Origin of the sequence: Novosphingobium sp. fls2-241-R2A-195 (genome assembly GCF_030209485.1) — a bacterium.
Lineage (GTDB): Bacteria > Pseudomonadota > Alphaproteobacteria > Sphingomonadales > Sphingomonadaceae > Novosphingobium > Novosphingobium resinovorum.
In genome coordinates, this window is the sequence record NZ_JARVRY010000028.1 from 1 (window position 1) to 56692 (window position 56692).

The window sequence follows — 56692 nt, forward strand, 5'->3', positions numbered from 1 at the left end:
TGCCGGCCTGTCACGCCGGAGGTCGCGGGTTCGAGCCCCGTCACTCGCGCCACTTCTTATGAAGTGGTTCCAGCAGCGATCGAATTAAGAGGCCGGGCTCACGCTCGGCCTTTTTCGTTTCTGGATATACGCCGGCCGTTCCCACCCTTCGTCATTGCGAGCGTAGCGAAGCAATCCAGGGCGGTTTGCGCGGCTCTGGATTGCTTCGCTACGCTCGCAATGACGGCGGCGGGATCAGTTGGCTTTGGTCGTAACCGGAGCGCTCCAGCGTCCTGTTTCCATCCAGATCAGGAAACGCTTGAGCGGCAGCAGCCACACCACGCCCAGCACGATGTACACCGGCGTCTGGGCAAGGGCATTCCACCCGCCGATCAGCGCGGGCACGTAGCTGGCGATGAGCATGGCATAGAGCCCCAGCGCGACGACCAGCAGGAGCACCCCGAAGGGGATTCGCCAAGTCGGTGTCTCGCGCATGTCAGGTCCTCTTTATATGCTGTATATCCGCGTCGGCGTGACCACGGCGGCGAGCGGCCGGTCGTGGGCTTCGACGGGCAGTTCCTCGGCCAACTGGCAGTCCCATGCAAGCCCGATCGCGGTGGCCTGCGGATGGGCCGCCAGCCAGCGGTCGTAATGTCCGCCGCCCTGGCCGAGGCGATGCCCTTCGGCAGTGAACGCCACCAGCGGCACGATCACGACATTCGGCACCGCGCTTTCGCTCTCGGCCGGCGGCTGGAGGGACCGCCACGGTCCCGTTTCGAGGCTTTGGTCGTCCCACGGGTTGTCCCAGACGCGAAACTCCATGGCGGCTTCACGCGCCGGGAAAAAGGGCAGGGCGATCCGGCGGCCGTTCTCCGACAGCCAGCGCGCCCAGCCCAGCGACGGCGCTTCGGAACCTGCCGGATGATAGAGCCCGGCGGTCGCATCTTCAGGGATGAGCGCGAGGATCGGCGCAGGCGGCCGGTTGAGAATCAGCGCGCGCAGCCCCTGCGGCAGGGCCTCGACATGCTCGGCCCGCGCCTGCCGGAAGCGCTTGCGCAAGGCAGCCTTCTCATCCGCGAGAAGAAGGGCCTGAGAATGTATGGGGGGTGACGGGTCCACCATGGGTCGTTTCCTAGAAATCCTCTGACGCCTCGACGTCAGGTGGGGACCATGTGTTCCGGACCAGGATCCGGGCAGGGACAGCCCCCAATGGATTGCTTATAGCCTCAGGGATGTTCGAACGGCACGTGCCGGGCAGATCCCGTCAGGCCCTATCTAGGCGTTTGCTGCTTCAGTCTCAAGAAGGTCGGCAAGATTTTCGACACGCGAGGCGATGCGCGCCAGTCTTTCCGCGAATTGTGCCGGAATCGCTGGAACCTCGATCGGCAGGACCGCCTGCGGTTCGGGACGAGAGCGCAGTTCGTGCAATTCGTCCGCCATCATCAGTGCGGCGAAGAGGAGCATCCGCGTCTCGGTCTGCCCGACCGCGCCCGATGCCGTGGCCTTCGAATCGATCAGCCGGGCGAGGCGCAGGATATGCGCTTCCTCTCCGTCCGCGCAGGCGAGCATGAATTCGCGCCCGCCGATCCCGAGAGTGACGTTGCCCATCAGGCGTCCTCCGCCTGCACGCGCTGGGCGAGAAGTGCGTCGAGCCCCGACAGCGACTGGCTGATGCTCGCCTTGAGGTCCTCGTGGCGACGGCGCAAGTCCGCGCCCTTGGCAATGCAGGTGGGGGCCGCGTTCTCTATCCGCGTTAATGCGGCCTCGATGCGGTCGAGCGCAAGCAGGGAGATGGAGCGCGTGGATGCGCTTTCCTCGGTGGCCGCGCCGATCGCCCGGCCCTTGAGCGGGTTTTCCATGGCCAAGCGCTGCGCCGGTTGTGGCGGCCGGGCAAGCAGTTGGCGCGGGTTGTTCACAATCTTGTCACTTGTCTGCGCTTGAATAGTGCGGAAGATACGATGGGCTGCAGGACAATATCCGATCTGCGCGTGAAGAGGGTGAAATCGGGCGGTGAACTTGACGGGAGGCGACCTCTGCCTAAAGGGGGTCGCGAAATTCGAATCGTCCCGCATTTTTGCGCGTACCCGGAGTAATCCCATGACCCTCGCTTCCGACCGTCTTGCGCCGATGGCCAACGCCATCCGGGCGCTTTCGATGGACGCGGTTCAGGCGGCGAACAGCGGCCACCCCGGCATGCCGATGGGCATGGCCGACGTCGCCACGGTGCTCTTCGCCAAGTTCCTCAAGTTCGACCCCTCGGCTCCCAAGTGGGCCGACCGCGACCGCTTCGTGCTGTCGGCGGGCCATGGCTCGATGCTGATCTATTCGCTGCTGCACCTGACCGGCTACGCCAGCCCGACGCTGGAGGATATCAAGAACTTCCGCCAGCTCGGTTCGGTCTGCGCCGGTCACCCCGAGAACTTCCTGATCGAAGGCATCGAATGCACCACCGGGCCGCTGGGTCAGGGCGTGGCGATGGCGGTCGGCATGGCGATGGCCGAGCGTCACCTCGCCGCGACCTTCGGCGACGACCTCGTCGATCACAACACCTGGGTCATCGCCGGTGACGGCTGCCTCATGGAAGGCGTCAACCACGAGGCGATCGGTCTGGCCGGCACGCTCAAGCTGGGCCGCCTCAAGGTGCTGTGGGACGACAACAAGATCACCATCGACGGCGACGCCTCGCTCTCGACCTCGGAAGACATCCCCGCGCGCTACCGCGCTTCGGGCTGGGACGTGTTCGAGTGCGACGGCCATGACTTCGCCGACATCGAGCGCGCGCTGGGCCAGGCTGCCGCTTCGGACAAGCCCACGCTCGTCGCCTGCCGCACGCTGATCGGCAAGGGTTCGCCGAATAAAGAAGGCGGCCACGACGTTCACGGTTCGCCGCTGGGCGACGCCGAGATCGCCGCGACCCGCGAGAACATCGGCTGGGCGCATGCTCCCTTCGAGATCCCGGCCGAGATCCTCGCCGACTGGCGCTCGCTGGGCGAAAAGGGCGCGAAGCTGCGCGCCGAGTGGGACGCCCGCCTTGCCGCTTCGGACAAGGGCGCGGAACTGACCCGCCGCATGAACGGCGAACTGCCCTCGGGCGACGAAGCCGCGAAGACTTTCGCCGGCTGGCTGGAGAGCGAAACCACCGTCGCGACCCGCAAGGCGTCGGAGAACGTGCTCAACGTCCTCGCGCCGCTGGTGCCCGAGATGGTCGGGGGCTCCGCCGACCTCACCGGTTCGAACAACACCAAGGCGAAGTGCCAGTCGGCGTTCTCGGCCAAGGACTACGCCGGTCGCTACGTCTACTACGGCATCCGCGAATTTGGCATGTCGGCGGCGATGAACGGCATGGCGCTGCATGGCGGCGTGATCCCCTACGGCGGCACCTTCCTGATCTTCTCGGACTATGCGCGCAACGCGATCCGCATGTCGGCGCTGCAGCAGACCCGCGTGATCTACGTGCTGACCCACGATTCGATCGGCCTTGGCGAAGATGGCCCGACTCACCAGCCGGTAGAGACGGTCATGAGCTTGCGCCTGATCCCGAACCTCTACGTGTTCCGCCCGGCCGACGTGATCGAGACCGCCGAGTGCTGGCAGATCGCACTGGAAAGCGCCGAGACGCCTTCGGTCCTCGCGCTGACCCGCCAGAACCTGCCGCAGCTTCGCACTTCGGGCGAAATGCTCTCTGCCCGCGGCGCCTACACGCTGCGCCGCGCCGAGGGTGACCGCAAGGTGATCCTGATCGCCACCGGCTCGGAAGTCGAACTCGCCGTAAAGGTGCAGGGCGCACTGCAGGCCCAGGGCATCGGCGCGGACGTCGTCTCGATGCCGTGCATGGAACTGTTTGAGGCGCAGGACGCGGCGTACAAGCACGAAGTCCTGCCGAATGACCCGTCGATCCTGCGTGTCTCGATCGAGGCGGGCGTGACGCACGGCTGGGAGCGTTTCACCGCATTCAGCCGCAATGGCGGCCTCAACATCGGCCTCGACCGCTTCGGCGCCTCGGCTCCGGCCAAGGTCCTGTTCGAGCGCTTCGGCTTCACCGTCGATGCGATCGTGCCGCAGGTTCTGGAAAAGCTCAGCAGCTAAGAATACCACCTAAGAGGAGATTAGGATTATGGCGACCAAGGTTGCGATCAACGGTTTCGGACGTATCGGGCGCAATGTCGCCCGCGCCATTCTCGAGCGTACCGACCATGACCTCGAGCTGGTGTCGATCAACGACCTCGCCAGCGCCAAGGCCAATGCCCTCCTCTTCAAGCGCGACAGCGTCCACGGCGCGTTTGCGGGCACCGTGGAAGTCGACGGCGACGACCTCATCATCAACGGCAAGCGCATCAAGGTGACCGCCGAGCGCGATCCCGCGAACCTGCCGCACGCCGCCAACGGCGTCGACATCGCGCTGGAATGCACCGGCTTCTTCACCGACAAGGCCTCGGCCTCGAAGCACATCGAAGCGGGCGCCAAGCGCGTGCTGATCTCGGCGCCTGCCAAGAACGTCGACCTCACCGTCGTCTACGGCGTGAACCATGACGCGCTCACCGCCGAGCACACCGTCGTGTCGAACGCATCGTGCACCACCAACTGCCTGGCGCCCTTCGCCAAGGTTCTGCACGAGAAGATCGGTATCGAGCGCGGTCTGATGACCACGATCCACTCGTACACCAACGACCAGAAGATCCTCGACCAGATCCACTCCGACCCGCGCCGCGCCCGCGCCGCCGCGATGAACATGATCCCGACCAGCACCGGCGCCGCCGTTGCCGTCGGCCTCGTTCTGCCGGACCTCAAGGGCAAGCTCGACGGTTCGTCGATCCGCGTGCCGACCCCGAACGTCTCGGTCGTCGACCTGACCTTCGTGCCGAGCCGCGACACCACCACCGAGGAAGTCAACGCACTGCTCAAGGCCGCTGCGGAAGGCGAACTCAAGGGCGTGCTCGGCTACACCGAGGAGCCGCTGGTCTTGATCGACTTCAACCACGATTCGCACTCGTCCACCATCGACAGCCTCGAAACCTCGGTTCTCGAAGGCAAGCTGGTGCGCGTTCTTTCGTGGTACGACAACGAGTGGGGCTTCTCCAACCGCATGGTCGACACGGCCGGCGTGATGGGCGGCCTGCTCTGAGACCTTGATGGGGACGGGCCGCCTTATCGGTATCGCGCGAAGGCAACGCCCTCGCGCGCCGATGGAGGAACTGCGGTCCGTCACCGTAACTGCCGCCGCGGGAGTCCATGGGGACTTTCGCGGCGCGGTGCGTCCGGGCAAGCGGCCGCGCCGGCAGGTCTCCCTGATGGAGATCGAAAGCTGGCGGGCGGCACTGGGCGAACTTGAAATCTGCGGCGGCCTGTTCGGTTTCGAAGAGCCGCCATGGCATGCGCGGCGGGCGAACCTGCTGGTCGAAGGACTGCGTTTCCCGAGGGAGACCGGCTATGTCCTGGCGATCGGCAATACCCTGCGCATAGCAGTCACGATGGAATGCGATCCGTGCAGCCGCATGGAGGAAGTGGCACAGGGCCTCAAGGGCGCGCTCCTGCCGGACTGGCGGGGCGGTGTGCTGGGCACGGTGCTTGACGACGGCGATATCGCCCTGGGCGACGAGATAAGGATCGAGAGATGACGGCATTCAAGACCCTTGATGACCTTGGTGATGTGACCGGCAAGGTCGCGCTGGTGCGCGTGGACCTCAACCTGCCGATGCAGGACGGCGCCGTCACCGACGACACCCGCATCCGCGCCGCCGCCCCCACGGTTCTGGAACTCGCCGAGAAGGGCGCCAAGGTCCTCCTCCTCGCCCACTTCGGCCGCCCCAAGGGCGAGCGCGTGCCGAGCCAGTCGCTTTCGATGGTGGTCGGCGCGGTCGAGAAGACGCTGGGCAAGGAAGTGATGTTCGTGCCCGAGATCGCGGGCGACATCGTGAAGCAGGCCGTCGGCATCCTGCGCGCCGGTGACATCGCCATTCTCGAGAACACCCGCTTCTGGAAGGGCGAGGAAAAGAACGACCCCGAACTCGCCGCCGCGATCGCCGCGAACGCCGACTTCTACGTGAACGACGCCTTCTCCGCCGCGCACCGCGCCCATGCCACCACCGAGGGGCTGGCCAAGGTGCTGCCCGCTTACGCCGGTCGCTCGATGCAGGCTGAACTGGAGGCGCTCGAAAAGGCCCTCGGCACGCCCGAGAAGCCGGTCGCGGCGGTCGTCGGCGGCGCCAAGGTTTCGTCCAAGCTCGACGTGCTCAAGCACCTCGTCCGCCAAGTCGATCACCTCATCATCGGCGGCGGCATGGCCAACACCTTCCTCGCCGCCAAGGGCGTGGACGTGGGCAAGTCGCTTTGCGAGCATGACCTGACCGATACCGCGAACGAAATCCTTGCCACGGCGGATGCCTCGGGCTGCACCGTCCACCTGCCGTACGACGTCGTCGTGTCGAAGGAATTCGCGGCCAACCCGCCGTCGCTGCGCATCTGCAACGTCCACGAAGTCGCGGCCGACGAGATGATCCTCGATGCCGGTCCGAACGCGGCGGAAACGCTGGGCGACGTGCTCAAGAACTGCCGCACGCTGGTGTGGAACGGCCCGCTCGGCGCGTTCGAGATGGAGCCGTTCGACGCCGCCACCGTGGCGCTGGCGAAGACCGCCGCCGCGCTGACGGCGGACGGCTCGCTGGTCTCGGTGGCGGGCGGCGGCGATACCGTGGCGGCGCTCAACCATGCGGGCGTGGCGCAGGACTTCTCGTACATCTCGACGGCGGGCGGTGCCTTCCTCGAGTGGATGGAAGGCAAGGTGCTGCCCGGCGTCGCGGCGCTGGAAGCCTGACGCAAAACAACTCCGTCATCCCCGCGAAGGCGGGAACCCATCTCCTGACCTGATCTATTGCACGGGCATCAGATGGGTCCCCGCCTTCGCGGGGATGACGGACATATTGATCGTAAGGGATGACTTTGGGGCTCGCAGGGGAATGACGGATCGAAACCTTGCTCCCGCACCGCCCTGGCAGGGCCGGTACGTCACGCTCGACGGCATGCGCGGCATCGCGGCGCTTGCCGTGGCGCTCTTCCATTACAACATCTCGCAGGCCCCGCACGGCTATGTCGCGGTGGATTTCTTCTTCGCGCTGTCGGGCTTCGTGCTGTGCCGCACCTACCTGCCGCGCTGGCGCAGCGGGCTGACGACCTGGCAGTTCATGAAGCAGCGCGTGGTGCGGCTCTATCCGCTGTTCCTGGCGGGGATCGTCATTACCACGCTCTCCGCGATCTCGAACCACTGGACGGGCAAGGGCGACGTTTACAGCTACGCCAAGATCGCCAAGTCGCTGCCGCCCAACCTGCTGATGCTGCCGTCGCCCTTCACCAACACGCTGTTCCCGATGAACGTGCCCGCGTGGTCGCTGTTCTTCGAACTCGTCGCCAGCCTCGGCCTCGCGCTGGTGCTGTTCCGCCTGCCGCGCATCGGCCAGCTTGCCGTGGCGATCGCCGCCGCGTGCTTCTTCGTGCCCGCAGTGCTGGCACGCGAGGGCGGCAATCTCGGTCCGTTGTGGAGCCAGATGGGCACGACGATGCTGCGCACGACTATGTCGTTCACGGCGGGCGTGCTGATCGCCGGGCTTCCGGTGAAAGAGGTTCGTCATCCCAGCTGGCTCGGCGTTTTCTGCCTCATCGCCATTCTCGCGATGCTGGTCGCCGATCCGGCGTTCATTCCCAAAGGCTGGTACGACGTGACCTGCGCCTTGCTTGTCTCGCCACTGCTAGTGTGGCTGGGCTCGCGCGGCGAACCTTCGCGCGTGCTGATGCCCGTGGCGTGGTTCCTCGGCGAGGTATCCTACGCGGTCTACGCCGTGCACTGGGCGCTGATGGAGCCGCTGCGCTACTTCAAAGACGATCTCGGCTGGAACGAAGTGCTGATGGGCGCGGTCTACCTTGCCGCCTGCGTCGGGCTCGGCTGGCTTTGCGTGCGCTTCGTGGACATTCCGCTGCGCCGGCGCCTGAACGTCATGCTGCACGCGAGGGCGCGTCACATTCCGCCCCGCGTGGCGGCGAATTGACCCCCTAATGACAGATGCCGCAGTTGCGAAGAGAGGGAGCGCAGCGTAGGCTTTAATTCAAGTTGCCGAACAACTCAGGAGGAGAAACCATGCAGTATTCGGAAATGACGGCCAAGATGGCCGACGGTGACGGCTTTATCGCCGCACTCGACCAGAGCGGCGGTTCGACGCCCAAGGCTCTCAAGGGCTACGGTATCGAGGAGGATGCCTGGTCGACCGAGGAGGAGATGTTCGGTCTCATCCACGAGATGCGCGCGCGCATCATTTCGTCGTCGGTGTTCTCGGGGGAGAAGGTCATCGGCGCGATCCTGTTCGAACGCACCATGGACGGCACCGTCGATGGCGTGCCCACCCCGCAGGCGCTGATCGCCAAGGGCGTGGTCCCCTTCATCAAGATCGACAAGGGCCTTGAGGACGAGGCGAACGGCGTCCAGCTGATGAAGCCGATGCCGACGCTGGACGAGCTGCTTGCGCGCTCGAAGGCGCTGGGCGTCTACGGCACCAAGGAGCGCTCGGTCATCAACTCGGCCAATGCCGAAGGCATCGCCGCCGTGGTCAAGCAGCAGTTCGAGATCGGTGCGCAGGTGCTCTCGCATGGCATGATGCCGATCATCGAGCCCGAGGTGAACATCAAGAGCGAGACCCGCGCCGAGTGCGATGCGATCCTGCTCGCCGAGATCCTCAAGAACCTTGACGAACTGCCCGAGGGCCAGCAGGTCATGCTCAAGCTCTCGCTGCCGATCGTGCCGGGCACGTTCGATCCGCTGATCGATCACCCCAAGGTGCTGCGCGTCGTGGCGCTGTCGGGCGGCTATGCGCGTCCCGAAGCCTGCGTCGAACTGGCGAAGAACAAGGGCATCATCGCCAGCTTCAGCCGCGCGCTGCTCTCGGACCTGCGCTCGCAGATGAGCGACGCGGAATTCGATGCGGCACTGGGCGAGGCGATCGACGCGATCTACCTCGGTTCGACCCAGAAGGCCGAGGCTGCCGCGGCAGCCTGATCCTTCGGGACCGGACAGGAAGAGGCGGCGCTCGAAGGGCGCCGCCTTTTTCGTGGGCTCAGTAGCCGCCCATGAAGCGGAAGCCGAAGCGATAGGCCGACTGCGCGACGGTGCCGTGGTTGTCACCGCCCGCGACCTTGTCCGGCTGGACCTCGACCAGTTCGAGCGTGCCGTCGGCGACCGTCACCGGCTTGCCCGAGGTCACCTCGACTTCGCCGCCGCGCCCGCTGTCGATGCGTACGCGCAGGCGGACCTGCCCGCCCCAGACGCAGCGGGCGTTCATCGGGCAGCGGCTGTCCTCCAGCACCGCAAGCGGGGTGATGCGCGGGCCGCCTACGGTTACCGTCTGGCCGAGCGCGGCGTAAGTCAGCGAGGGCTCGGGAGTCGCGACCGGCAGTTCCGACGGCGGGGGATAGCTCTGGGCGGGAGTATAGGGCGGCGTAACTGCCGGGCCGGGATAGCTCGCGGCCGGAGGGGCTGACGGCGACGGCGCTGCGGGAGGCGGAGGAGCGCTCGCCTGCGGATAGGCCGTTGGATATGGTTGCATCCGGGCCGGATCGGCCGGGGGTATGACGGTGCAGCCGGCAAGGGCGGCTCCGGTCAGGGCGAGCGCTATCGGTATCCTCATGGCGCGCGATGCAACACCCGGGCGCCTGAACGGTTCCCGAACGCCGCGTGTTCGGAACGCTTGGCGTTGAGCCGCGGCGCGGCTAGAGCACCCGCATGAAAGACGAAGCCGACATTCCGCGCGCACCCACGCAGCTCTATCTGATCTCGCCGCTCGACGTCGGCGGGGCTTTCCCCGACCGTCTGGCCCGCGCTCTGGACGCAGGCGAAGTCGCGGCCTTCCAGTTCCGCGTCAAGGACGTGGACCAGCACGAGGCTGCGCGTCTGGCCGAGCCGCTGCAGAAGATTTGCGGGGATCGCGACGTGGCGTTCATCGTCAACGATTCGATCGGCCTTGCCAAGCGCCTCGGCGCGGACGGCGTGCATCTCGGGCAGGAGGACGGCAGCGTCGAGGAGGCACGTCAGGCGCTCGGCCGCGATGCGCAGATCGGCGTGACCTGCAACGCCAGCCGTCACCTCGCCATGGAAGCGGGCGAGAACGGCGCCGACTACGTGGCGTTCGGTGCGTTCTTCCCCACCACGACGAAGGTGACCAAGCATATCGCTGGTCTCGACGTGTTGGAATGGTGGCAGTCGATCTTCGAGATTCCGTGCGTCGCCATCGGTGGGATTACCTCGGAGAACTGCGGTGACCTCGTGCGGGCGGGCGCGGACTTTCTTGCGGTTTCGGGCGCAGTCTGGAACGGCGACGAGGAAGCGGCGGTCCGCGCGTTTCACGAAGCACTGGCGGCGGTGCAGGGCTGAGGGGCCTAGCCCACCCCCAACCCCTCCCGCAAGCGGGAGGGGAGCGAGACTTGCTGAGCCTTAGGCGAAGCTAGTCGCAGCGGGGTGGGCCTTGGTGCGGCCAGAGCGTCAGAAATCGATCTTCGCGATCACCTCTTCCCCGAACTTCTGCGCCTGTTCGAGATATTCCGCGCGGGTCTCGGTGTAGATCGTCGCGCCGGAACCATCGACGCCGAGCGACTTGAGGTTGGCGAAATGGTCCAGCGCCTCCTGCGCGCTCCAGCCCGCTTTCACCGAATAAGTCGAGGATGCGATGACCTTGGGCGGAGTCTCGCGCCCGACTTTCTCGCAATGCGCCGCCATGTAGGCGATGGCTTCCAGGATGTCCTCGTCGCCTTCGAGATTGGCGGTGCGGGCGGTATCGGTGATCGCCTTGGGGACGAAGAACGGGTGCCAAGCATCGCCCAGCTCCACTGCGCGGCGAAGGGCGCGCTTCGAGTTGCCGCCGACCAGCAGCGGCGGGTGCGGGGTTTGCGCCGGGGTCGGCAGCACGCGGTTGCCGAGCGCGGTGAAGCCGTTGCCCTCGAATGTGAAGTCCTCGCCAGTCCAGGCCAGCTTCATCGCCTTCATGTATTCGTCCATGATGTCGTTGCGACTGTCGAAATCGACGCCGAGTGCCTTGTACTCCGCCTTCATATACCCCGCGCCCAGGCCGAGGATCACGCGCCCGCCGGTGAAATGGTCTAGGCTCGATACGGCGCGCGCGGTGATGAACGGGTTGCGATAGGGCAGGACCAGGATGTTGGTCTGCAGCCGCAGCGTGGTCGTGGCGGCGCCCAGCATCGAAAGCATGACGAAGGGGTCCTGCGCATAATGCCCGCCATTGTCGAGCCAGCGCGAAGAGGGCACCGGATGATCCGTCACCGTCCCGGCGTAGAAACCCGCAGCCTCCACCGCCTTCGCGATCTGGTGCAGCGCTTCCATGGTGCTCCATTCCTGCGGCTTGTCGATGTGGTCGAAGGGCATGCTGGTGCTGAGGGTGAAAGTCATCGCTCTCTCGTTTCATGAACCGGGTTCGTCATTGCGAGCGCAGCGAAGCAATCCAGGGCGATTTGCGTATCGCTGAATTGCTTCGCTGGGCTCGCAATGACGAGGGAGGTGGGCATGGCTTATCCAGTGACTTCAGGCGGCAGAATCCAGACCTCGTTGCGGTCGCGCACCCATCCGCCCGAGGCCCACGAGCCCCCGTCCACCGGGATCACGGTGCCGGTGACGTAGCTGGCCATCGGCGAGGCGAGGAACACTGCGACCCGCCCGCATTCCTCGTCGATCCCGGGGCGGCCCGCAGGAATGCGCTTGCGGGCGCTTTCGACTTGCGCGGGGCTGGGCTGGAACCACGCCGCCTCGTCCACCGGGCCGGTGAACTGGCCGCGCGTGCCGGGCGTCACCGTGTAGTCGGGCGCGATGGTGTTCACGCGGATGCCGTGCTCGGCGAATTCGAGCGCGAGAGTGCGGGTGAGGTTGTTGATCCCTGCCTTGCACGCGGCATAGATGGCATAGCCCGGCGCAGCCCGGCTCGCCTCGATACTGGTGACGTTGACGATCGCGCCGCCGCGCCCGCCGGCGATCATCACCGGCACTGCCGCCTGTGTCGCGGCGAGATTGCTGACCAGGTTGAGGTCGATGTGCCGCCGCCAGTTCTTCTCGGTGAGGTCGAGGAATCCGCGCCGGGTCACGCCGCCCGCGTTGTTCACCAGCACGTCGAGCCGTCCGAAAGTGTCCGCCGTGCGCGCGATCGCGCCTTGCAGGGCCTCGACGTCCATGACGTTGCCGGGGATGCACAGCGCCTTGCGGCCACGCGCCTCGATCATCGCGGTGACTTGTGCGCAGCGTTCCGGGATCGCCTCTATGATTGCCACGTCGGCGCCGATGTCCGCCATGCACAGCGCGATGGAGCGGCCGATGCCGCCGCCGCCGCCAGTCACGAAGGCCACTTGCCCGGTCAGGTCGATGTCGCTTGCCTGCACTCGCCTCTCCGCTTTACGGGGCCGTGTGCGGCCTCTGGTCAGTTCGCCAAAGTGAACAGGTGTTCAGCATCGGCCAGGTCGGCGGGCTCGTCTATATCTTTTGCGAGACCCGGCGTGGTGATCGTCACGGCGTTCAGACCGAGCGTTTCCGCAGCCGCGCGGTGAAGTTCGGCACTGCCGGTGCCGTACTGGAAGCGAAAGTCTGCCGCTTTGGGCAAGGGTAGCGAGAGCGCATTGGTGCCGGTGCCGTGGCGATCGGTGGCGATGCCGAGGGTGCAGGCGGGCAGGGCGGCAAGCTGGCGCAGGTCCTGTGCATCAAGGCGCGGCAGGTCTCCCGCGACGACGATCAGTCGATCGGGCGGAGCACCTCGCGACAGGATTGCCAGCGCGTTTTCCAGCGCCGCGTTGAGTCCGTCACCATCGTCGAAGATGAAGGGCAACGCGCCGCGTGGTGGTCCCAGCAGGATCGTACGGTCCACCGCGCCCGCTGCCGCCTCGATCACGCGCGACAGCATCGCTTCGACCAGCCTGTCACGCTCATGAGGGGGCAGCGCGGGGGCGAGGCGGGTCTTGCCGCGTCCTCGTGCCTTGACCGGGATGAGCGCCCAGACGGTCATGGGATCGCGGGCGCTTCGGCCAGATTGGTGAAGCGGATACCCGCGCCGTCGGCCTTGTAGGTCTTGTTCATGTAGATGAGGATCGAGGTCAGCGCTTCCGCCGCCGCCGAGTTGGCGAGCGCTCCGCCCGAAAGGCCGCGCAGGCCCATGCCGGGGCACAAGTCCACCACCGTCTGGCGCGCGGCGACGTCGTCGGAAAAGACCAGCACGTCGCAGTCGATCGCATGGTCGGAATCGAGGTGATGCGCCGAGACGTTGTGGAACGCCGTCACCAGCCGTGCCTCGGGGCCAAGATGCGCCCGGGCCTGCGCGGCGGCGCTGCCCTCGACGGGAAGCTGCACGCGCATGACCTTGGGCGGAACGAGCGGAACGGTCGTATCCACGACCACCGCATCTCCTATCCGGTCGCGGATCTGCGCAAGGGTATCGCCCTGTGAGCCGTGCGGCACCGTCACGATCACCACGTCTTTGCCTTCCGCCGCATCGGCGTTGGCGGCATGGCCCGCCGCACCCAGCTCCTCGGCGGTTGCTTGCGCTTTTTCGGCGGAGCGGGAGCCGATCGTCACCGCGTGACCGGCCGCGACGAGCCTGCGCGCAATACCTTTGCCGAGGGCTCCCGTGCCGCCGATGACTGCGATGCTTGCCATGCTTGTATCTCTCCCGCGAAGTTTCGCGCCCTTGGATTGTCGTTGTCGGGGGCGGACCTAAGGTGTCGTTCGGGAGAACAGGATGAACGCTCTTCGAGAACTTACAGTACGACCGCTTGCCGGATTGCCCATGTTCGCCGCGGGGCAGTCTATTGCGCAAGCGATTTGCACCGCGCTCGTGGCCCAGGGTGACGGCTTACGCGATGGCGATATCTGCGTGGTTGCGCAGAAGATCGTCTCCAAGATCGAAGGGCGTTCAATCGACCTTGCGGCGCTGACGCCGGGAGAGGAGGCGCGGGCTCTAGCGGAGCGGACCGGGCGCGATCCTGCCATGGCGCAGGCGATCCTGGACGAGAGCGCCGAGATCATGCGCCCGCACCCCGCCGCGATCATCGCCCGGCATCGCACCGGCCATGTGCTTGCCAATGCCGGGATCGACGCCAGCAATGTCTCCGGCGGAGATGCGGGCACGGTGCTGCTCTGGCCGTGCGAGCCCGATGCGTCTGCGCGGCGCCTGCGCGCGGAACTGGCCGAGGCCAGCGGCGTGCGGGTGGCGGTGGTGATCGCCGACTCCATGGGCCGCGCATGGCGCATCGGCACGGTGGGCACCGCGATCGGCTGCGCAGGGCTTGCCGTGCTGGAGGACCGCCGAGGGCGCGGCGTCGATCTCTACGGCCGCATGCTGCAGGCGACGGTGATTGCGGTGGCGGACTCGATCGCAGCTATGGCGACGTTGGCCATGGGCGAGGGGGACGAAGGCACGCCGGTCGCCATTGTGCGGGGCGCAGGCCGCTGGACCTGCGAGGATGACGGACCGGGCGCGGTGAGCGGCCTGCGTCCAGTGGAACAGGACATGTTTCGATGACGGGCAAGCACGTACTCGCTCTCAGTGGCGGTGTCGGCGGGGCTAAGCTGGCGGCGGGCCTGGCGGCAGTGCTCGCGCCGGAAGACCTCACCATCGTGGTCAATACCGGGGACGACTTCGAGCACCTTGGCCTGACGATCTGCCCGGACATCGATTCGGTAACTTACGCACTCGCGGGGCTCAACGACACGGTGCGCGGCTGGGGCGTGAAGGACGAGACATGGCAGGCCATGGCCATGCTGCGCGCGCTGGGCGAGGCGGACTGGTTCAACCTCGGCGATCGCGACATGGGGATGCACATCGCCCGGTCCTGGCGGTTGCGCGCGGGCGCTACCTTGTCGCAGGTGACCACGCGGCTGACGCGCGAACTCGGTATCGCGCACGCGATAGTTCCCATGAGCGATGCCCCCGTGCGCACCCAGGTCGGCACCGCGCAGGGGTGGCTGGACTTCCAGCGCTATTTCGTCGCCGAGCAGTGCCGGCCGGTGGCCACCGGGGTGCGGTTCGACGGCGTTCCCGGTGCTGCGCCATCGCCCGCATTCGCCGAGGCACTGGCCCGCGACGACCTTGCCGCCATCGTCATTTGCCCCTCGAATCCGTACCTCAGCGTCGATCCGATCCTCAGTCTCGAAGGTGTGCGCGAGGCACTAGTGCGACGGCGAGTTCCTGTGGTGGCGGTATCGCCGCTGGTCGGCGGCGCGTCGATCAAGGGACCGCTCGGCAAGTTGTTGGGAGAACTGGGCAGGCCCGTTTCCAACGTCTCGATCGCCGATCACTACTCCAATCACCGGGGCGATCTTCTCGACCATCTGGTGATCGACGAGGCCGATGCCGCCGATGCGGGGGGCTTGCGGGAGAGGGGCCTTTCGGTCACCGTTTGCCCAACAGTCATGTGCCACGCCGGTGACCGGGAGAGGCTTGCGCGCGAAGCACTGATCGCAGCCGGTATCGAAACAGGATGACCATGGCACGCGACGACGAAGCACTGATAACCCGTCTCCTCACCGCGCCGCTGGACGATGTTCTCGCCGAGGCACGGATGCGGCGCGACACCCGCTTCGGAGCGCTGACACCGGCACGGATGACCTATTCGCGCAAGGTCTTCATCCCGCTGACCCGGCTCTGCGCCGACGTATGCCACTACTGCACCTTCGCGACGACGCCCTCCCGGCTGCATGCCCCTTATCTGACCGAGGAAGAGGTGCTGGAGATCGCGCGGGCCGGGCTCGCGGCGGGCTGCAAGGAAGCGCTGTTCACGCTCGGCGACGCGCCTGAGCGGCGTTATGCAGCCGCGCGCGAGTGGCTGGAGGAGCGCGGCTTCACGCGCACCGTCGACTACGTGCGCCACTGTGCGCAGCGGGTTCTGGAAGAGACGGGCCTGCTTCCGCATATCAATGCCGGGGTTCTGGAGGAGGCCGACTGGCGGATGCTGCGCCCGGTCGCGGCATCGGTCGGGCTGATGCTGGAGAGTACGTCCGAGCGCCTGCTCGACAAGGGCATGTGCCATCATGGATCGCCGGACAAGGTCCCCGCGGTTCGTCTCGCGTCGCTGGCGGCGGCAGGGCGGGCGCGGGTGCCGACCACGAGCGGCGTCCTCATCGGCATCGGCGAGACCCCGCGCGAGCGGATTGAGGCGCTGATCGCTCTGCGTGACCTGCACGAAGCGCATGGGCACCTGCAGGAAGTCATCGTCCAGAATTTCTGCCCGAAGCCCGGCACGAAGATGTCCGGCGCCATCGAGGCGAGCGAAGCGGATTTCCTGCGCACCATCGCCGCCGCGCGGATCGTGCTGCTGGACGAAGTCTCGGTGCAGGCACCGCCCAACCTCAATGATGATCGTCTTGCCGAACTGATCGACGCAGGCATCGACGACTGGGGGGGCATCTCCCCGGTGACGCTCGATCACGTGAACCCCGAGGCGCCCTGGCCCGAAATCGCGCGGCTTGAGGCGGTCTGCGCCCGGGCCGGCCTGCCGCTGGTAGAGCGGTTGACGATCTATCCGCGCTTCGTCGAGGCGGAGGGCTGGCTCGACCCGGCGATCCGCCCGGCGGTGCTGCGCCTGGCCGACGCCGAGGGGCTGGGGCGCGACAGCCGCTGGAGTCCCGGCATTACGGACCGCGCGCCGGGGACGGTGCACGCGCCGCTTGGCATGCGGCACGACGGCCCGGTGGCGGCGCGGCTGCACCGGATACTCGATCGCGCGGCAGGCGGCTTTGCGCTCGGCGAGGAAGAGATCGCCGCGCTGTTCGCGGCTCGGGGCAGTGCTGCGCAGGCGGTGGTGGAGGCGGCGGACGCCTTGCGGGCCGAGGTGCGCGGCGACGTCGTCACGTACGTCGTCAACCGCAACATCAACTACACTAACATCTGCACGCATGCCTGTTCGTTCTGCGCCTTTTCGAAGACCAGCAGCAAGGCGGGCTATCGTGACAAGCCCTACGACCTCGACCTCGAGGAGATCGCCGGCCGCGCCCGTGAGGCGGTGGCGCGCGGGGCGACCGAAGTGTGCCTGCAGGGCGGCATCCACCCGCGCTACACCGGCGAGACCTACCTCTCGATCCTGCGCGCGGTGAAAGATGCGTGCCCGGACCTACACGTCCATGCCTTCTCGCCGCTGGAGGTGAGCCAGGGCGCGCGGACACTGGGGATGCCGGTCTCGGATTACCTGTCCATGCTGCGCGATGCGGGGCTGGGTTCGCTCCCCGGTACGGCGGCGGAAATCCTGTGCGACGATATTCGCGAGAAGATCTGCCCGGACAAGCTGACGACCGCCGAATGGCTCGATGTGGTCGGTTCGGCGCATAGGGTGGGGCTGCCGACGACTTCGACGATAATGTTCGGACACCTCGAAAGTCCGCTGCACTGGGCGCGGCATTTGCTGGCCTTGCGCGAGCTGCAACTCGACACCGGCGGTATCACCGAGTTCGTGCCGCTGCCGCTCGTCCACATGGAGGCGCCGTTCTACCGCAAGGGCCAATGCCGCAAGGGGCCTACCTGGCGTGAGGCGGTGATGATGCATGCGGTCGCCCGGCTGGCGCTGCACGGGGCGATCGATTCGATACAGGTCTCATGGGTCAAGCTGGGCATGGACGGGGCGGCGGCGGTGCTGGCGGCAGGCGCCAACGACCTTGGCGGAGTGCTGATGGACGAGAGCATCAGCCGCGCGGCCGGAGCCTCGCACGGGCAACTGGCTGAGGTTTCCGACATGCGCGCGGCGGCGGAGAGTGTCGGACGCAAGCTGCGGCAGAGGACGACGCTTTATGGAGATGTGGGAGTGATGGCCTGACCCTTCGACAAGCTCAGGGTGAGCGGGGTTCATAGCGGGATCGTGTTTGACCGAACCATCGTTCGTCATCCCCGCGAAGGCGGGGACCCATCTGATGTTCATGCAGCAGGCACCGTCAGGAGATGGGTTCCCGCCTTCGCGGGAATGACGACGAGAGAGGTGAAGGCGATCATGAACTCCGATCCCGCTCAGGCTGAGCTTGTCGAATCCCCCGCGTGACTACGCAGGACGGGTTCCTCACATCGCCCGGATATGCTGCCACATCAGCTCGGGCATCCAAGTATATTCGATGTAGTGCCCGAAGACCTTGCGCGCATCGAGGTACAGGAATTTCAGTCCGCCCTCCGGCTCGCCCGACAAGTCGCGCTCCATCGCGATCGGGAATTCCTGCGCGTCCACCCGGGAGCGGAACTCGGCCCAGTCGGGCACCCGGAAGCAGATGTGATGGAAGCGCAAGGGGCCGCCATTCGACAGGCAGTTGGCAAAGATGCCGACTTCGTCGATCTCGCTCTCGATCAGCTCGTATTGCAAATCGCCGATCCAGATGAAGCAGATGCGGCTTTTCTGGCGCTTCGGCCCCGACGGCGTCAGCACGGTCTGGTCGACCGGGATGATCGTCGGTTCCTTTTCCAGCCCGCGCCCTCGGAACAGGTCGATCCCTGCTTCAATGTCGTCACAGACATAGGCGTTCTGGTAGTGCAGCCCCTCCAGCACGATCAGCCCTCCCGCGCGACGTCGTAGCGTGACAGGTAGCGCTCGAACAGCGGCTCCAGCGCCTCCTTGCTCAGCCCGTATTGCGCCAGCTTGTATTCGTGGCGGCCGAACTTGTCCTGCGGGTTGTCGTCCACCCACTTCTGGACTCCGGCCTCGGCCTCGGCGGTCCATTCGTCGCCCAGCGCCGCGTAGACCTTCTTCGTTGCGGCGACCGGGTCCTCGACGATGTCGGCGTAGTGGACGTCGATGATCTTGTCCTCGCCGTACTTGTCGCGGAAATCCATGATGCGGTTGGCGTGCTCGGCCGCCTGCCAGGGGTAGTCCTCGGCCAGCCACTCCGCATCGATCCGGCCCATGTGCGCCTGATGGCTGAGCGAGATCACCGAGCACAGCGACCCCGTCGCGGTGAAGGGATCGCGGTGGGTCCAGATCACGCGGGCGTCGGGATAGACCTTGAAGATCGTCTCCAGCCACAGCGAGTGGCTGGGCTTCTTGACGTTCCAGACGCCGGTGGTGTGCTGCTGCAGAACCTGCAGGAACTTCTTGTGGTACTCGTAGGCGCTGGTCATGTCGCACGAGAAGATGAAGTCCTTGTAGAGCGGCAGCTTGCCCTTGGACTCGATCATCAGCGTCTTGAAATCGTGCGCCATGAAGAACACGCATTCGTTGGGGTAGACCGCCGAGCCGCGATAATACTTGCCCATGGCGGGGTTGGCTTCGAGCGCGGCCTTCTCCTGCGCGAGCCGGGTGGTCGCGCGCGGGTCGGTCGTCAGCAGGGCGTTCGAGGTGACCGGGGGCACCGGATCGTCGATCTCCCAGGTCAGCGGCGAACGACGCGAGGGATCTGCGGCAAGGAGATTCGACATCAGCGTGGTGCCGGTGCGCGGCACGCCCATGACGAAGACCGGGCGCTCTACAGGGCGCTGCAGCAGTTCCGGATTCTCGCGCAGGTATTGCGAGACCTTGAGGCGGCCGCGTAGGTAATGCAGCGTGTCGTTCCGGGCGCGGGCGATGCCGCCTTCGCTCATCCAGCCCTTGGCGATGCCTTCGTTGAACGACTGGGTGAAGACGTCGAAGCCCTCGCGCCAGCTGTCGTTGTCGAAGCTGTCGATCCCGGTTTCCTTCATCGCCTGCTCGACGAGGGCATAGCCCAGATGGTGCTCAGTGGTGGTGGCGGTGGTGGCCATGGTGTGGTTGTCCTCTTCCCGGCGGCCGATCGGTCGGCCTTTCATGGGCACGAGATAACCTGTCGATGCCCCGCCGTGGCAACGCGGATGACCCGTCAAAACCAGACCTTCTGTCGAATTCGGGTCAAGACCCGACAGGCTCGGTGAGGACGCGCCCCTGCCTCTGGCGGAAGGTGCTGGGGCTGGCTCCCACGGCGCGGCGGAAGGCGAAAGTGAAGCTGGAGGGAGAGGAGAACCCCATGGTGAAAGCGATGGTCTTCACGCTCTCGCCCTCCATCAGCAGGCGCTTGGCGGCCTCCATGCGGCGCTGCTCGATGTAGTCGCCGATCGAACAGGCGCGGCTGACACGGAACCCCCGCGTGAGTTGGCGCACCGACAGGGCGCACAGCTTCGCCAGTTCTTCAAGCGAGGGGGCGGCGAGGTCGTCGGCAAGGCGCTCGTCGATCAGCCGCAGCCGCCAGCCGGAGAGACCGCCGGTGACGGGCCGCTCGGTCACCTCAAGGCAATGGCGCCCCAGTTCGATCGCCAGTTCGCTGCCGAGGAAGCCCAGCATCCGCTGCGCAGCGAGGCCGGGGTGGCGCACTTCGGCGGTGATGCGAAACAGCAGCGCGCGAATCTGCGCACTCCCGATGTCGAGCGCGGCGGCAAGATGCGGGTCGTCCCAGGTCAGGCGATGGCCGACGAGGTCGTGCACCAGTCCCGCGTCGATGGTGCAGGTCAGCGATGCCTGCCGCCCCGTGCCGCCCTTGATGTGGAGTTCCTCGCCCGGCGGCAGCACGAAGATGTCGCCCAGCCGTTCCAGCCGGTGCGGCCCCCAGCGCTTGCGATAGCCGCCGCGCGATTGCAGCGGACGGGGGGTGAGGCACATGTTGACGTGGTAGTCCCGGCCGACCGCATGAACGGTGTCTGTCGGGTCGGGAATGTCGAAGCGCACGATCTGCGCGATCACGCCGCGCGTTTCCAGTTGCGCGTCGATGCTCATCTTCGAACGATGCGCCTCGGGCATGCTCATCTCCATCAGCGTCATCTTCGGCAGGTCGGCCGCAATGTGTCCCGGACGCCACGTTAGGGCCCGAATTCTATGCCTGCCGCGCTTGCCGGGCAATCCTCTCGCGAGGAACATCGCGCCGGTGAACACGCCGCGATGACGGCACGGTTTGGGACAGAGGAAGACAAGGATGGCGAAAAGCCTGTTCGACTGCGCGGGCAAAGTGACGGTGGTGACCGGCGGTAACGGCGGCATCGGCTTCGGCTTCGCGATGGGCGTGGCGAAGATGGGCGGCGACCTCGCGATCTGGGCGCGCAACGCCGAGAAGAGCGCGAAGGCCAAGGCCGAACTCGAAGCGGCCGGTGCGGGGAAAGTCGTCGCCTATCAGGTCGATGTTTCGGAAGAGGCGAACATCGCGCAGGGTTATGAGGCGGTCATGGCCGACTTCGGGCGCGTGGACTGCGTCTTCGCGAATTCCGGGGCTTCGCCGCGCTACAACTCGGTCTTCGAGATGCCGACCGATCACTGGTACGACTTCCAGAAGACCGCGCTGCACGGCGCCTTCTTTACCTTGCGCGAAGGCGCGAGGCTGATGAAGGAGCGAGTAGAGGCGGGGGACGAATCGGGCGGCAGCCTCGTCGCCTGCGGCTCGCTCTCGCTGTTCCAGGGCCTCGCGGGGAAGATGGAATATGCGTCTTCTAAGGCGGCGGTGGCGGCGGCGATCCGCTGCCTTGCCATTGAACTGGCCCCGCTCGGCATTCGCGCCAACGTGGTGGCGCCGGGCCTCGTCATCACGCCGATGATGGGAGAGGGCGCACGCGCCGATGCCGTTGCGCAGCACTTCGCCCCGACGATACCGATGAAGCGCACCGGCTTTCCCGCCGACTTCGAGGGCATCGGTGCCTACCTGTGCTCGGACGCCAGCAGCTTCATGACCGGTGAGACGATCACCATCGACGGCGGATACATGGTCCGGCCGTAAACGCGGCGGACCGGCAAGGAGAGAGGCGTATGGAACTGCTCAGGATCCACGGCTCGGGCGATGTCAGGCTCGACCCCTATGAACGTCCCGCGACGGGGCCGCTCGACGTGGTGGTGAAGATGAAGTCGGTGGGCATCTGCGGCTCCGACCTTTCGTATATCAAGATCGGCGGCATTCCGACGCCGGGCACGCTGACGGCGCTGGGCCACGAAGGCGCGGGCGAGGTGATCGAGGTCGGCGCGGGGGTCGAGGGCATCGCGGTCGGTGATCCGGTGGTCGTCAACCCGATGATGACGCCGGGCAACATCGGCTCCGGCGGCCCGGAAGGGGCCTTCACGCAGGAATTGCTGGTGCGCGAGGCGCGGCTGGGCGAATCGATCTTGCCGATCCCCGACGGCATCGACTATGACGTCGCCGCCATGTGCGAGCCGCTTGCGGTCGCCATGCACGGGGTCAATCGGGCCGAGGTGAAGCCCGGCGACAAGGTCGTGGTGTTCGGCTGCGGGCCGATAGGGCTCGGCATGCTGCTGTGGCTGATCGACCGCGGGGTGACCGACGTGGTGGCGCTCGACCTTTCGGAAGAGCGGCTGGAACGCGCCCGTGCGCTGGGCGTGCGGGCGGCGCTCAACCCGGCCGAGGTGGACTTGCGCGCGGAACTGGCGCGCCTTCATGGCGAAGTACCGAGCTATGGGCGCGTGGGCGTCGGCACCGATGCGTACATAGACGCGGCAGGGGCGCCGAACATCCTGACGCAAGTGATCATGATGGCGAAGTTCCACGCGCGCCTCGTCATCACCGCCGCCTATATGAAGCCGCTGGAGTTCCCGGCCGGCCGCATGCTGACCAGCGAGATGACCATTACCACCGCCGTCGGCTACCCCACCGAAATGCCCGAGGTGATCGCGGCCATGCCGCGCCTCAAGGACAAGATCGCCGCGATGATCAGCCACAAGCTGCCGTTCCGCGACGTCATGAAGGGCCTTGAGATCGCCGCGAGCCCGCAGTCCGCCAAAGTCATGATCAGCTTCGAGGAGGTCTGAAATGAGCGACGTAAAGGATGCAGGACCCAAGCTGGCCGGACTGGTGCGCGCAGGCGACGAGCAGGCCGAGGCGATCCGGGTGACCGACTTCATCTTCCAGGCGAACGACATCTCAAACGCCTACCTCGTCACCACCGCCGAGGGCGACGTGATGGTCAACACCGGCTTCATGGACAACGCCGAGCGCACGAAGCGCTTGCTGGCGCCGCACCGGGCCGGGCCGCTCGCCTTCGTGATCCTCACGCAGAGCCATGCCGACCACTACGGCGGCTTGCCGGAATTCCTCGAAGACGGCACGCAAGTGATCGGCGGCCCCGGTTTCAACGAGGCTTTGGCCGACATGAACGGCCTGCAGGCTTTCTTCGGGCCGAGAAGCCGCAAGCTCTGGGGCTCGACGCTCAAGCGCGGTTCGACACCCAAGCCGCCGCCGCACGTCGTGCCGGACATTCTCGTCGATCGCCGCCTGACGCTAGAACTCGGCGGGCGCACCTTCGAGCTGATCTCCACGCCGGAGGGCGAGACGGTGGACAGCCTCACCGTCTGGCTGCCGAAGGAGAAGATCGCCTTTACCGGCAATGTCTTCGGGCCGGTGTGGCTGTCGATGCCGTTCCTCAATACCCTGCGCGGCGACAAGCCGCGGCTGGTGCGCAATTACCTCAAGTCGCTGGAAACCATCCGCGATCTCGGCGCGGAAATCGTGATCACCGGCCACGGCGAGGCGATCGTCGGCAAGGAGCGCATCCGCGCCGACCTCGACAAGCTGCACGCGGCGGTGTCTCACGTGCGCGACTATACGCTGGAGGGCATGAAGGCGGGCAAGGACGTCCACACTCTGATGCGTGAATTCGCCTGGCCCGAGGGGCTGGAGATCGGCGAATTTCACGGCAAGGCGAGCTGGGCGGTCAAGTCGATCTGGCGCGAGTATTCGGGCTGGCTGCACTATGAGGACGGCACCACCGCGCTCTACGGCGTGCCGCGCAGCAGCATCGATGCGGACCTTGTCGAACTGGCGGGCGGGGCTGGCAAACTTGCCCGGCGGGCGCAGGAGAAGCTGGACGGCGGCGCGGCGCTGGAGGCCGTGCACCTCACCGACATAGCCCTCGGCGCAGAACCGACCAACGCCGAGGCCATCGCCGTCCGCAAGGCCGCGCATGAAGTCTTGCTGGCCGAGAGCGGCGGACGCAATCTTTCGGAAACTATGTGGCTGCGCTCCGAACTCGCCGAGATGGAAGCGAAACTCTAGGAATATTCCACTCTCATCTCGTCATTGCGAGCGAAGCGAAGCAATCCAGGGCGGTGTCAGACTGCTCTGGATTGCCTCGCTTCGCTCGCAATGACGAATTATGAGCGGGTGCTAATGGTCAGTGCCCGGACTTCTCAATCGTCGATCCTGACCATTCCGCCCAGAACCGGTCCGCCCGCGACGGCGATGGCTTCGCCGGTGATGTAGCTCGCCGCATCGCTGACCAGGAAGCCGACGAGCTGTGCCACGTCCTCGGGCTGGCCGTAGCGACGCAGCGGAAAGACATGCGCGGCGCTGTCCGCGTCGAAGCCGGTCTTCTCCCATCCGGCGCGGGCCTTCTCGGTCGCGGTCATGCCGGGGGCGACGGCGTTGACGCGCACACCTGTTGGCCCCCACTCGGCAGCCGCGACGCGGGTGAACATCTGGACGCCCGCCTTGGCCGCCGAATAGGCCGCCACGCCCTGCGTTCCGTGCATCCCGGCGACCGAGGACACGTTGACGATGCAGCCCTTCACCTTGCGCAAATGCGGAAACGCCGCCTGCGAGGCATACATCGCCGAATTGAGATTGAGCGCGATGTCGCGGTCCCATTTGGCCGGGTCCATCTTCGCAATGCCGACGTGCCCATGGGCTCCGCCCGCGTTGTTGACGAGGATGTCGAGCCGCCCGAAATGCACCGCTGCCGCCTCGACCATGGCCTGCACGGGTGCCAGTTCGCGCACGTCGGCCTCTACCGCCAGACCCTTGCGGCCGAGCGCTTCGATCTCCGCCACCACCGCGTCGAGCGGCGCGCGCTTGCGACCCGCCACTGCAATGTCCGCGCCGCGCCGGGCCAGCAGCAGCGCGATGGCCCGGCCGATGCCGGTGCCGCCGCCGGTAACCAGCGCCACGCGGCCGGTCAGGTCGAATTCCTCGAACATCCTTTTCTCCTCTCCATCGGGCGCTGCTAGCAGCGTCGCCGCGATATCCGGGCCGCTCCCGCCACTGGCTCTTGGCAACCGTGCCCACACCTTATTCACTCTCATCCAAAGGCACGGGGCCATCGCCGGGATGATCGGCGATGAGCGCTCACACCAACGGACTCGCAGATAAAGATAGTAAATACTATCTAATGCGCAAGCAAGATGGGAGCAGGGTTCAATGAGCGAGCACGATCTACTCGATCTGGGAGGGCAGGTGGCGGTGGTCACCGGGGCCGGGCAGAACGCGGGGCGCGGCATCGCGCTCGAACTGGCGCGGCACAATGCGGGGGGCATCGCGGTGAACGACTTCGTGGCCGAACGCGCAGAAGCCGTAGCCGAGGAAATCCGCGCGATGGGCGTGCCGGCGCTGGCGGTGCCCTTCGACGTGGGCGATCTCGACGCGATCCGTGCTGCCGATGCCGCGATCCGCGACAAGCTCGGCGCCGCGACGATCCTGGTCAACAATGCCGGGATGGCCGGGCCGGGAGGCTCGCTGCGTCCGACCCTCAACTTCTGGGAGGAGGAGCCCTCGGCCTGGGACCGCTATCTGCGCACCAACCTCTATGGCGTCTACAATGCCTGTTTCGCGTTCATTCCGAACATGGTGGCGGCGAAGAAGGGCCGCATCGTCACCATAGTTTCGGATTCAGGCCGCGTGGGCGAGCCCAAGCTCGCGGTCTATGCCTCGGCCAAGGCGGGGGCGCAGGGTTTCGTGCGCTCGATCGCCAAGGAACTCGGGCGCTACAACGTGACCAGCAACGCCGTCTCGCTGTCCTCGCTGATGCCGGACATGCCTGCGGAAAAGCTCGCCGAAGTCATGCAGGGCGATCACGCCAAGGCGCAGATGGCCCGCTACACGATCCGCCGCTACGGCAAGTCCGACGACGTCGCCGCGCTCGTGACGTTCCTGTGCTCCGACGCGGCGGAGTGGATCACGGGGCAGACCTATCCGCTCAACGGCGGTTACGCGCCTTCGATGTGAGGCAAAGGCGCGCGGTTCGCCAATCGCGCGCCTTCGCGTTCACTCGACCGTGACGCTCTTGGCGAGGTTGCGCGGCTGGTCGACGTCGGTCCCCTTCACACAGGCGACGTGATAGGCGAGGAGTTGGACCGGCACCGCATAGACCAGCGGCGCGATCAGCGGGTGCACGCGCGGCATCTCGATGGTCGCGATGCAGCCTTCGCCCGCCTCGGCGATGCCTTCCGAGTCGGAGATCAGCACCACCTTGCCGCCGCGTGCGCGCACCTCCTGCATGTTGCTGACGGTCTTCTCGAACAGCGGGCCGGAAGGGGCGAGGACGATCACCGGCACCGCTTCGTCGATGAGCGCGATGGGGCCGTGCTTCATTTCACCCGAAGCATAACCTTCGGCGTGGATATAGCTGATTTCCTTGAGTTTCAGTGCACCTTCGAGGGCCAGCGGATAGTCCGGGCCGCGTCCGAGGTAGAGCACGTCGCGTGCGGGCGCGATGAGGTGCGCCATGGCCGCGATTTCCTCGTCATGATCGAGCGCGGCGTTGAGGCTGGCGGGTGTGGCGAGCAGGTGCTGGACGACTTCCGCTTCCTCAGCGCGGTCCATCCGCCCGCGCTTGACCGCCAGATGCGCGGCAAGGGCGGCGAGAACGGCAAGCTGGCAGGTGAAGGCCTTGGTCGAGGCGACGCCGATCTCCGGACCGGCGTGGGTCGGCAGCAGCAGGTCCGCCTCGCGCGCCATCGTGCTGGTGGGCACGTTGACGACGACGGCGATGGTCTGCCCGGCTGCCTTGCAATGCTTTAGCGCGGCGAGGGTGTCGGCCGTCTCGCCCGATTGCGAGATGAACAGCGCCAGGCCGCCGTCTTCCAGAACCGGGTCGCGGTAACGGAACTCGCTGGCCACGTCGATATCGACGGGCACTCGGGCGAAAGTCTCGATCCAGTACTTCGCGACCATGCCGGCGTAGAAGCTGGTGCCGCAGGCGACGATGGTGATGCGCTTGACCGAACCGAGGTCGAAATCGATCTGCGGCAGCGCTACCGACTGGTCGACCTGGCGCAGATAGCTGCGCAGCGTCTGGGCGACCACGGTGGGCTGCTCGAAGATTTCCTTCTGCATGAAGTGGCGGAAATTGCCCTTCTCGATCGCCACGGCCGACGCGCCGGAGGTGACGACTTCGCGCGTCACCGGATTGTTGTCGGCGTCGTAGATCGTCGCGCCCTCACGGGTGATGACGACCCAGTCACCTTCTTCGAGGTAGGTGATCTTCTGAGTCAGCGGGGCGAGGGCCAGCGCGTCCGAACCGAGGTAGGTCTCGCCGTCTCCGTAGCCGACGACCAGCGGCGAGCCGAGGCGGGCGCCGATCAGCATATCCGGGAAGCGGCGGAAGGCGATCGCGAGCGCGAAGGCCCCGCGCAGCTGAGGCAGGACCGCCTTGACGGCGTCTTCCGGCGATACGCCCGCTTCGACCTGCTCGGACACCAGATGCGCGACGACTTCGGTGTCGGTCTGGCTCTCGAAGGTGCGGCCGCGCGATTCGAGGGCTTCGCGCAGGGGCTTGAAGTTCTCGATGATGCCGTTGTGGACGAGCGCCAGTTCGGCGGTCGCGTGCGGGTGGGCATTGGCGGCGGTCGGCGCGCCGTGGGTGGCCCAGCGGGTATGGGCGATGCCGGTCAGGCCCGGCGCCGGATCACGCGCCAGTTCCTTGACGAGGTTCATCAACTTGCCCTCGGCGCGGCGGCGCACGAGCTGGCCGTCAAACAACGTACAGACGCCAGCGCTGTCGTAGCCGCGATATTCCATCCGGCGCAGGCCGTCGACCAGCCGGTCCGCCACGTCTTCCTTGCCGACGATGCCGATGATGCCACACATGAGATTAAGTGCCTTGGTCTAGAGAGAGTAGGGGACGCGGATGCCCGGCATGCTTGCCGGAAAATCCTTGGTATTTCGTGTAACCAGAATGCGCTGGCGCACTTGCGCAGAGGCCAGGATGATCGCGTCGGGCAATTTCAGTTTCGGTCGCTCCCGTCGTAGCGCTGCGGCATGGCGAGCGATCTCCGCGTCCACTTCCTCGATCAGGAAGCCGGACAGGAATATCTCTATGTTCCTGAGAGTTGCGCCGCCTTCCTTGGAAAGAACCTCAGTCCAGACCAGCCTGCTTATGCAGGGCCGATCAACACGTGCGATCTCGGCGTGGGCGGGCGGAAAACCGTTCAGCGCATCGATCAGGATATTGCTGTCGAACGAATAACCGCTCATTCCGCAGACGGCTTCCGGCCGGATTGGGCGAGATAATGCGCGCGTTCGCGGTCATCCTGCTCGTCGAAAAGGTCCGGAAATTCGGCCTTCACCTCTTCGTAGTCGTCATCCCACGGCCGGGTCCACGAAGCGCGCTCGCGGCGTTGCCAATCTATTGGATCGCCGATGTCCTGGCGGTTCTTCCAGATGCCGAAAGCCTGATCCAGCCAGTCCTTGCCACTCGCCGGCTGCGCATGGGCCTTGTAGGTCGATACCGCCTCGCGCAGGACCGAAGCGCGCGACTGGCCGAGTTCGGCGGCGCGGGCGTCGAGCCAGCGGATGTCCTCGTCGGGCAGGTCTGCGAGAATACGCGTCATGATATCGCGATATCATATCGTGATATCATCGGCAAGGCGGATGTATCGTGAGCCATGGCAGGACAGTGCCGGATCGCCGATGACCGGGCGCTGTCCTGCACATTACATTCGCGTCATCAATCGCCGTCGATGAGGTTGCCCAGCGAGCCCAGCAGCGATCCCTCGCCGCGGTTCTGGCCGCCGGTCGAGCCTGCCGCCGCCAGCATCCGCCCGGCGAGCCGCGAGAACGGCAGCGACTGGATCCAGACTTTCCCGGGGCCGCGCAGGCGGGCAAAAAAGACGCCTTCTCCACCGAAAATCATGGACTTGACGGAGCCTGCTCGCACCACATCGAACTCCACGCTGGGCTGGAAGGCGGCGACGCAGCCGGTATCGACGTGGAGTTCTTCTCCGGCGCGAAGCTCGCGCTCGATCACGGTGCCGCCCATCTGGACGAAGACCCAGCCGTCGCCTTCCAGCTTCTGCATGATGAAGCCTTCGCCGCCGAACAGGCCGGTCATGATGCGCTGCTGGAAGTGGATGCCGATGGACACGCCGCGCGCGGCGCACAGGAAGGCGTCCTTCTGGCAGATCAGCCGTCCGCCGACTTCGTCCAGCTTGATCGGCAGGATCGAGCCGGGGATCGGCGCCGCGAAGGATACGCGTGCCTTGCCTGAGCCGCGATGGGTGAAGACGGTGGTGAACAGGCTTTCGCCCGTCACGAGGCGCTTGCCTGCGCCCAGCAGCTTGCCCATGAAGCCGCCGCCCTGATCCGCCGAGCCGTCGCCGAATACGGTGGTCATGTCGATGGAGGCGTCCTTCCAGACCATCGCCCCGGCTTCGGCCACCGCGCTTTCGCCGGGGTCGAGTTCGATCTCGACGAACTGGAGTTCCTGGCCCTTGATCTCGAAATCGACGTCGTCGGAAAGCGATGAACTGCGCGTATGGCTCCAGGGGCTGTTTGCCATCGAAAATCTCCGTCGTCGGCCCACCAGCGGACCATGTGCGATGAGACGAGGGTTTGATTTCGGCAAGATGACTTGTCAAACCGCGCCGGTCGGATATTCTTCGCAGTTCAACGAACACTGTCTGACGATTGGCCCACGTAGAAGGGCTCGGCACAGACCGGCGCGGTATCGGTGTTTTGGGGAGAGGAAAAACACCGATGAACGCTCGAATTGCGTCTTCCGTTCTTGTTTCGCTTTTCATCGCGGGAGCGGCTCATGCCGAACCCGTGCAGCAACAGCCGCATCTTGTGGCGGCCAATTTCGCACCCGCCGCGCGGGTGACGGATACCCGCTTCGACGCCGCCGCCCATGTCCAGCAGGGCTACGATCTGATCCGCCAGGGCAAGCAGGCGCAGGCGGTCAAGCTGTTCGACAAGGTCATCGCCGATGCCGACCAGCGGCTTTCCGGCGATTTGCGCCCACGCCTCTGCCGTGACGGCGGGGCGGCCGCTGCCGGCAGCGTCGACGTCGATCCCGCACTGTGCGAGGCGCATTTCGGCAAGGGCTTCGCGCTCATCGATCTGGGTCGAGGCGATCTTGCCGAGGCTGAATTGCGGCAGGCCTCGCAGATGGCGCCGGGCAATGCCCACTTCGCCAACGAATATGCCGAACTCTTCAAGTCGCGCCGTGACTGGCAGGGCAGCTACGATCTGTTCGCCAAGGCCTGGGCCGTGGTCGACAAGTCCACGACCGGCAAGGACGCACGGATAGCGGCGCGCGCCCTGCGGGGGATGGGTTTCACCAAGGCGGCGATGGGGCAGTATGACGAGGCGGAGAAGTTCTACGACCAGTCGCTGCAGTACGATCCCAAGAGCGAGATCGCGCGGGTGGAACTGAGCAATATTTCACGCCGTAAGCTCATCGGTTCCTGAGCTTTCAGTTCCCAACACCAGATCGTCATTGCGAGCGAAGCGAAGCAATCCAGGGCCGCGTAAACCGCCTTGGATTGCTTCGCTTCGCTCGCAATGACGAACGTGTTTCAGGTCGGCGGCATACCCGGCTGGATCAGCCCTTCAACTCGGCCTTCTTCTTCTTCATCGCATCATGGAAACGGTCGGCCCAGCCGGGCTTGACCAGTTGTTCCCCGCGCACGAGGCGCAGTTCGCCGTCCGCCACGTCGCGGGTGACCGCGCTGCCCGCCGCCACGATCGCGTCGGCGCCGATCTTCACAGGCGCCACCAGCGCGCTGTTGGAGCCGATGAAGGCGCGCTCGCCGATCACGGTCTTGTGCTTGAAGTAGCCGTCGTAGTTGCAGGTGATCGTGCCCGCGCCGATGTTGGCGCCCGCACCGACCACCGCGTCGCCGAGGTAGGTCAGGTGGTTGGCCTTCGCGCCTTCGCCCAGCACGGCGTTCTTCATCTCGACGAAGTTGCCGATCTTGGACCCGGCCTTGAGCACCGCGCCGGGCCGCAGGCGAGCGTAAGGTCCAATGGCGACGCCGCTTTCGAGCGTCGCGCCCTCGAGGTGCGAGAAGGCGTGAATGACGACGTTATCGGCGACGGTAACACCGGGGCCGAACACCACGTTGGGCTCGACGGTGACGTCGCGGCCGAGCTTCGTGTCCCAGGCGAAGAATACGGTTTCCGGCGCGATCAAGGTCACGCCGTCGGCCATGGCCTGCACCCGGCGCTTCTTCTGCCAGCGCCCTTCGGCTTCGGCGAGTTCGCCGCGGCTGTTGATGCCGCCGACTTCGTCCGGGTCGTCAGTGACGATCACCGCGCAGGCGCATCCTTCGAGCGTGGCGATATTGACGATGTCGACGAGGTAATACTCGCCCTGGGCGTTCTCGTTGCCGACTTTGGCGAGCAGGTCGAACAGATCGGCCGACTTCACCGCCATCAGGCCCGAATTGCACAAGCGGCAGGCGCGCTGTTCCTCGGTGGCATCCTTGTACTCGACCATCATCGCGATGCGCCCGTCATCATGGGCGAGCACACGGCCGTATTGCAGCGGGTCCTCGGGCTGGAAGCCGAGCACGACCACTGCCGGGGCATCCTCGGCATGGAGGCGGGCGATCATCGCGCGCATCGTCTCTTCGCGCACGAAGGGCACATCGCCGTAGAGGATCAGCACGTCGCCGTCGAAGCCCGCCAGCGCGCCCTCGGCCTGCTGGACGGCGTGGCCGGTGCCGAGCTGCGGCTCCTGCACCGCGATCGTCGCGCGGCTTCCCAGCGCCTTTTCCAACTGCTCGCGCCCATGCCCGGCGACGACGACCTGCCGCTCGGGAGCCAACTGCGCGGCGCTAGCCAGCAGATGTTCCAGCATCGGGCGGCCGGCTACGGGATGGAGCACCTTGTGCAGGTCGCTCTTCATGCGGGTGCCCTTGCCGGCGGCGAGGACGACGATTGCGAGGGGGTTACTGGCCAAAGTCATGGGTGCTCTCCTGCCAGCAAATTGTTGCGGTTTCCATCCCGAGCCTGCACTGCTTGGCGCAATGACCAGCTTTCCTTTTCAGATCGTCGGTTTCGACCTCGACGGAACCCTTCTCGACAGTCTCGGCGACCTTGGCCACGCGGTCAATCACGCCCTTTCTCTGGAAGGCCGCCGGGCCGTCCCGCGCGAGGAAGTGCGCGGGTTCGTGGGCGGCGGCGCGCGCAAGATGCTCGCCAATGCGCTCGTCGCGACGGGCGGCGCGGTGGACGATGTGCGCTTCGAGGAACTGCACGATGCGCTGCTCGCCTTTTACGAAGCCAATATCGCGGTCGAGACCTGCCTGTTCCCCGGCGGCACGGCGATGCTGGACGAACTGGCGGCGCGCGGCGTGAAGATCGCCGTCGTCACCAACAAGCTGGAGCGGTTCGCCACGAAGATCTTCGGCGAACTCGGCCTGTCGGAGCGGTTCTACACGGTGATCGGCGGCGACACCCTCGGCCCCGGCCGGGCCAAGCCGCGTCCCGACCTGCTGCAGCTGATGCTGGAACGCGGCGGGGAAGGGCGTGCGGCTTATGTCGGCGATACCACGTACGACACGCGCGCGGCGGCGGCGGCGGGGCTGCCGTGCATCGCGGTCAGCTTCGGTTTCAACGACCTGCCGCCCGGCGAACTCGGCGCGTCGGCGGTGATCGACCATTTCGACCAACTCGTCCCCGCGCTCGAGCGGATCGGCAACAACGCGGGGCCGATACCCGCCTGACCCGCTTGCCCGCCCGGCGGCTTCGTGCGAGCCCTCCGTTCGAAAGAGGGAGAGCCGACGATGCCGACACCGGGTGAGAAGCTGCGCGCGTTGATCGAGAACGGCGAGCATTTTGTCGCCGCCGAGGCCTACAGCGCGCTCACCGGGCGAATCGTCCAGCAGGTCGGGTTCAAGGCGGCCTATCTTGGCGGCCATGCCTGCTCGGCATTTCACTATGCGGTGCCCGACAACGGCATCTTCAGCCAGATCGAACAGATCGACCAGGCGGGCCGCATCGCGCAGGCCATGGATATTCCGCTGATCGCCGACGCCGATACGCTGGGCGAGACGGTGGCCGATGCATACCGCTTCACGAAGATGTACGTCGCGGCCGGGATCGCCGGGTATCACATTGAGGACGAGGTGAACCCCAAGCATTCCAAGCATGCGAATGGCCTCTGCTCGATCGAGGAGATGCAATGCCGGATCGAGGCCGGGGTGAAGGCGCGGGGCGACTCGGGCCTGGTGATCATCGCGCGCTGCGATGAACTCTACACCAGCGCCAATGGCGGCGGCGGTTCGGGCTCGGTGGAAGAGGCGATCCGGCGGGGGCACGCTTATGCCGAGGCGGGGGCCGACGCGATCGTTTTCGCCAGCGCTCCCCCTGAGCAGCAGGCCGAAGTCATCCCGCATATGCCGATCCCGGTTTGCACGCTTGGGTTCAACTTGCCGGATACGGGGTTCACGCTTTCGACCGGGTGGGGCTGGGTCTCGGCGGCGGTGAACCACCTCAAGATGGCGCGCGAGCTGATGGAGACCGGCTGGGTCGCCAGCGCGATGGACGCTTTCCGTAACTTCCCGGAGAAGTACGACCTGATCGATCAGAAGCTGTATGATGATCTCATCGTCGACTGGGCGGAGCGGACCGGCAAGCCGACGCGGCCCAATCACGCGCGATAGCCCCTCCGCCCGTCATTGCGAGCGTAGCGAAGCAATCCAGGGCAGTCTTGAGCCGCCCTGGATTGCTTCGCTACGCTCGCAATGACGAGGTATGCGGGGGCTTACTTCGGTTCCGCCACATCCTTCGGCAGCGCCAGCACCTCCAGCCCGGCCTCGGGCGTGAGGTAGCGCTGGGCCATCGCCTGCACGTCCGCCGGGGTAAGCGCCAGCAGCTGTTCGCGCGCATTTTGGAAACGCTCGATCCGATCGGGCTGGGACTGCGCGTGGTCGACGAGTGCCATCCAGCCCGCATTGCTCTTGAGCGCGTTGGCGAGGCTTTCGATCATCGGCTGCCGCGCACGCAGCAGGATGTCGGCGCTGACCGGGGCCTTGCGCAGATCGTCCAGCACCTGCCGGATCGCCGCGCGTGTCGCGGGCACTTCGGCGACGTCCACCGAGGCGTTGACCGAGAAGGTGCCATAGCCTTTCCACTCATGCGAAAGCTGGCTCGATGCCGAGGGCGAGTAGGCCTTGCCCAGCGCCTCGCGCAGCTGGTCGGTCAGTTCGACGCGCATGACCCGTTCCAGCAGTTCGAGTTCGAGCGCCTCGACCGGATCGGTGTCGTCGCGCGTGGGCCAGGTGATTCGTATCAAGGCCTGATCCGCAGGGCCGGTGTGACGGACGATCCGCGCCGACCGATCGCTGGCGAAGAGGCGAGGGGGCTGGCCGGTCTCACCATGGAAGGCCATCTCGCGGGCGGGCAGGGCGCCAAACGTGCGGGCAACCAGCGCGATCGCGGCGTCTTCGTCGATGTCGCCGACGAGGCCGATCTCGATCGCGCCCCGGGCCAGCCGGTCGCTGACGTCGGTCTTCAGCTTGGCATAGGACAAGTGGCGATAATCCTCGACGTTGCCGAGGCTGAAACGCGGGTCGTCGTTGCTGAGGATGCCGCCGATGCGGGCCGCGAGCGCCGAGGCCGGGGTCGCATCGAGCTGTGCGAAGTAGTTGTTGATCGCCTGCCGATAGCGCACTTCGCCTTCGGGCCGGTAACCGGGGTCGGTGACCAGCGCGGCTAGCAGCTGCAGCTGGATTTCGAGGTCGCGCGGGGTCGTCGTCACCCGCGAATCGAAGCTCGCCGCCGCGCTCGACAACCCGAGCCCGACGCTGCGCCCGGCGAGAATCGTGTCGAGCGAATCGCGGCTGTGCTTGGCGAGGCCGCCATCGTCGAGATTGGGCACCAACTGCGTCGCATGCGGGTTCTCGCGCGTGTTCAGCCGGTCGCCGCCGTCTATGGCGAGGCTCACGCGCACGCGGTCCTTTTCGAGATCGGTCTTGCGCAAGTTGAGCATGACCCCGTTGGCGAACCGCACCTCGCGGATGCCGAGGTCTTCGCGCCGGGTGTCCGATAAGACCTGCCCTGCCGGGCCGAAATCGGTGTACGCGAACTGCGCGGTGTCGGCGGCGGCTTCCTTGTCGATTTTCGCGCGCATGACCTCGCGCCAGGCATCGCGCAGCGCGGTTGCACCGCCTTCGGGCGCCTTGCGGCCCTGGAAGCGGATCAGCGGCGCGTCGAGCGTCAGCGCTTCGCGCTTGAGCGCCGCCAGCACGGCTTCGGGGGTGATCTGCGGAGCGAAGCGCTCGAAGCGTTCCAGCCCAGACTGCGGCGTAGAGGGCACCATCTCGTCATCGACCAGCGAGAGCGCCAGTGCCGTCAGCATCGCATTGCTGCGCGTCGAGGCCGAGGCGGCGGCGTTGACGATGCCGGTGCGAACTTGCGCCACCTGCTCGGCGACTTCGGCCGCCGAGAAGCCGTAGGCGAGGGCGCGGCGGTATTCGATCCCGGCCGCCTCCAGCCCGGCGCGCCACTTGCCGTCCACGGTGTCGATGATGATCCGGGTCGAGCGCGCCGCCTTGAACACGTCGCCGGTGCCGAAGCCCGCGCCCCGGAACGGCGGCTCGGCGCTGCGGGCGAGGCGCTGGAGGCGGCGGTTGACGATGTCGTAGCCGATCGAGCGCAGCAGTGTCTCGCGGCGCTCGGCGATCGAGTCGGGTTCGTCCTGGTACGGCCCGTTGCGCTGGACGGTCACGCGCTCGGACAAGGCCGGGTCGAGGTAGACGCCGGTGCGGGCCTTGTCCTTGGCCTTGACCGGGCCGGGGGAGGGTTGCTGCTCGGCGGGCTTGGCGCTCCAGTCGTTGAAGTGGCGCACGATGCCCGCTTCCACCGCAGCGACGTCGAAATCGCCGACCACCACGAGGGTGACGTGGGCGGGGACGTATTCGCGTTCGTAGAAGGCGCGCAGGGATGCGGCGTCGGCGGCGTTCAGGGTTTCGACGGTGCCGATGGGGAAGCGCTGGGCGTAGAGCGACTTGGGGTAGAAGAACCGCGTCGTGTCGATGGCGTTGCGCAAGGCCCAGGAGTTGCGGTCGCGCATTTCCGCCAGGACGACGCCGCGCTCGCGGGCTACCGCCTCCTGCGAGATGGTGAGATTGCTCGCGGTCTCGCGCATCAGCATCAGCGCGGTGTCGATCAGCGCCGGGTCATTGCGGGGCAGGTCCAGCTTGTAGAGCGTGCGGTCGAAGCTGGTCGAGGCATTGGTGTCGGCGCCGAAGGCCAGCCCCTCGCGCTCCAGCAGCGGCACCATCTGGCCCTCGGGCACGCGTTGCGAGCCGTTGAAGGCCATGTGTTCGAGGAAATGCGCGAAGCCCTGTTCGGCAGGGGATTCGTCGAGCGATCCGGCCTCGACGTCCATGCGCACGATCGCGGTTCCGGCGGGCGTCGCGTTGTGGCGGACGATGTAGCGCATGCCGTTGGGCAGGCGGCCGAAGCGAAAATCGGGATCGACCGGGATGTCGCTGCGGTCGAAGGCCCAGACGGTCCCGGTGGCAGCGCTTGGGGCGGGTTTGTCCTTGGCGGCCAGTGGCATGGGAGCCAGTGCGACAAGGAGCGCGATCAGGGAAACTCTCATCGCGTTGAGGAGTGCCAAGGCCGGAAGGCGAAGGCAAGGCGCATGTTGAGCACGCGGACATGCCGTGGCGAGGTGGGAACGCTGCCCGGCGCGGTATGCATGACCTCGTTCTCGTCATTGCGAGCGAAGCGAAGCAATCCAGGGCGGTGTCAGACTGCCCTGGATTGCTTCGCTTCGCTCGCAATGACGAATCTGGGTTATCGGTTTTCTGACGATCGCAGCGGGAAGCGGCCTCATAGAAAAAGGCGGCGCTCCCACCGGAACGCCGCCCTTTCAATTCAACGCCTTGCGTGGCTTACTTGCCGCGTAGCTTGCGGTGCTTGGTGAGGTCCAGCACTTCGCTCGGGCCGTTGTCGTCCTGCAGCAGGCCGAGGCGGCGGGCGACTTCCTGGTAGGCCTCTTCCTCGCCGCCGAGGTCGCGGCGGAAGCGGTCCTTGTCGAGTTTCTCGCCGGTGGTCATGTCCCACAGGCGGCAGCCGTCGGGGCTGATCTCGTCGGCCAGGATCACGCGGCTGAAGTCGCCGTCCCAGATGCGTCCGAATTCGAGCTTGAAGTCGACGAGGCGGATGTTGATCGCCGCGAACATGCCGGCCATGAAGTCGTTCACGCGGATCGCCATGGCGGCGATGTCCTGCATCTCGTCATGGTTGGCCCAGCCGAAGCAGGCGATGTGTTCCTCGGCGATAAGCGGGTCGCCCAGCGCGTCGTCCTTGTAGTAGTACTCGATCAGCGTGTGCGGCAGCATCTCGCCCTCGGGGATGCCGAGGCGCTTGGAGATGGAACCGGCGGCCACGTTGCGCACCACGACCTCGATCGGGATGATCTCGACCTGGCGGACCAGCTGCTCGCGCATGTTGAGGCGGCGGATGAAGTGGTTGGGCACGCCGATGTGGTTCAGGCGCGTGAACACATACTCGCTGATGCGATTGTTGATGACGCCCTTGCCCTGGATAGTGCCCTTCTTCTGGGCATTGAACGCGGTCGCATCGTCCTTGAAGTACTGGATCAGCGTGCCGGGCTCGGGGCCTTCGTAAAGGATCTTGGCCTTGCCTTCGTAGATCTGGCGGCGACGGGACATGCGCTTGGGTCCTTGCAAAACGTGCGAAAGAGCAAGCCCCGGCGCTTCGGGAAGGCCGGGGCATTCGAGCGGGCATATAATGGAAGCCGGTGTAAAAGCAAACTGCCCGCGCGGCAGGGGCCTCCGGGGCGAAGATGAGCGAGGAATTGTGCGGATGGGCGTGACAATCGAGGTGCTGACGGGGGCGCAGATGCTGGCGGCCGTGGGCGATCTTGCGCGACTGCGGATCGCGGTCTTCGCCGAATGGCCGTACCTCTACGACGGCGCGGAGGCTTACGAGGAAAGCTACCTGCGCGAATTTGCCGACGCGACCGATGCCGTGCTGGTGGCGGCGCGCGATGGAGCCCGGGTCGTGGGTATGGCGACGGCCTCTTCCATGGCGGCGCAGAAGGCGGAGTTTCGCGCGCCTTTCGAGTCGCGCGGGCTGGACGTGGCGGGGCTGTTCTACTTCGGCGAATCCGTGCTGCTGCCGGAATATCGCGGGCGAGGGATCGGCCATGCCTTCTTCGACCATCGCGAGGCGCAGGCGCGGCGGCGTGGTGCCAAGGCGACGACGTTCGCGGCGGTTGTGCGGCCTTTCGATCATCCGGACCTTCCGGAGGGATACGTGCCGCTCGACGGGTTCTGGCGCAGGCGGGGTTACGCGCCGGTGGAGGGGCTGGTCACCGAACTGGCGTGGAAGGACCACCGGGATGCGGAGGATCGTCCGAAGCCGATGCAGTACTGGATGCGGGAGCTTTAGTTCCTCCCCCGCCGGGGAGGAACGTCAGCGCGCCTTCAACTCCGCCACCAGCGCCCGTGCCGCCGCACTGACCTGCTCCCACGTCGACTCGAACCCTTCCGGCCCGCCGTAGTAGGGATCGGCCACGTCCTGCCCCTCCAGCCCCGGCACGTGGTCGAGCAGCAGCGACAGGCGCGCCTTGCCATTCGAGGGCGCGATGCGGCGCAAGTCGGCGAGGTTGGAGGCGTCCAGCGCGACGATGCGGTCGAAACGGCGGAAGTCCTGCGCCTTTACCTGCCGCGCGCGGTAGGAGTGGATGTCGATGCCGTGGCGCGCGGCCTCGGCGCAGGAGCGCGGGTCCGGTCCCTTGCCGACATGCCATGACCCGGTGCCGGCCGAATCGACGAGCACCTCCAGCCGGGCGCGCTCGGCCTCGTGGCGCAGCGCGGCTTCGGCGAGGGGAGAGCGGCAGATGTTGCCGAGGCAGACGAACAGGACGGAGGGAACATGCGACATGCCCCTCGCGATAGCGCGACCGGCCCGCTGCGTCACTCCGGTATGGGAGCCTTTGCGCTTTCGGCCAGCTGCAGCAGCATCGCCCGTACGTCGGCGACCACGAAGGGCTTGTTGAGCATCGGCCGGTCGGCATGTCCGCGCGGCAGATGCTCGCGGTCATAGCCGCTGACGAAGGCGAAGGGCGTGTCGCGTGCGGCGAGGGCGTCGGCGACGGGGTCTATCTTCTCGCCGTTGAGATTGCCGTCGAGAAGCGCGAGGTCCGGCCCGGTTTCGCGGATCATGGCAAGGGCCTGATCGCACGACGTCGCAGGGCCGATGGCGATGCAGCCGCCGTCCTCGATCTCCATGATCAGTTCCATCGCGACCAGCGGCTCGTCCTCGACCACGAGGATGCGCATCGGCGGCAGGGAGGCGGGCGCTCTGACCACCGGGGGCTGTGGGGCGGACCGGGGTTCCGGCTGCGGGGCGGGTTCGGCGACGCCCGCGCCTGCAACCAGTGGCAGCACCATCGACCAGCGCACGCCTTCGGGCGCGAACTCGGAGACGATGCGGGCGCCGTCGGAAACCATGCTGTGCTCGATCAGGGTCGAGCCGAAGCCGCGCCGCTCCGGCGGGGAGACGGGCGGGCCACCGTGCTCGCTCCATTCCATCGTCAGCACGTCGCGCGAGACGGTCCAGACGAGGCGCACGGTGCCGACCGCATTGGAGAAAGCCCCGTACTTGTGCGCATTGGTGGCGAGTTCGTGGAACACCAGCGAGAAGCGCAGCGCCAGTTCGGGTGGCAGGTCGGCGTCGGGGCCGTCGAGCAGCAGCCTATCCTCGCTGAGCGCACCGATGGCGACGTGGTCGGCGATAAGGCGCTTGAGGCCCGCGCTTTCCCAAGTGGTTGCGCTGAGCATCGAGTGCGCGCGCGCCAGCGCCTGCAGGCGGCCGGTGAAAGCGTCCTGGAATTCCCGGTGCGAGCGGGCATGGCGGAACCCCTGCGAGGCGATCGCCTGCACTGTGGCCAGCGTGTTCTTCACCCGGTGGTTGAGTTCGCCGATGAGCAGGCGCTGGGTGTCCTCGGCGCGGCGGCGTTCGGTGATGTCGAGCATCTCGATCATCACGCTGCCGGGGCGCAGGCCAGTGCCCGCGAGCGAGGAACAGTACCATTCGCCTTCGCGCAAGGACCCGTCGGCACGGCGGTAGCGGTGCTCCTGCATGGCGCGGCGGTCGCCGCCTTCGAGCAGTTCGCCCATGCCCTTCAGGAACGCCTCGCGCCCGCCGTTCGGCGGCAGGAACGGCGCTTCCGAAAGGGGCACGCCGAGCATGTCGGCGGCGGTATAGCCCATCGTGCGTTCGGCGCCCTTGTACCAGCCGACGATGCGCAGGCTGGAATCGATCTCCAGCACCGCCATTGGCGAATTGTCGCCATGCGCGCGCAGACGGCCCAGCGCGGCGCCGAGTTCATCGCGCTGGAATGCGATCTCGCGGCGCTGGCGGGCCAGCTCGACGAACACCGTGACCTTCGAATTGAGTACGGTGATGTCGATGGGCTTGAGCAGGTAATCGACCGCGCCGGTCTCGAAGCCGCGGAACTTGCGCCGCTCGTCCGTGGCGACGGCGGTGAGGAAGATGATCGGCACGCCGCGCGTCCGCTCGGTCCCGCGCATGAGTTCGGCCAGTTCGAAGCCGTCCATCTCGGGCATCTGCACGTCGAGCAGGGCCAGCGCGAAGTCTTGCCGCAGCAGCAGTTCCAGCGCCTCGAAGCCCGATGACGCAGTGACGAGTTCGACGCCGGGCTGGTCCAGCGCGGCTTCCAGCGCGATCAGGTTCTCGCGGACGTCGTCCACCGCAAGGATGCGCAAGGGTTCATTCGGCAAAGGCGGCCTCCTGCACATCGTGCGTGGTGCGCCGCCAGATTTTCTCGGCCGGGGCGAAGTCTGAAAAGCACTCGGTCTCCGCCGAGAACGCGACGGTCTCCTTGGAGCCGAGGCCGAGGAAGCCGCCGGGCGGCAGCGACTGGGCGAAGAGGCCGAGCGCGCGGTCCTGCAGGGCGCGGTCGAAATAGATCAGGACGTTGCGGCTCGACACCAGCTGGACCTCGGAGAACACCGCGTCGCTGGCGAGGTTGTGGTCGGCGAAGACCGCGCGGCGGCGCAGCGCCGGGTCGAAGCGGGCGACGTTGCTGTTGGCGGTGTAGTAGTCCGAAAGCGAACCCTTGCCGCCTGCCTCGCGGTAATTGCGCGAGAAACCGGCGATGCGCTCGATATCGAAGATGCCTGCCTCCGCCTTGGCCAGCGCGGGCCGGCTGATGTCGGTGCAGTAGAACATCGTGCGATCCTCCAGCCCCGCCTCGCGGAACAGGATGGCGAGGGAGTAGAACTCCTCGCCGTTGGCGCAGCCCGCGATCCACACCTTGATCGTCGGCCATGTGGCGAGGTGGGGGATCACCGTCTCGCGGATCGTCCGGAAATATTCGGGGTCGCGGAACATGTCGCTGACCTGGATGGTCAGGAAGCCGATCAGCACCGGCAGGCTGGCGGAATCGTGGAGGATCACGTCGAGCAGGCCGGAGAGGTGCGCCACGCCGAAATGGGCTTGCGCGCGTTCGAGGCGGCGCAGCAGCGAGGCGCGCGAATAGTCGCGGAAATCGTACTGGTAGCGCCGCCAGATGGCCTCGACGATGAGGTCCAGTTCGATGTCGTTCAGGCTGTCGCCGGAGCGGATGACCATCATCTTTCTCGCCCGGTCATCGCGGCATCCACACGCGCACGAGGCTGAGCAGCTTGTCGATGTCGAGCGGCTTGGAGAGGTAGTCGTTGGCGCCCGCGTCGATGCATTCGCGGTGGTCGCGCTCCATGGCCTTGGCGGTGAGCGCGATGATCGGCAGGCGCGACCACTGCGGGTCCTTGCGGATCTCCTTCATGCAGGTGAGGCCGTCCATTTCCGGCATCATCACGTCCATCAGCACGAGATCGACCGGCGCGCCGTCGCTGTCGGCGCTGCGGGCGAGTTCGTTCAGCGCCTCGATCCCGTTGCGGGCGATCCGCACCCCGACGCCGTGCGGCTCTAGCACCGAGGTTAGCGCGTAGACGTTGCGGATGTCGTCCTCGACCACCAGGATCTGGCGGCCCTCCAGCGCCTGGTCGCGGCCCAGCGAGCGGGCGAGCAGCTGCTGCTTTTCCTGCGGCAGTTCGGAGACGACCTGGTGGAGGAACAGCGTGACTTCGTCGAGCAGGCGTTCGGGGCTCTTGGCGCCCTTGACGATGATCGACTTGGAATAGCGCCGCAGCCGCATCTCCTCTTCGGGCGAGAGGTCACGGCCGGTGTAGACGATCACCGGCGGGAAGCCGACGCTCTCGTCGTGCGAAAGGCGTTCGAGCAGGTCCAGCCCCGACATGTCGGGCAGGTTGAGGTCGAGCACCATGCAGTCGAACGTCTCGGTGCCGAGGCTGCCCAGGCATTCGGCGGCGGAGTGGACCTCCACCGTCTCGACATCGCGCGAGGCGAGCAGGTGGTGGATCGCCTCGGCCTGCTGGGCGTCGTCCTCGACCACCAGCACGCGGCGCAGGCGCTGCGACATGCGCGCCTCCAGCCCTTCGAGCATGTCGACCAAGGTGTCGCGGCTGACGGGCTTGAACAGGTAGCCGACCGCGCCGCTGGCGAGCGCCGCATGGTCGTCATGGTCGGCCGAGACGATATGGACCGGGATATGGCGGGTGCGGGCGTCGCGCTTGATGCGGTCGAGCACCGAGAGGCCGGTGTGATCGGGCAGGTGCATGTCGAGGATCACCGCCTGCGGCAGATACTGGCGCGCGAGCAGGGCGCCTTCGTCGGCGGTCCCGGCGATCAGGCACGAGAAGCCGACTTCGTGCGCGAGGTCGGCAAGGATGCCGGCGAAGGCCGGATCGTCCTCGACGATGAGGATCACGCGCGAATCGCCGCTCAGCGTCTCACGGTCGTCGGCGATGGCGGCGAGGCGGCGCGGGGCCGTCGGCGCGGGCGTCGGCGACGTGGCAAGCGGCGTGGGCGAGGGGCGGCGGACCTGTTCGGGCGCGGCTTCGGCGTCGAAGTGCTCGGGCAGGGTGATGGTGAAGGCGCTGCCCTTGCCGGGTTCGCTCTCCAAAGTGATCGTGCCGCCGAGCAGCTGCGACAATTCGCGCGAGATCGAGAGGCCAAGGCCGGTGCCGCCATACTTGCGGGCGATGCCGCCGTCGGCCTGACGGAACGCCTCGAAGATCGTGCCCTGCTTGTCGGCGGGGATGCCGGTGCCGGTGTCGCGCACGGTGAAGGCGACGTTCCCGGCGGCACGGCCGACCTCGATGGCGACGTGGCCGCGCTCGGTGAACTTGATCGCGTTCGACAGGAAGTTCTTGAGCACTTGCTCCAGCCGCAGAGGGTCGGTCTCGATTTCGCCCGCCACGTCGGCGATGCGCAGTTCCAGGCCGCGCTTGGCGGCGGCGGGGGCGAACGTATCGCGCAGCTTGGCGAGGATCGCGGCGACCGGGACGGTGCGCGGTTCCAGCTCCAGCTTGCCTGCCTCGATCTTGGAAATGTCGAGCACGTCGTTGATCAGCGCGAGCAGGTCGTTGCCGGACGTCTCGATCGTCTCGGCAAAGCGGACCTGCTCGGACGAGAGGTTGCCGCCGCGATTGTCGGCCAGCAGGCGCGCCATGATCAGCAGCGAGTTGAGCGGCGTGCGCAGCTCATGGCTCATGTTGGCGAGGAATTCGCTCTTGTAGCGGCTCGCCTGTTCCAGATCCTCGGTCTGGCCGCGCAGCATCGTCTGGGCGCGGGTCAGTTCGTCGCGCTGGGCTTCGAGCGAGGTCGCCTGTTCCTCCAGCTGGGCGTTGGAGCGTTCCAGTTCGGCCTGCTGGGCTTCGAGTTCGGTCTGGGAATTCTGCAGGGCCTTGGCCTGCGCTTCCAGTTCGTCGTTGGTGGCGCGCAGTTCCTCGCTCTGGTTGGCGAGTTCCTCGGCCTGCTGCTGGGTTTCGGAGAGCAGGTGCTCCAGCCGCGCGCGGTATTTGGCGGAGCGCAGCGAGAGGCCGACCGCGCCGGAAATCGTGTCGAGGAAGCGGGGCGCGTCTTCGGGGCGGGCCTCGGGCGTGTCGAGGAAGCCGAGTTCGATGACGGCATTGACCTTGCCGTCGATCGCGGCCGCGCCGAGTACCAGACGGTCCAGCGGCGATTGCCCGAGCGCGGTCCCGAACGAGAGATAGCCGGCAGGGGCCTTCGCGATCGTACGGGTGCGCCCGTCGCGGATCACTTCGGCAAGCAGGCCGTCGTCGGGCGCGAGCTGGTCGGGAACCCCGGCACCTTTGGGTACGCCGTAACTGGCGACGCGGCGAAAGGCGCCTTCGTCATTGACGTAGACGATCCCCGCCGCCGCGCCGAAGCGATCGACGAGGAAACTGATCACGCGGTGCGAGAGGTCGTCGAGGGAGAGGTTTCCGGTCGTCTCCCGCGCCAGCTTCGCTTCGCCTTCACGCAGGGCCTGCAAGGCCCGCGCGGAATTGCGGTAGCTGATGAACGCGGCGCCGATGCCGGCCAGCGTCAGGTTGGTGATCGTGCCCAGGGTGCGGTTGATGAGCGCGATTTCCTTGGCCACGCCTTCGGGCGCCAGCTGGTAGCCGATCACGATCAGCACGGTCGTCGCGGCGGCCACGGCAAGGGGCGCAAGCCGATGCGGTGCGAGATAGGACAGCACCGTCGGCAACAGGTAGATGACCCAGATCGAGGTGCCCAGCGGGAAACGGGTGTCGGCGATGAAGGTCAGGCCGATGACGATGGGTAGCAGGATGTAGAGAAATTTGGTGGAATCCAGTCCGCGGGCGGTTGCCATTCACTCGTCTCGCGGGGGGTACAGAACCGCTTCAGCCGGACCGCTCCCCCATCACGCGCGGTCCCCGGATCAGCTCGAATAACGTTAATGGCGTTCCCCGGTTCCCGGCGAGCCGAAATATTTTCGCCGCGGGCTGCCGCAGGACGCGAAGCGGCGTGCGCAAAAACTTCCTTAAGACATTGCTGCTATCGGCAAGGGATTATCGGGGCAATTCCAAGAGCGAGCCTGGTTTACGATGCGTCAAGCATGTCACTATCCCGCCAAGGTCGTTCGCAGCGTTCTGCGCGATTCCGCTGGCAACATCCTGCCGATCGCTGCGATCGGCATGCTCGTGGCGGCCGTGGTGGTGGGCTCGGCGGTGGACCTGAGCCGCGATTATCTCGTGCGTGAACAGATCCAGTCGGCCTGCGACGCGGCGGTGCTGGCGGGGCGGCGGACGGTGACGACGGCGGGTTTCGACGCCGCGTCGAAGAAAGTCGCGACCGACTATTTCAACACGAACTTCAGCGACGCGCAGCAGGGCACGAGGTCCACGGCGTTCGACGCGACTTCGACGGATAACGGGCAGACCATCACCGGCACCGCGACGACGGTGCTCGACACCCTGCTGATGCGCATCTTCGGCAAGGACGCCTTCAATATCAGCGTGACCTGCGGCAGCTCGATGGGCGTGGGCAACTCCGACATCATGATGGTGCTCGATACGACCGGTTCGATGGACTACACGCTGTCGGGCTCGCAGACGCGCATCCAGGCGCTGCGCGCGGCGATGAAGAACTTCTACACGACGATCTACAACGCCACCGCCAACAGCAACGCGCGCGTGCGCTATGGCTTCGTACCGTTCAGCTCGACCGTGAACGTCGGCAAGTTGCTGACCGCGATCAGCAGCAACTACATCGTCGACAGCTATTCCTACCAGTCTCGCGCTTACGAACCGACCGGCAGCGTCACTTACGGCAGCTGGAGCAAATACTCGAGCAAGAGCTACAGTTCCAGTTCCTGCGGGGGCGATGTTCCTGCGGCGACGGTGGATGGCGATGTCACGTCAAAAAGCCAGAAGTACCAGCGCAGTACGCAGTATAAATGCGATGTATCTGGCGGGAGCTACTATATCTATTCGCGCACGGCCGATGCTGCCTATGAATTGAACTATCGCCAGATCGCCTACGATACGAGCAAGTTCAAGACCTTCGCGACGGTCAACACACCCACCGGCAGCACCGGCGGCAACGTGTCCTCCAGCTGGGACGGCTGCATCCAGGAGCGCGACACCGTCGCCCAGTCCACCTTCAAGTATTCCGCGACCGCCGGCATCACGCCCAAGGCGGCGCTGGACCTCGACCTCGATACCGCACCGACCTCCGACGACAAGACGAAGTGGCGCCCGCTCTGGCCGGAGGTTTCCTACCGCCGCTGGAACGACTACAGCTACTACACCACGGCATCGACCCACAACGGCGGCAGCGCAGGGGACTATTGCCCCGTCGAGTCCCGGCTGCTGGCGAGGATGTCGCAGAGCGAGTTCAACACGGTCGCGGATTCGCTTCAGGCCGTCGGCGGCACGTATCTCGACATCGGCATGATCTGGGGCGGCCGCCTGATGTCGCAGCAGGGCATGTGGTCCACGCTGAACAGCGATGAGCCCAGCAACGGCGGCAAGGTCTCGCGCCACCTGATCTTCATGACCGACGGCGAGATGGAGCCGAACTACACCATCGCACAGGCCTGGGGCATGGAATACTGGGACCGCCGCGTCACCAGCGACGGCTCCACCGACGACGAGAAGCGCCATACCCAGCGTTTCCTCGCGACATGCGAGGCGATCAAGGCCAAGGGCATCCGCGTATGGGTGGTGGCGTTCACGTCCACGCTCAGCACCGACCTCACGACTTGTGCGTCCGACGACAGTTCGTTCACCGCGAACAGTGCAGCCGATCTCAACACCGCGTTCCAGGAGATCGCCAAGCAGGTCGGCGAACTGAGGGTCGTGCAATGACGGCGGCGGCGCTGCTCCGTCGCCTCCGGGCAGGCGAGCGCGGGTCGGCGGTGATCGAGTTCGCCGTCGCCGCGCCGGTGCTCCTGTTGCTGCTGATCGGCATCTACGACATGGCGCACAGGGCCTATCTCACCGCGATCCTCCACGGCGCGGTCGAGGAGGCCTCGCGCCAGGATGGGCTGGAAATCGCCGACACCACCAAGGCCGACAACTATGTCACCGCCATGGTCCAGCGCGTGGCGCCGGGCGCGACGGTCACTTTCAAGCGTTCCAGCTACTACGATTTCGCCGACCTCAAGCGCGCCGAAACGTGGAACGACAAGAACGCCAACGGCAAGTGCGACAATGGCGAAACCTACACCGACGAGAACCGCAACGGAAAGTGGGATGCGGACGTCGGCACCAGCGACAACGGCGGCGGCAACGACGTCGTGCTCTACACGGCGACGGTGACGTATACCCCGGTGTTTATCGTGCCGTTCGTTCCCAACTCGACCTCGCAGCGTACCCTGACCGCAAGCACGGTGCGCAAGAACCAGCCGTACGAGCTTCAGGAAAAGTACGGCTCGGACGCGGGGACATGCTCGTGATCGGGCATCTTGCACGGCGCCTTGGCGGTCGCCTCCGCCGGGACGAGCGCGGCGTGTCCTTCATGGAGTTCGCACTGATCCTGCCGATCATCGTTACCATGGGGTTCTACGGGACCGAACTGGCATGGATGGCGATGATCAACATGCAGATCGCGCAGATCGCCAGCTCGGTGGCCGACAACGCCTCTCGCCTCGGCCAGACCGACAACAGCGCGGTGACGCCGACCGTCACCGAGACGATGATCGACTCCGTCATGTCAGGCGCTTTGGTGCAGGGCTCGTACTTCAACTTCGAGGCGAACGGACGGATCATCCTGTCGAGCCTCGAGCGCGATACTGCGACCGGGCGGCAGTTCATCCACTGGCAGCGCTGCCGGGGCAATCTCAAGGTCAGCTCGCAATATGGAGCCGCAGGCAAGGGCCTGACCGGATCGACGATCGCGGGCATGGGCAATCCGACCATCGCTGCCGTCGCTGGTTCCGCAGTTATGTACGTCGAGGTGAACTACACCTACCAGCCATTGTTCGGCACCTGGTTCGTCGGCCAGCCGAACTTCCGCCGCGAGGCCGCCTACATCATCCGCGACGATCGTAGCCTCGGCACCAGCACCGGCACTGGCGTAACGCCTGGGACGAGCACCGCGAAGTCGCTTTGTAGCTGAGTAAAACGCGGGGGGCTTCGACAAGGTCAGCCTGAAAGCAAGCTATAGAGCACGATGACAATCCCTTCGTCATTGCGAGCGTAGCGAAGCAATCCAGGGCGGTTTAGGCGGCTCTGGATTGCTTCGCTACGCTCGCAATGACGGAGATATGGCCGGAGGTCCCGAACCGAGGTTCGGGACCGCAAGTGGCTTACTTCGGCTCCAGCCGGATCGCGGTGCCGCCGCCGGGGGCCAGCCACACGTCCATGGTGTCGCCCTTCTTCACGGTGCGCGTGTCGTAGGCGATGTTGTGGCGCGCTTCGGTCTCGTAGGTCGCGCCTTCGCCGTCCTTCCAGACGCTGGCCTTGTAGCTCTTGCCCGCGTCGAGGAAGTCGAACTTCAGCGTCACGTTACGCGCCGTCGCATCGTTCACGCCGCCGACGAACCAGCGCGGCGAAGCGCGGTCCTTGCGTGCGAAGATCGCATAGTCGCCCACTTCGCCCGCGATCAGGTGGCTCTCGGCCCAGTCGGTCGGCACGCTCTCGATGAAGTTCATCTCGCGCGGGTACTTGTCGAGTTGCTCGATGAAGTCCGCCGCCATCTGGATCGGCGAGTAGATCGCGAGGTACAGCCCCAGCTGCTTCGCCAGCGTCGAGGCGAGGGGGCCGTTCGCGCCTTCGAGGCTCAGCACGCCGGGCGTGAAGTCCATCGGGCCGGACAGCATGCGGGTATAGACCAGCGTAGGCTCATGGTCCGGGCCGTTGGCGAACTTGCCCCAGGCGTTGTACTCCATGCCGCGCGCCCCTTCGCGCGAGACCCAGTTGGGGTAGGTACGGCGAAGGCCGGTGTCCTTGACCGGTTCGTGCGCGTCGATGGCGATGTGGTGCTTCGCGGCATCCTCGACCACGGCGAGGTGGTGTTCGACCTGCCGCTGGCCGTCGTGCCACTCCATGCGGACCGGGCCGACCGGGCCGCCGGGATAGTCGGTGTTGGCGATCACGCCGCCATGGTCGGCGACGTAGCCGGTCTTCACCGTGTCCACGCCCAGCTTCTGGTAGAGCGCGAAACCGGCGTCCATGTTCGCTTCGTAATTGGCGATATTGCCGCCGGTCTCGTGGTGACCGATCAGCTTGACGCCCTTCTTCGCGGCATACTTCGTCACCGCTTCGATGTCGAAATCGGGCGTAGCCTCGGTGAAGCTGAATTCGTCGCCGTGGCCGAACCAGTCGCCGTTCCAGCCCTTGTTCCAGCCCTCGACCAGCACGCCGCGGAACTTGTGCTTCGCGGCATAGTCGATGTACTGCATCGTGCGTGCGGTGGTGGCGCCGTGCTTCGGCCCTTCCGCCCAGGTCCAGTCGTTGCGGATCATGCCCCACCAGATGCCGATGTAGCGGCCCGGCTTCACCCAGCTGACATCGCCCAGCTTGTTGGGCTCGTTGAGGTTCAGCTCCAGATCGTTGTCGACCAGACCTTCGGCGTCATCGGCGATGCGCACCGTGCGCCACGGCGTCGCGAAGGGCAGGTCGCGCACCACCCGAGGTCCGCGTGAGGAGGGCGAGAGCGTGGTGCGGAAGGTCTGCCCGGTCGCGCGCTTGAACCAGTAGCCCGCGTAATCGACCAGCGCCGCTTCGTGGAACGACAGGTGGGTGCCGTCCTCCAGCTTCATCGTGATGGGCGTATGCGCGGTGGGGACGGCGTCGATCGGGGTCTTCTGGTAGACCTGCTCATAGCGGTTCCACTCGCCGCCGGGGATCCACCATGCGGTGCCCTTGGGGACGATGTCGAACTCGGTCGTCTCGTCGGCGATCTTCATCGTCTTGAGGCCGGGCTGCTCGGGGATTTCGTAGCGGAAGCCCACGCCGTTATCGAACAGGCGGAAGGTGACGTTCATCAGCCGCTCGCCGTAGGTCTTGCCCTGCTTGAAGCGGACGGTGACCTGATTGTAGCGGTCCTTGACGAAGCGGCGCTCGCCCCAGGGCTGTTCCCAGGTGTCGTCGCCCTTGGCGGTATCGCTGCTCTCGATGGCGAAGCCGCGCGTCATGTTGAGGCCATCCGTCAGGATGAAGCCCAGCTTGCTCGGTGCGATCAGCAGCTTGCCCTTGCGGGTGAGCGACCACATCGGGCGGCTGTCGTTGTCGGTGGTGACCGTCAGCACGATCGAGCCGTCGGGCGATTGAGCGGTGACTTGCGGCTTGGTTTCCTGCGCCATGGCAGGGGCGGCGATGACGATGCCGGCACTAGCCAGCAGGGCGAGCGGCTTCATGCCGTTTCTCCTTCGATGATCCACAAGGCGCCCCATGCGGGGAGCGTGCCCAAGGTGAGGGCGCATTCGGCGTTATTCACAGCGGCCAGAACGCGGCCGCCGGTCGGAATTGCTGCAGGCCATGCTGCAGGCGCATCGCTCATGTTGACGACCACCAGCACACGGTGCCCGTCCAGCTCTCGGCGCAGCACGAGGCGCGTGTCGTCGGCGAGCAGCACTTCGCCGGAGCCCCGGCGCAGCGCCGGATCGGCGGCGCGAAGCTGCAGCAGATGCCGGGTCAGGTTGAGCAGCGAAGCCGGGTCCGCCTCCTGCCGGTCGACCGCGCGCGACAGGTTCTGTTCGCTCAGCGGCAGCCAGGGAGCGGAGGAGGTGAAGCCGCCATGCTCGCTCTGCGCCATCCACGGCAGCGGCGTGCGCACGCCATCGCGTGAGAGGGTGAGCGGCCAGTTGGCGATTGCCTCGGGATCTTGCAGCATCTCGAACGGAATCTCGTCCTGCAGCAGGCCGAGTTCCTCGCCCTGGAACAGGATCGGATTGCCCCGGATCGAGAGCAGCGTGAGCATCTTCATCCGCGCGAAGGCATCGATCTGGTCGGGCGCGCACCAGCGGGAGAGCGCGCGCGGGGCGTCGTGGTTTTCGAAGGCCCAGCTTGGCCATCCGGCATCGGGTTCGTCGGGCCAGAACTGCAGCACTTCGGCGATGTGCGCGGGACGCAGCGTGTCGGCATAGAGCAGATCGAAACCGTAGGCGCTGTCCAGACGAGCAGGGCCTTGCGTGAAGGTGCGCTTCTCTTCCATCGCCCGCGATCCGCCGACTTCGGCCAGCGAATAGGTATCGGGATAGGAGGAGATCAGCGCCTGCAGCCGCTCGATGAACTTGAGGATGTCCGGGTGCGACTGATTGTAGACCTGCAGCTGAAAATCGTAGGGCCGCGTGCGCACCTTCCCGTCGTCCGGCGCGGGCGGATTGTTGCGCAGCATCGGGTCGTGCATCGAGTGGTTGAGCGCATCGATGCGGAAGCCCGCGACGCCCCGGTCCAGCCAGAACTTCGCCACCGCCAGCAGCGCGTCCTGTACCTCGGGGTTATGGCAGTTGAGCTGCGGCTGCTCGGCCAAGAAGTTGTGCATGTAATACTGCCCGCGCCGCGCATCCCAGCGCCACGCCGGGCCGCCGAACACCGACTGCCAGTTATTGGGCGGTGAGCCGTCCACCTTGGGATCGGCCCAGACGTACCAGTCCGACCGCGCATTGCCGCGGCTGGACCGGCTCTCGGCAAACCACGGGTGCTGGTCGGAGGTATGGGCATAGACCTGATCGACGATGACCTTCAGGCCAAGCGCCTTCGCCTTCGCGATCAGCGCGTCGAAATCCTCCAGCGTGCCGAACATCGGGTCGACCGCGCAGTAGTCGGAAATGTCGTAGCCGAAGTCCGCCATCGGCGACTGGTAAAACGGCGAGATCCAGATCGCCTCGACGCCGAGCCTCGCCACGTGGTCGAGACGGGCGGTGATGCCGGGCAGGTCGCCGATCCCGTCGCCGTTGGAATCGGCGAAGCTGCGCGGATAGATCTGGTAGATCGCCGCGCCGCGCCACCATGGCGCCTTGGAGGAGGTTTCTGGGTTCGTCATGGCGCTCTCTGGTGGATCTTGGCGTCGTTATGTCGGGCTATGTCGGTTTCTGTCGCTCAGGGCCGGGCCGCGCAGACGGCGAAACCGAGCGGCGGCAGCGACACCGAAACCGATCCAGGAGCGGTGGCCTTCACCGGACATGCGGAACCCGTAAGCGTCTGGAATTGCGCCGATTTTGGCTCTACCGCAAGGTTGCCTTGGACCGCCTCGGTGGAAGTGTTGAAGGCCAGTACCACCTCGTTTCCGGTAGCCGGATCGAAGCGGGACACCGCAAACAGCCCCGGCTTGTCCGAAGCGGCGCGAACCCTGGTCATCCCGCCCGTCAGCGCTGGAGTCTGGCGGCGCAAGGTCGCCAGCTGTGCGATCAGCTTGTAGAGCGGGTGCGCGGGATCGAAATGCTCGGCATTCGGGGCGCGGGTCGTGCCCAGCAGGGGCTCGTCGGTAAGCCGTAAGTCCCTGGAAGCAAACATGTCCTGCCGCGACCACTGGTCGCCGCCATGGCCGACGAAGCCTTGTTCGTCGCCGTAGTAGATCGTCGGCACGCCGCGCAGCGTCAGCAGCATGGCATGGGCCAGCATCGAACGCTTCAGCAGATCGTCGTTGCTCGCAAGTGGTTGGCCCAGCTTGAGAAACATCGGCAGGCGCCCGGCATCGTGGTTGCCCAGGAACGTCGGCAGCTGCAGCGCGCCCTGCTTGCCGCCGGCATAGAGCGCGTCGTCGTCGAACAGGCGCGCCAGCGTCTCGGTGCCACCGTCCTTGGCGCCGCCCGCTGCATCGTCGACCGCCCGCATGAACGCGAAGTCGAGCACGCCCGGCAGGCCCGCATTGCGCGTCCACGAGGCGAGCAGGGCAGGGTCGTAATCGCCCGTCGCGACTTCGCCGAAGATATGGAAGTTGTTGATTCCCTTTGCCTTCGCGCGCTCCAGCATGGCGGGTACGAACTTCTGCCACAGCTCCGCGTTCACATGGCGCGCGGTGTCGATGCGGAAGCCGTCGATGCCGAAACGGTCGATCCAGCTGCCGTAGATCTCGATCATCCCATCGACCACGCGCGGGTTTTCGGTGGCGAGGTCGTCGAGGCCGACGAAGTCGCCGTACTGCGCGCTCTCGCCCTTCCAGTCGGTGTTGCCGCGGTTGTGATAGTAGATCGGATCGTTGAGCCAGGCGGGGACTTTGACGTCCTTTTCCGCCTTGGGCACGACGGGGGTGTAGGCGAACGAGGGATCGGTCAGTTTCGCCCAGTTCTCAGCCGTTTGCACCGTTTCCCCGAGGAAACCGGGGTTGATCGCTGGGCCCTTCACGCCGCCCCGTGTCGAGAACGGATAGTCCGCCTTGGAGCGATAGGGATACCCCTCCGCGACCCCTTCCTTGTACTGGATCACGTCCGCCGTGTGGTTGACGATGATGTCCATGTAGACCTTCATGCCCCGGGCATGTGCGGCCTCGACGAGCGCCTTGAAGTCCTCGTTGGTGCCGAAGTGCGGATCGACCTGTGTGAAATCGGTGATCCAGTAGCCGTGATACCCCGCGCTCTCGTTGCCCTTGGGGCCTTGCACCGGCTTGTTCTTGAAGATCGGCCCGACCCACAGCGCACTGGCGCCGAGGCCTTGGATATAGTCCAGCCGCGCGGTCAGGCCCTTGAGGTCGCCGCCGTGGTAGAACGCCTTGTCGGTGGGGTCGAAGCCGGTCTGCAGCTTGCCGCCGCTGAGGCCGCCGGTATCGTTTGAGGTGTCACCGTTCTCGAAACGGTCGGGCAGGACGAAGTAGATGACTTCCTGCTCGGGCGTGCGGGCGCGCATGTCCTCGACCGTCCCGGCGAACGCGGCGCCATGGGAGAGGGCCAGCGCGAGGGCCGAGAGGGAAGGTATCAGGCGGTTCATCACAGGCGATCTCCGGATGGCCGTCGGGGAAGGGTAGGCGGAACCGTCGAAGGGAGGGATAACTTCAACGGTTCCGCCGGTTTGGCGCCGTTCAGGAGGAGGAGGGTTCCATCGCGGCGCCGGGGGGTAAGTGTCAGATCAGAACTTATACGTGAAACCGGCCAGGAAACGGCGGCCGTACGTCTGGTAGTCGATGACCTCGCGGCTATCGCCCGGGTTGGTCGTGATGAACGGCGCGTTGGTCAGGTTCTGACCCTGCACGTAGAGCGACAGGCCCTCCAGCGCGCTACCCGCCTGGAAGTCGTAGCCGATCTGCGCGTCCACGATCGTTTCCGCAGCCGCGCGGCGACGAACGCGGTTGGCCGCGAAGCCCGAGACTTCACCCAGGAATGTCGAACGGTAACGGACCGAACCGCGCGCGTTGAAGCCCCACTTCTCGAAGTAGGCGGTGCCGTTGGCGACCCACTTCGAATAGCCCGGGAGGTCACCCGAGGGCGAGTCCGGCGTCGCCTGGATCTTGCTCTTGGTATAGGCGACCGAGCCGGTGATCCCGAAGCCATCCAGCGCGGGGAGGAAGGTTTCGAAGGGCAGGGTGGTGGCGATCTCGACGCCGTAGAGCGTGCCGCCCTTGCCGTTGATGGGAACGTTGAGCTGAGCGGTATCCGACACCGGAATGCCCTGGCCCGGGTCCTGCAGCGCGAGGCCGTCGGTGGGCACGGTGAGGTCGGTGTTGTAGATGTAGCTCTTCAGGTCCTTCCAAAAGAACTGCGCCGCGATCACGCCCTTGCCGCCGAAGTACTGCTCGATCGTGAAGTCGAGCGCATTGGCGCGCCACGGGCGCAGGTCCGGGTTGCCCGAGGAACCGGTGGCCTGCGCCACGCCGTCCGCGATCGTGTAGCTCCAGCTGAGCGAGGCGCGCATGTCGTCGAGACGCGGGCGAATGATCTCGCGCGCGGCGGCAAAGCGGATGACCGTATCGCTCGGGAAACGCAGTGACAGGTTGAGGCTGGGCAGCACGTCGAGATAGTCGGTGCTGGCACGGCGCTCCTCGCCGCCGATGATCGGCGAACCGTTGGGCGCAGTGCCCAGGTTCACGGCGGTGGCGCCCAGCGAGTTCTGGTCGGTCCACTGCGCCTGCACGCCGAAGTTGCCGGTCAGGTGCGCCGAGCCGATCTCGCTGTCGATGTTGCCCTGGAAGTAGGCGGTCATCAGCCTTTCGCGGATCGCGTAGCTCTTTACCACGACGTCGCCATAAGGGTTCGCGACGCGGTTGTAGATGCCGTCACGCACCAGCGCGGCGGGATCGTAGCTGATCACCGAGCCGAGGCCGTACATGCTCAGGTCCGTGGCGCCGAGGCGATATTCCTGAGGCACGGCGACGCTGGTGAGGCCGTCGGTATTGGCGGCCAGACCCAGGAAGTACTCCTCCGGCACCAGCGACTTGGAGCGGTTGGTGTAGTTCAGGCCGACCTGGAACGAGTGCAGCGGGCCGCTTTCGAACTCGTGCTCGACCTCGGTGCGGAACTGCCAGAGTTCGTCCTTGATGTGGCGGTTGTTGTAGTAACCGTCCTGGCCGTTGCGGATCGCGGTGCCATCCGGCGCGATCTGGGTGCCGCCCCAGCCCTGGGGGCTGGTGAGGAGGATCGTGTCGTAGTCGCCGTAATCGATCACGTTCGAGAAGGTCGAGCCCTTGGTGCCGGTATTGAAACCGATGGTGTCCTTGGCGCCTACGAGATTGCGGCCGGTGCCGGCGGTGGTCTCGATGGTCAGTTCGCTGCGGTCGGTCTTCGAATAGCTGGCGTCGAAGAAGGCGTTCCAGCCATCCTCGCCTTCCCACTTGGTGTTCCAGCCGAACGAGTAGAGCTTGGCGTGGCGCTGGAAGAGGTCGTTGCGCGCCAGGGGCTTCGCATTGGCGAACTGACCCGAGGTGACGAGGCCATTCTCGACCGTGGTGGCGGTGAGGACCGGCGACATTGCAGGATTGTCGGCACTGACGCCCATCTGCAGCGGCATCTCGACGCCGCGCTTGATCTGGTCGTCCTTGAAGTTCGAGTAGAACGCGTCGAGCGTGGTCGTCAGGTTCGGCGCAGGCTTCCACTGGAGGGTGCCGTTGAGACCCATGCGCTTCAGCTTGGTCGAGGTGACCATGGCCTTGGCGCCGCCGATCACGCGGTCGCCGTTGGCGAGGTCGCTGTAGCCCCAAGCGTTGTACTCTTTGATCTGGTAGGGCTCGTTGTTGTAGCTGGCGCCAAGGGCAATGCCGATGGTGTCGTCGGCGAACTGGTCGACGTACATCGCGTTGGCGCGGTAGCCCATGTCGTCCGACTTGGCGTTCAGCTTGCCGAGATCCGCATAGGAACCGCGCGCGCCGACCGAGAAGATGCGCTTGCCGGTGTCGAGCGGACGGATCGTGCGCATGTCCACGGTGCCCGACAGACCCTGTCCGACGAGGCTGGCCATCGGCGTCTTGTAGACGTTGACGGCGCTGACGACTTCGGACGGATACTGGTCGTACTCGACGGCGCGGTTGTCGCCGGTCGAGGTCTGCTCGCGGCCGTTCAGCAGCGTGGTCGAGAAGTCCGGCGCGAAGCCGCGGATGGCGATCGAGTTCGAGCGGCCGTTGACGCGCTGCGAGGTCAGGCCCGGAAGGCGGGCGATCGATTCCGCGATCGAGGCGTCGGGCAGCTTGCCGATGTCCTCGGCCGAGACGCTCTCGACGATCTGCTCGGCGTTGCGCTTCTGGTTGATCGCGTTGAGCAGCGATGCGCGGTAGCCAGTGACGACGATGGTGTCGGCGCTGGCGTTGTCCTCCGCCGGGGCGGCGTCCTGCGCCCACGCTGCGGCAGGAAGGGCAGCCGCGATCATGGCGGCGGTGATGGCGATCCGGGACGACATGCCCACGGCCGAAAACTCGTTACGAAGCGACATGAAGTGTCCTCCCCTGTTCTGGCCGGGACAGCACACCTGGCGCCCGGCATCTCCTCCTGATGAGCCCGTGCATTTCTGCCGCGACTCCATTCGACCCCCTCTGCTTAAGGCG

At 66.1% G+C, this 56692-nt stretch carries 49 protein-coding genes; 21 read left to right on the forward strand and 28 right to left on the reverse strand.

Annotated features, from left to right (window positions below; genetic code table 11):
• Window positions 1-234: 234 nt before the first annotated feature.
• The 4 genes from QRN25_RS21625 to QRN25_RS21640 form a co-directional block, all read right to left on the reverse strand.
• Window positions 235-474 (reverse strand): DUF2842 domain-containing protein, encoded by a 240-nt coding sequence (locus QRN25_RS21625; RefSeq protein ID WP_036522753.1) that lies wholly within the window; start codon window positions 472-474, stop codon window positions 235-237.
• Between the two features lie 12 nt (window positions 475-486).
• A complete protein-coding gene (locus tag QRN25_RS21630; protein ID WP_285021294.1) occupies window positions 487-1038 on the reverse strand; it encodes a 5-formyltetrahydrofolate cyclo-ligase in 552 nt (183 codons plus the stop codon).
• 216 nt (window positions 1039-1254) lie between these two features.
• Window positions 1255-1587: a cell division protein ZapA gene (locus tag QRN25_RS21635; protein ID WP_271181026.1), complete on the reverse strand. Its 333-nt coding sequence runs from the start codon at window positions 1585-1587 to the stop codon at window positions 1255-1257.
• Window positions 1587-1844 carry a hypothetical protein gene (locus tag QRN25_RS21640; RefSeq protein ID WP_155986153.1) on the reverse strand — a complete coding sequence of 86 codons (258 nt, stop codon included), beginning with the start codon at window positions 1842-1844 and terminating at the stop codon, window positions 1587-1589. Before QRN25_RS21640 ends, QRN25_RS21635 begins: the two co-directional genes overlap by 1 nt.
• A 232-nt stretch (window positions 1845-2076) precedes the next feature.
• On the opposite strand from QRN25_RS21640, the gene tkt reads away from it, so the two are divergent.
• From tkt to QRN25_RS21670, 6 genes are all read left to right on the forward strand, one after another.
• Entirely contained in the window at window positions 2077-4065 is a 1989-nt protein-coding gene (gene tkt, locus QRN25_RS21645; protein ID WP_285021295.1) for a transketolase, read from the forward strand.
• Window positions 4066-4093: 28 nt separating this feature from the next.
• Complete coding sequence (gap, locus tag QRN25_RS21650) at window positions 4094-5101, forward strand: type I glyceraldehyde-3-phosphate dehydrogenase (protein ID WP_285021296.1); 1008 nt, start codon at window positions 4094-4096, stop codon at window positions 5099-5101.
• Window positions 5102-5162: 61 nt separating this feature from the next.
• The gene (locus tag QRN25_RS21655; RefSeq protein ID WP_285021350.1) at window positions 5163-5594 is read left to right on the forward strand and encodes an MOSC domain-containing protein; all 432 of its coding nucleotides are present in this window, start codon (window positions 5163-5165) and stop codon (window positions 5592-5594) included.
• Entirely contained in the window at window positions 5591-6790 is a 1200-nt protein-coding gene (locus tag QRN25_RS21660) for a phosphoglycerate kinase (RefSeq protein WP_285021297.1), read from the forward strand. The genes QRN25_RS21655 and QRN25_RS21660 overlap by 4 nt, the downstream gene beginning before the upstream one ends.
• A gap of 142 nt (window positions 6791-6932) precedes the next feature.
• Complete coding sequence (locus QRN25_RS21665; RefSeq protein ID WP_285021299.1) at window positions 6933-8015, forward strand: acyltransferase family protein; 1083 nt, start codon at window positions 6933-6935, stop codon at window positions 8013-8015.
• 89 nt (window positions 8016-8104) lie between these two features.
• Window positions 8105-9016 (forward strand): fructose bisphosphate aldolase, encoded by a 912-nt coding sequence (locus QRN25_RS21670; RefSeq protein ID WP_285021301.1) that lies wholly within the window; start codon window positions 8105-8107, stop codon window positions 9014-9016.
• Window positions 9017-9074: 58 nt separating this feature from the next.
• Here QRN25_RS21670 and QRN25_RS21675 read toward each other — a convergent pair whose 3' ends face one another.
• Complete coding sequence (locus tag QRN25_RS21675; RefSeq protein WP_285021303.1) at window positions 9075-9644, reverse strand: hypothetical protein; 570 nt, start codon at window positions 9642-9644, stop codon at window positions 9075-9077.
• Window positions 9645-9739: 95 nt separating this feature from the next.
• Between QRN25_RS21675 and thiE the strand changes: the two genes are divergently transcribed.
• Window positions 9740-10387 (forward strand): thiamine phosphate synthase, encoded by a 648-nt coding sequence (gene thiE / locus QRN25_RS21680; protein ID WP_285021304.1) that lies wholly within the window; start codon window positions 9740-9742, stop codon window positions 10385-10387.
• A gap of 108 nt (window positions 10388-10495) precedes the next feature.
• On the opposite strand, the gene QRN25_RS21685 is transcribed toward thiE, so the two are convergent.
• From QRN25_RS21685 to npdG, 4 genes are all read right to left on the reverse strand, one after another.
• Entirely contained in the window at window positions 10496-11416 is a 921-nt protein-coding gene (locus tag QRN25_RS21685) for a TIGR03619 family F420-dependent LLM class oxidoreductase (RefSeq protein ID WP_285021306.1), read from the reverse strand.
• Between the two features lie 119 nt (window positions 11417-11535).
• On the reverse strand, window positions 11536-12393 hold the full coding sequence (locus tag QRN25_RS21690; RefSeq protein WP_285021307.1) for an SDR family NAD(P)-dependent oxidoreductase: 858 nt from the start codon (window positions 12391-12393) through the stop codon (window positions 11536-11538).
• A gap of 38 nt (window positions 12394-12431) precedes the next feature.
• A complete protein-coding gene (gene cofC / locus QRN25_RS21695; RefSeq protein WP_285021308.1) occupies window positions 12432-13010 on the reverse strand; it encodes a 2-phospho-L-lactate guanylyltransferase in 579 nt (192 codons plus the stop codon).
• On the reverse strand, window positions 13007-13657 hold the full coding sequence (gene npdG, locus QRN25_RS21700) for an NADPH-dependent F420 reductase (RefSeq protein ID WP_271181016.1): 651 nt from the start codon (window positions 13655-13657) through the stop codon (window positions 13007-13009). The genes cofC and npdG overlap by 4 nt, the downstream gene beginning before the upstream one ends.
• A 130-nt stretch (window positions 13658-13787) precedes the next feature.
• Here npdG and cofE point away from each other — a divergent pair, with 130 nt between their 5' ends.
• The 3 genes from cofE to cofH are packed head-to-tail and all read left to right on the forward strand — an operon-like array spanning window position 13788 to window position 17805.
• Window positions 13788-14522, forward strand: coding sequence for a coenzyme F420-0:L-glutamate ligase (cofE, locus tag QRN25_RS21705; protein ID WP_285021351.1), 735 nt, complete (start codon window positions 13788-13790; stop codon window positions 14520-14522).
• The gene (cofD, locus tag QRN25_RS21710; protein ID WP_285021309.1) at window positions 14519-15484 is read left to right on the forward strand and encodes a 2-phospho-L-lactate transferase; all 966 of its coding nucleotides are present in this window, start codon (window positions 14519-14521) and stop codon (window positions 15482-15484) included. Before cofE ends, cofD begins: the two co-directional genes overlap by 4 nt.
• Window positions 15485-15486: 2 nt before the next feature.
• Window positions 15487-17805, forward strand: a complete 2319-nt coding sequence (gene cofH, locus QRN25_RS21715; protein WP_285021311.1) for a 5-amino-6-(D-ribitylamino)uracil--L-tyrosine 4-hydroxyphenyl transferase CofH — start codon at window positions 15487-15489, stop codon at window positions 17803-17805.
• 237 nt (window positions 17806-18042) lie between these two features.
• On the opposite strand, the gene QRN25_RS21720 is transcribed toward cofH, so the two are convergent.
• The 3 genes from QRN25_RS21720 to QRN25_RS21730 form a co-directional block, all read right to left on the reverse strand.
• Complete coding sequence (locus QRN25_RS21720) at window positions 18043-18519, reverse strand: VOC family protein (protein ID WP_285021312.1); 477 nt, start codon at window positions 18517-18519, stop codon at window positions 18043-18045.
• Window positions 18520-18521: 2 nt separating this feature from the next.
• A complete protein-coding gene (locus QRN25_RS21725) occupies window positions 18522-19751 on the reverse strand; it encodes a sulfotransferase family protein (RefSeq protein WP_285021313.1) in 1230 nt (409 codons plus the stop codon).
• 79 nt (window positions 19752-19830) lie between these two features.
• Window positions 19831-20712, reverse strand: coding sequence for a helix-turn-helix transcriptional regulator (locus QRN25_RS21730; protein WP_285021314.1), 882 nt, complete (start codon window positions 20710-20712; stop codon window positions 19831-19833).
• A gap of 172 nt (window positions 20713-20884) precedes the next feature.
• Here QRN25_RS21730 and QRN25_RS21735 point away from each other — a divergent pair, with 172 nt between their 5' ends.
• From QRN25_RS21735 to QRN25_RS21745, 3 genes are read left to right on the forward strand one after another with little or no spacing between them, the layout of a single operon-like run.
• Window positions 20885-21676, forward strand: coding sequence for an SDR family NAD(P)-dependent oxidoreductase (locus tag QRN25_RS21735; protein ID WP_069707655.1), 792 nt, complete (start codon window positions 20885-20887; stop codon window positions 21674-21676).
• 29 nt (window positions 21677-21705) lie between these two features.
• The gene (locus tag QRN25_RS21740) at window positions 21706-22716 is read left to right on the forward strand and encodes a zinc-dependent alcohol dehydrogenase (RefSeq protein WP_271181009.1); all 1011 of its coding nucleotides are present in this window, start codon (window positions 21706-21708) and stop codon (window positions 22714-22716) included.
• Window position 22717: 1 nt separating this feature from the next.
• Window positions 22718-23959: an MBL fold metallo-hydrolase gene (locus tag QRN25_RS21745; protein WP_285021316.1), complete on the forward strand. Its 1242-nt coding sequence runs from the start codon at window positions 22718-22720 to the stop codon at window positions 23957-23959.
• A 134-nt stretch (window positions 23960-24093) separates the two neighbouring features.
• On the opposite strand, the gene QRN25_RS21750 is transcribed toward QRN25_RS21745, so the two are convergent.
• On the reverse strand, window positions 24094-24879 hold the full coding sequence (locus QRN25_RS21750) for an SDR family NAD(P)-dependent oxidoreductase (protein ID WP_285021317.1): 786 nt from the start codon (window positions 24877-24879) through the stop codon (window positions 24094-24096).
• Between the two features lie 220 nt (window positions 24880-25099).
• Between QRN25_RS21750 and QRN25_RS21755 the strand changes: the two genes are divergently transcribed.
• Window positions 25100-25903: an SDR family NAD(P)-dependent oxidoreductase gene (locus QRN25_RS21755; RefSeq protein ID WP_285021319.1), complete on the forward strand. Its 804-nt coding sequence runs from the start codon at window positions 25100-25102 to the stop codon at window positions 25901-25903.
• Window positions 25904-25942: 39 nt separating this feature from the next.
• Here the strand turns inward: QRN25_RS21755 and glmS are convergent, their stop codons facing one another.
• The 4 genes from glmS to QRN25_RS21775 form a co-directional block, all read right to left on the reverse strand.
• Complete coding sequence (gene glmS / locus QRN25_RS21760; protein ID WP_285021320.1) at window positions 25943-27766, reverse strand: glutamine--fructose-6-phosphate transaminase (isomerizing); 1824 nt, start codon at window positions 27764-27766, stop codon at window positions 25943-25945.
• Window positions 27767-27784: 18 nt separating this feature from the next.
• On the reverse strand, window positions 27785-28153 hold the full coding sequence (locus tag QRN25_RS21765) for a type II toxin-antitoxin system VapC family toxin (protein ID WP_069707660.1): 369 nt from the start codon (window positions 28151-28153) through the stop codon (window positions 27785-27787).
• Entirely contained in the window at window positions 28150-28509 is a 360-nt protein-coding gene (locus tag QRN25_RS21770) for a ribbon-helix-helix protein, CopG family (RefSeq protein ID WP_285021322.1), read from the reverse strand. Before QRN25_RS21770 ends, QRN25_RS21765 begins: the two co-directional genes overlap by 4 nt.
• 116 nt (window positions 28510-28625) lie before the next feature.
• A complete protein-coding gene (locus tag QRN25_RS21775) occupies window positions 28626-29456 on the reverse strand; it encodes a TIGR00266 family protein (RefSeq protein ID WP_008832307.1) in 831 nt (276 codons plus the stop codon).
• Between the two features lie 197 nt (window positions 29457-29653).
• Here QRN25_RS21775 and QRN25_RS21780 point away from each other — a divergent pair, with 197 nt between their 5' ends.
• A complete protein-coding gene (locus QRN25_RS21780) occupies window positions 29654-30367 on the forward strand; it encodes a tetratricopeptide repeat protein (RefSeq protein WP_285021323.1) in 714 nt (237 codons plus the stop codon).
• Window positions 30368-30500: 133 nt separating this feature from the next.
• Here the strand turns inward: QRN25_RS21780 and glmU are convergent, their stop codons facing one another.
• On the reverse strand, window positions 30501-31868 hold the full coding sequence (gene glmU, locus QRN25_RS21785; protein WP_285021324.1) for a bifunctional UDP-N-acetylglucosamine diphosphorylase/glucosamine-1-phosphate N-acetyltransferase GlmU: 1368 nt from the start codon (window positions 31866-31868) through the stop codon (window positions 30501-30503).
• A gap of 61 nt (window positions 31869-31929) precedes the next feature.
• Here glmU and QRN25_RS21790 point away from each other — a divergent pair, with 61 nt between their 5' ends.
• Window positions 31930-32628 (forward strand): HAD-IA family hydrolase, encoded by a 699-nt coding sequence (locus QRN25_RS21790; RefSeq protein ID WP_285021325.1) that lies wholly within the window; start codon window positions 31930-31932, stop codon window positions 32626-32628.
• A gap of 60 nt (window positions 32629-32688) precedes the next feature.
• Window positions 32689-33567, forward strand: a complete 879-nt coding sequence (locus tag QRN25_RS21795) for an isocitrate lyase/PEP mutase family protein (protein WP_285021327.1) — start codon at window positions 32689-32691, stop codon at window positions 33565-33567.
• Between the two features lie 101 nt (window positions 33568-33668).
• Here QRN25_RS21795 and QRN25_RS21800 read toward each other — a convergent pair whose 3' ends face one another.
• A complete protein-coding gene (locus QRN25_RS21800; protein WP_285021328.1) occupies window positions 33669-36512 on the reverse strand; it encodes a M16 family metallopeptidase in 2844 nt (947 codons plus the stop codon).
• Between the two features lie 295 nt (window positions 36513-36807).
• Entirely contained in the window at window positions 36808-37590 is a 783-nt protein-coding gene (purC, locus tag QRN25_RS21805) for a phosphoribosylaminoimidazolesuccinocarboxamide synthase (RefSeq protein ID WP_008832179.1), read from the reverse strand.
• Window positions 37591-37744: 154 nt separating this feature from the next.
• Here purC and QRN25_RS21810 point away from each other — a divergent pair, with 154 nt between their 5' ends.
• Window positions 37745-38332 carry a GNAT family N-acetyltransferase gene (locus QRN25_RS21810; RefSeq protein ID WP_285021329.1) on the forward strand — a complete coding sequence of 196 codons (588 nt, stop codon included), beginning with the start codon at window positions 37745-37747 and terminating at the stop codon, window positions 38330-38332.
• Between the two features lie 24 nt (window positions 38333-38356).
• Here QRN25_RS21810 and QRN25_RS21815 read toward each other — a convergent pair whose 3' ends face one another.
• Genes QRN25_RS21815 through QRN25_RS21830 form a run of 4 tightly spaced genes read right to left on the reverse strand, consistent with a single transcriptional unit; the run spans window position 38357 to window position 44651 of the window.
• Window positions 38357-38827 (reverse strand): low molecular weight protein-tyrosine-phosphatase, encoded by a 471-nt coding sequence (locus QRN25_RS21815; protein WP_285021330.1) that lies wholly within the window; start codon window positions 38825-38827, stop codon window positions 38357-38359.
• 32 nt (window positions 38828-38859) lie between these two features.
• Window positions 38860-40689 carry a response regulator gene (locus QRN25_RS21820; RefSeq protein WP_285021331.1) on the reverse strand — a complete coding sequence of 610 codons (1830 nt, stop codon included), beginning with the start codon at window positions 40687-40689 and terminating at the stop codon, window positions 38860-38862.
• A complete protein-coding gene (locus QRN25_RS21825) occupies window positions 40679-41545 on the reverse strand; it encodes a CheR family methyltransferase (protein WP_285021333.1) in 867 nt (288 codons plus the stop codon). Before QRN25_RS21825 ends, QRN25_RS21820 begins: the two co-directional genes overlap by 11 nt.
• A gap of 13 nt (window positions 41546-41558) precedes the next feature.
• Window positions 41559-44651: a response regulator gene (locus QRN25_RS21830; RefSeq protein WP_285021334.1), complete on the reverse strand. Its 3093-nt coding sequence runs from the start codon at window positions 44649-44651 to the stop codon at window positions 41559-41561.
• A 235-nt stretch (window positions 44652-44886) separates the two neighbouring features.
• Between QRN25_RS21830 and QRN25_RS21835 the strand changes: the two genes are divergently transcribed.
• The 3 genes from QRN25_RS21835 to QRN25_RS21845 are packed head-to-tail and all read left to right on the forward strand — an operon-like array spanning window position 44887 to window position 47902.
• Window positions 44887-46650, forward strand: a complete 1764-nt coding sequence (locus QRN25_RS21835) for a pilus assembly protein TadG-related protein (protein ID WP_271180994.1) — start codon at window positions 44887-44889, stop codon at window positions 46648-46650.
• Entirely contained in the window at window positions 46647-47240 is a 594-nt protein-coding gene (locus QRN25_RS21840) for a TadE/TadG family type IV pilus assembly protein (protein ID WP_271180993.1), read from the forward strand. The genes QRN25_RS21835 and QRN25_RS21840 overlap by 4 nt, the downstream gene beginning before the upstream one ends.
• Complete coding sequence (locus QRN25_RS21845) at window positions 47231-47902, forward strand: TadE/TadG family type IV pilus assembly protein (protein ID WP_285021336.1); 672 nt, start codon at window positions 47231-47233, stop codon at window positions 47900-47902. Before QRN25_RS21840 ends, QRN25_RS21845 begins: the two co-directional genes overlap by 10 nt.
• Before the next feature lie 190 nt (window positions 47903-48092).
• Here the strand turns inward: QRN25_RS21845 and QRN25_RS21850 are convergent, their stop codons facing one another.
• The 4 genes from QRN25_RS21850 to QRN25_RS21865 all read right to left on the reverse strand — a co-directional run bounded on the left by QRN25_RS21850 (window position 48093) and on the right by QRN25_RS21865 (window position 56580).
• Window positions 48093-50144 carry a glycoside hydrolase family 97 protein gene (locus tag QRN25_RS21850; protein WP_285021337.1) on the reverse strand — a complete coding sequence of 684 codons (2052 nt, stop codon included), beginning with the start codon at window positions 50142-50144 and terminating at the stop codon, window positions 48093-48095.
• Window positions 50141-51772 (reverse strand): alpha-amylase family glycosyl hydrolase, encoded by a 1632-nt coding sequence (locus QRN25_RS21855; RefSeq protein WP_285021338.1) that lies wholly within the window; start codon window positions 51770-51772, stop codon window positions 50141-50143. The genes QRN25_RS21850 and QRN25_RS21855 overlap by 4 nt, the downstream gene beginning before the upstream one ends.
• 56 nt (window positions 51773-51828) lie before the next feature.
• Window positions 51829-53652 carry an alpha-amylase family glycosyl hydrolase gene (locus QRN25_RS21860; RefSeq protein ID WP_285021339.1) on the reverse strand — a complete coding sequence of 608 codons (1824 nt, stop codon included), beginning with the start codon at window positions 53650-53652 and terminating at the stop codon, window positions 51829-51831.
• 138 nt (window positions 53653-53790) lie between these two features.
• Complete coding sequence (locus tag QRN25_RS21865) at window positions 53791-56580, reverse strand: TonB-dependent receptor (RefSeq protein WP_285021341.1); 2790 nt, start codon at window positions 56578-56580, stop codon at window positions 53791-53793.
• Window positions 56581-56692: the final 112 nt, after the last annotated feature.

Excerpts from the sequence above, each read along its gene's own strand:
- cofH (WP_285021311.1), top strand. The coding sequence starts at position 15,487 with ATGGCACGCGACGACGAAGCACTGATAACCCGTCTCCTCACCGCGCCG.
- QRN25_RS21780 (WP_285021323.1), top strand. The coding sequence starts at position 29,654 with ATGAACGCTCGAATTGCGTCTTCCGTTCTTGTTTCGCTTTTCATCGCG.
- QRN25_RS21850 (WP_285021337.1), bottom strand. The coding sequence starts at position 50,144 with ATGAAGCCGCTCGCCCTGCTGGCTAGTGCCGGCATCGTCATCGCCGCC.
- QRN25_RS21670 (WP_285021301.1), top strand. The coding sequence starts at position 8,105 with ATGCAGTATTCGGAAATGACGGCCAAGATGGCCGACGGTGACGGCTTT.
- QRN25_RS21625 (WP_036522753.1), bottom strand. The coding sequence starts at position 474 with ATGCGCGAGACACCGACTTGGCGAATCCCCTTCGGGGTGCTCCTGCTG.
- QRN25_RS21865 (WP_285021341.1), bottom strand. The coding sequence starts at position 56,580 with ATGTCGCTTCGTAACGAGTTTTCGGCCGTGGGCATGTCGTCCCGGATC.
- QRN25_RS21635 (WP_271181026.1), bottom strand. The coding sequence starts at position 1,587 with ATGGGCAACGTCACTCTCGGGATCGGCGGGCGCGAATTCATGCTCGCC.
- QRN25_RS21660 (WP_285021297.1), top strand. The coding sequence starts at position 5,591 with ATGACGGCATTCAAGACCCTTGATGACCTTGGTGATGTGACCGGCAAG.
- QRN25_RS21825 (WP_285021333.1), bottom strand. The coding sequence starts at position 41,545 with ATGATGGTCATCCGCTCCGGCGACAGCCTGAACGACATCGAACTGGAC.
- QRN25_RS21725 (WP_285021313.1), bottom strand. The coding sequence starts at position 19,751 with ATGAAAGGCCGACCGATCGGCCGCCGGGAAGAGGACAACCACACCATG.
- QRN25_RS21855 (WP_285021338.1), bottom strand. The coding sequence starts at position 51,772 with ATGACGAACCCAGAAACCTCCTCCAAGGCGCCATGGTGGCGCGGCGCG.
- QRN25_RS21860 (WP_285021339.1), bottom strand. The coding sequence starts at position 53,652 with ATGAACCGCCTGATACCTTCCCTCTCGGCCCTCGCGCTGGCCCTCTCC.
- cofC (WP_285021308.1), bottom strand. The coding sequence starts at position 13,010 with ATGACCGTCTGGGCGCTCATCCCGGTCAAGGCACGAGGACGCGGCAAG.
- gap (WP_285021296.1), top strand. The coding sequence starts at position 4,094 with ATGGCGACCAAGGTTGCGATCAACGGTTTCGGACGTATCGGGCGCAAT.
- purC (WP_008832179.1), bottom strand. The coding sequence starts at position 37,590 with ATGTCCCGTCGCCGCCAGATCTACGAAGGCAAGGCCAAGATCCTTTAC.
- QRN25_RS21655 (WP_285021350.1), top strand. The coding sequence starts at position 5,163 with ATGGAGGAACTGCGGTCCGTCACCGTAACTGCCGCCGCGGGAGTCCAT.
- QRN25_RS21745 (WP_285021316.1), top strand. The coding sequence starts at position 22,718 with ATGAGCGACGTAAAGGATGCAGGACCCAAGCTGGCCGGACTGGTGCGC.
- QRN25_RS21790 (WP_285021325.1), top strand. The coding sequence starts at position 31,930 with ATGACCAGCTTTCCTTTTCAGATCGTCGGTTTCGACCTCGACGGAACC.
- QRN25_RS21730 (WP_285021314.1), bottom strand. The coding sequence starts at position 20,712 with ATGCCCGAGGCGCATCGTTCGAAGATGAGCATCGACGCGCAACTGGAA.
- QRN25_RS21770 (WP_285021322.1), bottom strand. The coding sequence starts at position 28,509 with ATGACGCGTATTCTCGCAGACCTGCCCGACGAGGACATCCGCTGGCTC.
- npdG (WP_271181016.1), bottom strand. The coding sequence starts at position 13,657 with ATGGCAAGCATCGCAGTCATCGGCGGCACGGGAGCCCTCGGCAAAGGT.
- tkt (WP_285021295.1), top strand. The coding sequence starts at position 2,077 with ATGACCCTCGCTTCCGACCGTCTTGCGCCGATGGCCAACGCCATCCGG.
- QRN25_RS21665 (WP_285021299.1), top strand. The coding sequence starts at position 6,933 with ATGACGGATCGAAACCTTGCTCCCGCACCGCCCTGGCAGGGCCGGTAC.
- cofD (WP_285021309.1), top strand. The coding sequence starts at position 14,519 with ATGACGGGCAAGCACGTACTCGCTCTCAGTGGCGGTGTCGGCGGGGCT.
- QRN25_RS21800 (WP_285021328.1), bottom strand. The coding sequence starts at position 36,512 with ATGAGAGTTTCCCTGATCGCGCTCCTTGTCGCACTGGCTCCCATGCCA.
- QRN25_RS21830 (WP_285021334.1), bottom strand. The coding sequence starts at position 44,651 with ATGGCAACCGCCCGCGGACTGGATTCCACCAAATTTCTCTACATCCTG.
- QRN25_RS21845 (WP_285021336.1), top strand. The coding sequence starts at position 47,231 with ATGCTCGTGATCGGGCATCTTGCACGGCGCCTTGGCGGTCGCCTCCGC.
- glmS (WP_285021320.1), bottom strand. The coding sequence starts at position 27,766 with ATGTGTGGCATCATCGGCATCGTCGGCAAGGAAGACGTGGCGGACCGG.
- QRN25_RS21755 (WP_285021319.1), top strand. The coding sequence starts at position 25,100 with ATGAGCGAGCACGATCTACTCGATCTGGGAGGGCAGGTGGCGGTGGTC.
- QRN25_RS21740 (WP_271181009.1), top strand. The coding sequence starts at position 21,706 with ATGGAACTGCTCAGGATCCACGGCTCGGGCGATGTCAGGCTCGACCCC.
- QRN25_RS21685 (WP_285021306.1), bottom strand. The coding sequence starts at position 11,416 with ATGACTTTCACCCTCAGCACCAGCATGCCCTTCGACCACATCGACAAG.
- glmU (WP_285021324.1), bottom strand. The coding sequence starts at position 31,868 with ATGACTTTGGCCAGTAACCCCCTCGCAATCGTCGTCCTCGCCGCCGGC.
- QRN25_RS21675 (WP_285021303.1), bottom strand. The coding sequence starts at position 9,644 with ATGAGGATACCGATAGCGCTCGCCCTGACCGGAGCCGCCCTTGCCGGC.
- QRN25_RS21735 (WP_069707655.1), top strand. The coding sequence starts at position 20,885 with ATGGCGAAAAGCCTGTTCGACTGCGCGGGCAAAGTGACGGTGGTGACC.
- QRN25_RS21750 (WP_285021317.1), bottom strand. The coding sequence starts at position 24,879 with ATGTTCGAGGAATTCGACCTGACCGGCCGCGTGGCGCTGGTTACCGGC.
- QRN25_RS21775 (WP_008832307.1), bottom strand. The coding sequence starts at position 29,456 with ATGGCAAACAGCCCCTGGAGCCATACGCGCAGTTCATCGCTTTCCGAC.
- QRN25_RS21765 (WP_069707660.1), bottom strand. The coding sequence starts at position 28,153 with ATGAGCGGTTATTCGTTCGACAGCAATATCCTGATCGATGCGCTGAAC.
- QRN25_RS21795 (WP_285021327.1), top strand. The coding sequence starts at position 32,689 with ATGCCGACACCGGGTGAGAAGCTGCGCGCGTTGATCGAGAACGGCGAG.
- cofE (WP_285021351.1), top strand. The coding sequence starts at position 13,788 with ATGTTCGCCGCGGGGCAGTCTATTGCGCAAGCGATTTGCACCGCGCTC.
- QRN25_RS21810 (WP_285021329.1), top strand. The coding sequence starts at position 37,745 with ATGGGCGTGACAATCGAGGTGCTGACGGGGGCGCAGATGCTGGCGGCC.
- QRN25_RS21835 (WP_271180994.1), top strand. The coding sequence starts at position 44,887 with ATGCGTCAAGCATGTCACTATCCCGCCAAGGTCGTTCGCAGCGTTCTG.
- QRN25_RS21815 (WP_285021330.1), bottom strand. The coding sequence starts at position 38,827 with ATGTCGCATGTTCCCTCCGTCCTGTTCGTCTGCCTCGGCAACATCTGC.
- QRN25_RS21840 (WP_271180993.1), top strand. The coding sequence starts at position 46,647 with ATGACGGCGGCGGCGCTGCTCCGTCGCCTCCGGGCAGGCGAGCGCGGG.
- thiE (WP_285021304.1), top strand. The coding sequence starts at position 9,740 with ATGAAAGACGAAGCCGACATTCCGCGCGCACCCACGCAGCTCTATCTG.